The sequence below is a fragment of the Streptomyces sp. C36 genome, assembly GCF_040932295.1.
In the GTDB taxonomy this organism is placed as follows: Bacteria; Actinomycetota; Actinomycetes; order Streptomycetales; family Streptomycetaceae; genus Streptomyces; species Streptomyces triculaminicus.
The window spans coordinates 1-55450 of record NZ_JBFQGI010000007.1; the positions used below are offsets into that span (position 1 = coordinate 1).

Genomic DNA, 55450 nt, shown 5'->3' on the forward strand with positions numbered 1-55450 from the left:
GAAACTGGTCGAGGAGGCGCCGGCGCCGTTCCTGTCGGACGAGCAGAACGCCCAGCTCTACGCCGCCTCCAAGGCGATCCTGAAGGAAGCCGGCTATGTCGGCGCGGGCACGGTGGAGTTCCTCGTCGGCGCGGACGGCACGATCTCCTTCCTCGAGGTCAACACCCGCCTGCAGGTCGAACACCCCGTCACCGAGGAAGTCACCGGCCTCGACCTGGTGCGGGAGATGTTCCGTATCGCCGACGGCGAGGAACTCGGCTACACCGACCCGCCGGTGCGCGGGCACTCCTTCGAGTTCCGGATCAACGGTGAGGACCCGGGCCGTAACTTCCTGCCCGCCCCGGGCACCGTCACCCGCTTCACGCCCCCCACCGGCCCCGGTGTCCGCCTCGACGCGGGCGTCGAGTCCGGCAGCGTGATCGGTCCGGCGTGGGACTCGCTGCTGGCCAAGCTGATCGTGACCGGTGCCAGCCGTGAGCAGGCGCTGCAGCGGGCGGCTCGGGCGCTGGCGGAGTTCCAGGTCGAGGGCATGGCCACCGCCATCCCCTTCCACCAGGCCGTCGTCACCGACCCCGCCTTCACCTCGAGCCCCTTCCGTATCCACACCCGCTGGATCGAGACCGAGTTCGACAACACCATCACCCCGTTCACCGGCGTCACCCCGGACGAGGACGAGGAAACCCCCGGCCGCGAGACCGTCGTCGTCGAGGTCGGCGGCAAACGCCTCGAGGTGTCCCTGCCCTCGTCGCTCGGCATGACGATCGCCCGGACCGCCGCGGCCGGCGGGGCCAAGCCCAAGCGCCGCGCCGCCAAGAAGTCCGGCTCCGCCGCCTCCGGCGACGCCCTGGCCTCGCCGATGCAGGGCACCATCGTCAAGGTCGCGGTCGAGGAGGGCCAGCAGGTCAACGAGGGCGACCTGGTCGTCGTCCTCGAGGCCATGAAGATGGAGCAGCCGCTCAACGCCCACCGCAGCGGCACCATCAAGGGCATCACGGCCGAGGTCGGCGCCTCCATCTCCTCCGGCGCCGTGATCTGCGAGATCAAGGACTGACCGGACGGATCACATCCGCCTCACGGGCCCCGGCCGCATCGGCCGGGGCCCGTGGCATTCGTGGTCCGGCCGCCGCGGCGGCCTGGCATCCTTGACTGGCGGGGACCGTGGGCCCAGAGCCACCCCCGAAGCCACCGACCGGGAGGACGGACGCAATGGCGACCGACACGGCGCAGACGTCACCACGACCCATGCGCGCGGACGCACGGCGCAACTACGAGCGGCTGCTCACCGAGGCCCGTACGGCGTTCACCGAGCACGGCACGGACGCCTCGCTGGAGGACATCGCCAAGCGGGCCGGCGTGGGCATCGGAACGCTCTACCGGCACTTCCCCAATCGCACGGCCCTGATGAGCGCGGTCTTCCAGGGAGAGGTCGACGGGCTGCTGGCCCGCTCGCGCGAACTGCTGGCGTCCCCCGAGCCGTGCCGGGCGCTGCTGGCGTGGCTGCGGGCCATCGTGACCCATGCCAGCACCTACCGGGGCCTGTCACGGGCCCTGATGGCCGCACAGAGCGACGAGGCGTCGGCGATGTCGCGGTGCAGCCTGCCGATGCGCGACGCGGGCGACACGCTCCTCGCCCGCGCGAAGGCGGCCGGCGCCATCCGCGAGGACGTGGACATCGCCGACCTGATGCAGTTGACCAACGCCATTTCGCTGGCGGTCGAACAGTCTCCGGACGACCCGGAGTTGGCCGACCGCCTGCTCACCCTGACGCTGACGGGCCTGAAAGCGGCGCGCTAGAGGGCCTCACCGCCTCCTGGGAGCCAGATCGGCCACCCGTGCCGTGGCCTGGTCCCCCAGCGCCACCGCGCTGCGCAGCTGGGCGCCCGGTGGGCCGCCCTGGACCGTACCGGGCGGCTGCCCGTGGCCCAGCGGCAGGCTTCTGCGCTGGCCGGGCAGCGGCGGTACGTCCCGGCGGCGGGCCTGCCGGTCCGCGTCGCCGTGCACCGCGCCCGCCGGCGAGCCCGACCCCGCGCCGGGTCCGGCGACCGAGATGTGCACACCCTGGTCGGCCAGCGCCTGGAGCTCCGTGGCCGCCCGGTCGTCGTGCGCGGGCGGCTCGTCGGTCACGAGTCTGGTGATGACGTCCGTGGGCACGGTCTGGAACATCGTGTCGGTGCCCAGCTTGGTGTGGTCGGCGAGGACCACGACCTCGGCCGCCGCCTGCACCAGCGCCCGGTCCACGCTGGCCGAGAGCATGTTGGACGTGGACAGCCCGCGCTCGGCCGTCAGCCCACTGCCGGACAGGAACGCCCGGGAGACCCGCAGCCCCTGCAGGGACTGCTCGGCGCCGCTGCCGACCAGGGCGTAGTTCGACCCTCTCAGCGTGCCGCCGGTCATGACGACCTCGACGCGGTTGGCATGGGCCAGCGCCTGGGCGACGAGCAGGGAGTTGGTGACCACGGTCAGACCCGGCACGCGCGCGAGCCGGCGGGCCAGCTCCTGCGTGGTGGTACCGGCGCCGACGACGACGGCCTCGCCCTCGTCGACGAAGCTCGCCGCGAGATCGGCGATGGCCGTCTTCTCGGCGGTCGCTAGATGGGATTTCTGCGGGAAGCCGGACTCCCTGGTGAAACCGCCCGGCAGTACCGCACCGCCGTGCCGGCGGTCGAGAAGTCCTTCGGCCTCGAGCGCACGCACGTCTCGCCGTACGGTCACTTCTGAGGTCTGGACGACGCGGGCGAGCTCCCGGAGCGAAACCGCTCCGTTGGCCCGCACCATTTCGAGGATCAATTGACGACGTTCTGCAGCGAACACGAAACCGACAGTAACGCCAACGACCATCTCTTTTCAGCAGGTTGCAGCAATTAACGTAAGTTGTCCGCTGCCCGTACCGAGGAGTGGTATAGGGGGCCGGTGTCCGGCCCCCCACGCCCGCTACGCCTCGCGCTGCGTCTTCCGCGTGTGCAACTGACGCGCCACCTCGGCGAGGGAACCGGAGAGCGACGGGTACACGGTGAACGCGTTCGCAATCTGTTCGACCGTCAGATTGTTGTCGACGGCGATCGAGACCGGATGAATGAGCTCACTCGCCCGCGGGGCGACCACCACACCACCGACCACGATGCCCGTGCCGGGGCGGCAGAACATCTTCACGAAACCGTCTCGAATGCCTTGCATCTTCGCCCGCGGATTCCGCAGCAGGGGAAGCTTCACGACCCGTGCGTCAATCAGACCGTTGTCGACGTCGGCCTGGGTATACCCGACCGTCGCAATCTCCGGATCCGTAAATACGTTCGCGGATACCGTCTTGAGATTGAGCGGGGTCACCGCGTCGCCCAGGAAGTGGTACATCGCGATCCGGCCCTGCATGGCGGCGACCGATGCCAGTGCGAAGACCCCGGTGCAGTCGCCGGCCGCGTAGATGCCGGGGGCGCTGGTCCGGGAGACCTTGTCCGTCCAGATGTGCCCGGAGTCCTTGAGCCGGACCCCGGACTCCTCCAGCCCGATCCCCGCCGTGTTGGGGATGGAGCCCACCGCCATCAGGCAGTGCGTGCCCGTGATCACCCGGCCGTCGGCGAGCGTCACCTCGACCCGGTCCCCCACCCGCTTGGCGGACTGGGCGCGCGAGCGCGCCATCACGTTCATGCCGCGCCGCCGGAAGACGTCCTCCAGCACGGCGGCGGCGTCGGGGTCCTCGCCGGGCAGCACCCGGTCGCGCGACGACACCAGCGTCACCTTGGAGCCCAGCGCCTGGTAGGCACCGGCGAACTCGGCACCGGTCACACCCGAGCCGACCACGATGAGCTCCTCGGGGAGCTCGTCCAGGTCGTAGACCTGCGTCCAGTTCAGGATCCGCTCGCCGTCCGGCAGGGCGTCGGGGATCTCCCGCGGATGCGCACCGGTGGCCACCAGCACCGCGTCGGCGACCAGCGTCTCCTCCGACCCGTCCGCCGCCCGCACCACGACCCGGCGCGACCCGTCCGCCGCCTGCTGCGGCTCCAGCCGCCCACGCCCGCGCAGGACGCGCCCGCCGGCCCGGGTGACCGACGCCGTGATGTCGTGGGACTGCGCCAGCGCCAGGCGCTTGACGCGCCGGTTGACCTTGCCCAGGTCCACGCCGACCACTCCGGCCGCCCGCTCCAGGGGCGGCGTGTCATCGGCGACGATGATCCCCAGCTCCTCGTACGAGGAGTCGAAGGTCGTCATCACCTCTGCCGTCGCGATAAGAGTCTTCGAGGGCACGCAGTCGGTCAGCACCGACGCCCCGCCCAGACCGTCGCAGTCGACGACGGTCACCTCCGCGCCGAGCTGCGCGGCGACGAGCGCCGCCTCATAGCCGCCGGGTCCGCCACCGATGATCACGATCCGAGTCACGTATTCCATTGTCCCGCACCCATCAAAGCGGCTCCTTCCGGGGCCTCCCCTACGCGATCCCCCCACCGATCCGCACGACCTCTGAACGAAATCCGCCGGAAAGTTCCGAACGAACCTCCCTTCGAGATTGCCACCCCAAATGCCGTCCCGCCTCACTCCCGTACCCTCGGAACCATGTCGCTCTACGCCGCGTACGCCGGCAACCTCGACGCGCGGCTGATGACCCGCCGCGCACCGCACTCGCCGCTGCGCGGCACCGGCTGGCTCAACGGCTGGCGGCTGACGTTCGGCGGGGAGCAGATGGGCTGGGAGGGGGCGCTCGCCACCATCGTCGAAGCACCCCGCTCACAGGTCTTCGTGGCCCTCTACGACATCGCTCCGATGGACGAGGACTCGATGGACCGTTGGGAGGGCGTGGGCCTGGACATCTACCGCCGCATGCGTGTCCGGGTGCACACACTCGACGGCGAGGAGCCAGCCTGGGTCTATGTGCTCAACGGATACGAGGGCGGCCTGCCCTCCGCCCGCTACCTCGGCGAGATCGCGGACGCCGCGGAATCCGCCGGCGCGCCCCACGACTACGTCATGGAGCTCCGCAAGCGCCCGTGCTGAAGGTGACGATTCCATCTCGTCGCAAAGCACAAAGCAACAATCGGAACACCGTAACCAGCAACATCTACGCGCGTAGGCCATCAGCGGTTACGCTCGTCCGCGTGAACGCTTCTGTAACCCCCGACATCCAGGCCGACCCGTACGCCGCGGCCGACGCCGCCGCCGCCCGCCTCCGCGAGCTCACGGGCGCCGAGACCCACGACGTCGCCCTGGTCATGGGCTCCGGCTGGGTCCCCGCCACCGAGGCCCTCGGCACCCCCGAGGTCGAGTTCTCGGTCACCGAGCTCCCCGGCTTCTCCGCCGCCGCCGTCGCGGGCCACGCGGGCACGGTTCGCTCCTACAAGATCAACGACAAGCGCGTCCTGGTCTTCCTCGGCCGCACCCACTTCTACGAGGGCCGCGGCGTCGCCTCCGTCGTCCACGGCGTGCGCACCTCCGCCGCCGCCGGCTGCAAGACCATCGTCCTCACCAACGGCTGCGGCGGCCTCCGCGACGGCATGCGCCCCGGCCAGCCGGTGCTGATCAGCGACCACATCAACATGACGGCGACCTCGCCGATCGTGGGCGCCAACTTCGTCGACCTCACCGACCTCTACTCCCCCCGCCTGCGCGCCCTGTGCAAGGAGGTCGACGCCACCCTCGAGGAGGGCGTCTACGTCCAGCTCCCCGGCCCGCACTACGAGACCCCGGCCGAGATCAAGATGGTCCGCACCCTCGGCGGCGACCTCGTCGGCATGTCCACCACCCTCGAGGCCATCGCGGCCCGCGAGGCCGGCGCCGAGGTCCTGGGCATCTCCCTGGTGACGAACCTCGCCGCGGGCATGACGGGCGAGCCGCTGAACCACGAGGAGGTCCTCGAGGCCGGCCGCGACGCCGCTTCGCGGATGGGCTCGCTGCTGGCCCAGGTCCTTCCCAAGCTCTGAGCTTGATTCCCACCCGTGCCGGGGGCGCTTCAGCGCCTCCGGCGCTGGTGTATCCCCACCCACCCGCCCGATCGCCCGGCACGCAGCCGACGCCGGCGGGTGGCGGCGTATGGGCCCCGGCCCGCAGACGCCGTACAACGGGAGGGGCCGGGGCGGGACGGGCCCCGGCAGGGACGTAACGCGTGATTTGCGGCGGCATTGGGGGCACCCTCAACGCTGGAGCCCGTCCGCCGTGAATCACGCGGTCCCGGAAGGGCCCGTCACGTCCCGCCCCGGCCCCGACCCACCCAGCACCGCATCGCGCACCCCGAACCCCTCCGGAGGAGAACCCGTGGAGCGAGACCTCATCGCCCAGGCCCAGACGTGGCTCGCCGAGGACCCCGACCCCGACACCCGCGAAGAGCTCTCCCGGCTCATCGACGCCGGTGACGTCACCGAGCTCGGCGCCCGCTTCGCCGGCACCCTGCAGTTCGGCACCGCCGGCCTCCGCGGCGAGCTCGGCGCCGGCCCCATGCGGATGAACCGCTCCGTCGTCATCCGCGCCGCCGCCGGCCTCGCCGCGTACCTCAAGAACAACGGCCACGCCGGCGGCACCGTCGTCATCGGCTACGACGCCCGCTACAAGTCCGCGGACTTCGCCCTGGACACCGCCGCCGTCATGGTCGGCGCCGGCCTGAAGGCCGCGCTGCTGCCCAAGCCGCTCCCCACGCCGGTCCTCGCCTTCGCGATCCGCCACCTCGGCGCGGTCGCCGGCATCGAGGTCACCGCCAGCCACAACCCGCCGCGCGACAACGGCTACAAGGTCTACCTCGGCGACGGCTCGCAGATCGTGCCCCCCGCCGACGCCGAGATCGCCGCCGAGATCGCCGCGATCACGAGCCTGAACGACGTGCCGCGCCCCTCCACCGGCTGGGAGACCCTCCAGGAGGACGCCGTCGTCGGCGCCTACCTCGAGCGCACCGACGCCGTCCTCACCGACGGCTCCCCGCGCGACGTCCGCGTCGTCTACACGCCCATGCACGGCGTCGGCCGCGACGTCCTCACCGCCGCCTTCGACCGCGCCGGCTTCCCCGCCCCGGTCGTCGTCGCCGAGCAGGCCGACCCCGACCCGGACTTCCCGACCGTCGCGTTCCCGAACCCCGAGGAGCCGGGCGCGATGGACCTGGCCTTCGCCACCGCCCGCGCGGCCGGCGAGAACGCCCCCGACATCATCATCGCCAACGACCCCGACGCCGACCGCTGCGCCGTGGCCGTGCCGGCCCCCGAGACCGTCGAAGGCTGGCGCATGCTGCGCGGCGACGAGGTCGGCGCGCTCCTCGCCACCCACCTCGTGCACAAGAGCGCCCGCGGCACGTTCGCGACGACGATCGTCTCCTCGTCCCTGCTCTCCCGCATCGCCGCGGCCGCACCCGGCGCCGCGTACGAGGAGACCCTCACCGGCTTCAAGTGGCTCTCCCGCGTGGACGGCCTCCGCTACGCCTACGAGGAGGCGCTGGGCTACTGCGTCGACCCCGACGGCGTACGCGACAAGGACGGCATCACCGCGGCGCTGCTGGTCGCCGAGCTGGCCGCCGAACTGAAGGCGTCCGGCCGCACCCTGAGCGACCTCCTCGACGACCTGGCCGTCGAGTACGGCCTGCACGCCACCGACCAGCTCTCGGTGCGCGTCGAGGACCTCTCCCTCATCGCCACGGCCATGCGCCGCCTGCGCGAGCAGCCGCCCGTCGTCCTGGCCGGCCTCCACGTCGTCTCGGCGGAGGACCTCACCAAGGGCACCGAGTCGCTGCCGCCCACCGACGGCCTCCGCTACGCCCTCGCGGGCGACGAGGCGGGCGAGGTGTCCGGGGCACGCGTCATCGTGCGGCCGAGCGGCACCGAGCCGAAGCTCAAGTGCTACCTGGAGGTTGTGGTGCCGGTCGCTTCCGCGGCGGGGCTGGGGGATGCGCGTGAGCGGGGCGCGGCCGTTCTGGCGGCGATCAAGACGGATGTGGCGCGGGCTGCCGGCATCTGAGGCTGGGGGCTGGGGTGCGGGGTGACGGGGCGGGGCCGGGTCGGTGTGGGCCGGGCCCTTCCGGGGCTGGATTATTTACGGCCCGGAGCCCTCTGACGCGATGCTCACCCCGCACTTGGGCCGCAAATAACCCCTACGCCCCTCCCAGGGCCCGTCCCACCCCGCCCCGGCCCCTCACGTCACCACGCGGGGGGAGGGGGGAGGGACCACGTTCACGCACCGTCACAGGGGGGAGGGAGGGGTCCCGTTCACCTACCGTCACGCGCGGGGAGCCGGAGGGGGCCCACCTTCACCTCACCGCGCCAGTGGGCACCCGGAGGCCCGCCCACCCCAGTGACCGGTCCTCCCGCCCACCCTGGGGATCGGCCCGCCCACCCGCCCTAGGGACCTGGTGGCCGGCCCGCACCCTGGTGGCTGACCCGCACCGTCTGGTCGATGTGACGGGAGGGGGCCGGGGGCGCAGGAGGGTGTTCCGGAATGCTGCCGGATATTTGTGGGCCCAATGTGAGGGCACGCATCACGCGAGACGGCACCGGGCCCGTAAATATCCGATTCCGGAACACCCTCCGGAGCCCCCGGCCCCCGCACCACGACAACGGCGACCAGCCCAGGACGGGCGGCGTCAGCCCACGACAGACAGCGCCACCACCAGCACCAACCCCACCAGCGCCGGCACGATCAGCTCGTACGCCCACCGAACCACCGGCACCCCCTGCGCCCCCTCCCGCACAGCGCACCGCTCCGCAAGCTCCCGCAGGTCCTCGATCGCCTGGTCCGACGGCGCCCGCACGGGCCCCTCGTGGGCGGCGGCGCGCGAAGCGACCCGAATGTCCTGGGAGACGTCGCGTGCCGCCCGCCGCGCCGCGGTCTTGCGCTGGCGCAGGGACACCGGAATGGCCCAGAGCTGGTACTTGGACCCGCCGGCGAGGACCTCGCTCGAGTACCCGGCCCGAACGGCCTCGACAGAGGCCCACGGCAGGGTGACGGTGCGGAAGGGGTTGCGGACCAGCAGCCTGTCCTCGCTCGCCCAGACGGCGGGGCGTACCGTGAAGGCGATGATGAGCGGCACCGCGAAGAGCAGTCCGGCGAGGGCGAGCCAGGGGGCGTCCCCCTCGCCGCGCACGATCGCGTCACCGCCGAGCCAGCCGATCAGGGCCAGCAACAGGACGCCGCTGGCGATGCCGGCGGCGGAGCGGTAGCACCGGTCGGCGTGCTTCTGGTCGGGGTCGGTGGCCGGTCCGTGGCCCGGCTCGTGGCCAGGCCCCTGGTCCGGCGCTTGCGAGGAGCTGCTCGTCATGCCGCCGATTGTGCCCCACGGCCGGTAACGGCCCGGGTAACGGCCTTGGTAACAGCCAGGGCACGAATCGCGGCGGAGGCAACGCCTCCGCAGGAGGGGGTGACATGCGCTACGCGCGTAGATATGCTCTTCCGGTGACCATGCCCACTGTTCCCTCATTCGGCAACGAGGCCGCGGAGCGACTGGCGTCGATGGCGGACGTGACCGCCTCCGACGGAGCGCTGCGCCGCTTCCTGCACGGCCTCCCGGGCGTCGACCCGGTCGGGCTGGAAGCCCGCGCCGCGGCGCTCGGCACCCGCTCGATCAAGACGACGGCGAAGGCGTACGCCATCGACCTGTCGATCTCCATGATCGACCTCACGACCCTGGAGGGCGCGGACACCCCGGGCAAGGTCCGGGCACTGTGCGCCAAGGCCCTCAACCCGGACCCGACGGACCGCGGGACCCCGCGTACCGCCGCGATCTGCGTCTACCCCGACATGGTGGCGACCGCCGCCGAGGCCCTGCGCGGCTCGGACGTGAAGGTCGCGTCCGTGGCGACCGCGTTCCCGGCGGGCCGTGCGGCCCTGCCGGTCAAGCTGGCGGACACGGCCGACGCCGTCGCCGCCGGCGCGGACGAGATCGACATGGTGATCGACCGCGGCGCCTTCCTCTCGGGCCGCTACCTGAGCGTCTTCGAGGAGATCAAGGCCGTCAAGGAGGCCTGCCGCCGCGAGGACGGCTCCGCCGCCCGGCTGAAGGTCATCTTCGAGACCGGCGAGCTGTCGACGTACGACAACATCCGCCGCGCCTCCTGGCTCGGCATGCTCGCGGGCGCCGACTTCATCAAGACGTCGACCGGCAAGGTGGCGGTGAACGCCACCCCGGCGAACACCCTGCTGATGCTGGAGGCCGTGCGCGACTTCCACGCCACGACCGGGGTGCAGGTCGGGGTGAAGCCCGCGGGCGGCATCCGTACGACCAAGGACGCGATGAAGTTCCTGGTGCTGGTCAACGAGACCGTGGGCGAGGAGTGGCTGTCCAACGAGTGGTTCCGCTTCGGTGCCTCCAGCCTCCTCAACGACCTGCTGATGCAGCGGCAGAAGCTGAGCACCGGGCGCTACTCCGGTCCCGACTACGTGACGGTGGACTGATCATGGCTTTTGAATACGCACCGGCGCCGGAGTCGCGCGCGGTCGTCGACATCGCCCCGTCGTACGGGCTGTTCATCGACGGCGAGTTCCGCGAGGCGTCCGACGGCAAGGTCTTCAAGACCGTCTCGCCGTCGACCGAGGAGGTCCTGTCCGAGGTCGCCCAGGCGTCGGCCGAGGACGTGGACGCGGCCGTGAAGGCCGCCCGCAAGGCGTTCGAGAAGTGGTCGGCGCTGCCGGGCGCCGAGCGCGCGAAGTACCTGTTCCGGATCGCCCGGATCATCCAGGAGCGCTCGCGCGAGCTGGCCGTCCTGGAGACCCTGGACAACGGCAAGCCGATCAAGGAGACGCGCGACGCGGACCTCCCGCTGGTCGCCGCGCACTTCTTCTACTACGCCGGCTGGGCCGACAAGCTCGACCACGCGGGCTTCGGCGACAACCCGCGCCCGCTGGGCGTGGCGGGCCAGGTCATCCCGTGGAACTTCCCTCTGCTGATGCTGGCGTGGAAGATCGCTCCGGCGCTGGCGGCGGGCAACACCGTCGTCCTCAAGCCGGCCGAGACCACGCCGCTGTCGGCGCTGTTCTTCGCCGACATCTGCCGCCAGGCGGGCCTGCCGAAGGGTGTCGTGAACATCCTGACCGGCGACGGGTCCACGGGCGCGGCGCTGGTGGGCCACGACGGCATCGACAAGGTCGCCTTCACCGGCTCGACGGGTGTCGGCAAGCAGATCGCCCGTACCGTCGCCGGTACGGACAAGAAGCTCACCCTGGAGCTGGGCGGCAAGGGCGCCAACATCGTCTTCGACGACGCGCCCATCGACCAGGCCGTCGAGGGCATCGTCAACGGCATCTTCTTCAACCAGGGGCAGGTCTGCTGCGCCGGTTCGCGCCTGCTGGTGCAGGAGTCGATCCAGGACGAGCTGCTCGACGCGCTCAAGCGCCGGATGTCCACGCTCCGGGTGGGTGACCCGCTCGACAAGAACACCGACGTCGGCGCGATCAACTCGGCCGAGCAGCTGGCCCGCATCACGGCGCTGGCCGACAGCGGCGAGGCCGAAGGCGCGGAGCGCTGGGCGCCGGCCTGCGAGCTGCCCGGTGCCGGTTACTGGTTCGCCCCGACGCTGTTCACGAACGTCACCCAGGCCCACCGGATCGCCCGCGAGGAGATCTTCGGCCCGGTGCTGTCGGTGCTGACCTTCCGCACGCCGGCCGAGGCCGTCGCCAAGGCCAACAACAGCCAGTACGGGCTGTCGGCCGGCATCTGGACCGAGAAGGGTTCGCGGATGCTCGCCGTCGCCGACAAGCTGCGGGCCGGCGTCGTCTGGGCCAACACGTTCAACAAGTTCGATCCGACTTCGCCGTTCGGCGGGTTCAAGGAGTCGGGCTTCGGTCGCGAAGGTGGCCGTCACGGTCTGGAGGCCTACCTCGATGTCTGATCGTCTCAGCGTCTTCAAGACCTACAAGCTGTTCGTCGGGGGCAAGTTCCCCCGGTCCGAGAGCGGGCGGGTGTACGAGGTGACCGACTCCAAGGGCAAGTGGCTCGCCAACGCCCCCCTGTCGTCCCGAAAGGACGGCCGTGACGCCGTCGTGGCGGCGCGCAAGGCGTTCGGCGGCTGGTCGGGCGCGACCGCGTACAACCGCGGCCAGATCCTCTACCGCGTCGCCGAGATGCTCGAGGGCCGCCGGGACCAGTTCGTCGCCGAGGTCGCCGACGCCGAGGGCCTGTCGAAGTCCAAGGCCGCGGCCCAGGTGGACGCGGCGATCGACCGCTGGGTCTGGTACGCGGGCTGGACGGACAAGATCGCCCAGGTCGTCGGGGGCACCAACCCCGTCGCCGGGCCGTTCTTCAACGTCTCCTCCCCCGCGCCGACCGGCGTCGTCGCCGTCGTGGCCCCGCAGGAGTCCTCGCTCCTGGGCCTGGTGTCGGTGATCGCCCCGGTGATCGCCGCCGGTAACACGGTCGTCGTCATCGCGTCCGAGAAGTCCCCGCTGCCCGCGCTGTCGCTGGGCGAGGTGCTCGCCACCTCCGACGTGCCCGGCGGCGTGGTCAACATCCTGTCCGGCAAGGCCGCGGAGATCTCTCCGTCCCTCGCCGCGCACCAGGACGTCAACGCGATCGACCTGGCGGGTGCCGACGAGGAGCTCGCGAAGGCCCTCGAGGTCGCCGCGGCCGACAACCTCAAGCGCGTCGTCCGTCCACAGGCTGTGGACTGGGCCGCCGACCCGGGCACGGGCCGGCTGACCGCCTTCCTGGAGACCAAGACCGTCTGGCACCCCACGGGGTCGCTGGGCGCGGGCGGCTCGTCCTACTAGGACACGCCCTAAGGCCGCGCGAGGCACCGCACGACGGCGGCGGGCTCCCCTTCACGGGGAGCCCGCCGTCGTCGTGCGCGCCGGGGCCGCTCAGCCCGGCAGCAGGCTCTGCAGCACCTGGCCCGCGACGGGCAGGTCGCCGAGCTGGCCGCGGGTGGTGATGGGCCCCGTCACGGCCGCGGTGCTGACCGGCTTGAAGTCGAGGATCTGGGTGCTGGCGACGTTGTTCAGCGGGTCCACCGCGGTGCCCGCGAGCGGGTGGTACTTGAACTGCTTCACTACGGGCGACAGGCCCTCCACGGACTTCTGCAGCCCGATGGTGGTGCCCTTGAGCGCCGCGCGGACGTCCTGGTGGGCGAGCTGGACGCGCGGCGCCTGCGGTTCGGCCTGGGCGTCCGCCGCGCCGGCTCCGACGAGCGCCGCGCCCGCGGAGAGGGTCATCCCGATCCGCGTCAGCGCGCGGCGGCGCGGGGGTGGTGGGAGGGGAGAGCGTGCGTGACGTGCCTGGGAGGCCATGACCACCTGCCGTGAGAGCCGTGTGAGTGCGTGGGGACCGACAACGCAACGTAGTGGATTCACTACGCTCCGCGCATGCCGCGACCCAGGGGGATCCCCCATACGGCGCAATGCCTCACACTGGTGTCCCGTGACCTCCCTCCCGCCCTCCGCGCGCGTCATCCTGCTCACCGGTCCGTCCGGCTCCGGAAAGTCGTCCCTGGCCGCCCGCACCGGACTGCCGGTGCTCAACCTGGACGACTTCTACAAGGAGGGGAACGACCCCACGCTGCCGCTGCTCGCGGAGGGCGGCGGCACCGACTGGGACTCCCCGCTGTCGTGGGACGCCGAAGCGGCCGTCGCGGCGATCGACGACCTGTGCCGTACGGCCCGTACGACCGTGCCGGTGTACGACATCTCCACCAGCTCGCGCGTCGGCGAGAGCCCGCTGGACATCGGGCGCACCCCGCTGTTCATCGCGGAGGGCATCTTCGCGGCGGACATCATCGACCGGTGCCGTGACCTCGGTCACCTCGCGGACGCGCTGTGTCTGCGGGGCCGGCCGTCGACGACGTTCCGGCGGCGGCTGCTGCGCGATCTGCGCGAGGCGCGCAAGCCGGTGCCGACCCTGGTGCGGCGCGGACTGCGGCTGATGCGTTCGGAGCGGGCGATCGTGGCCCGGCAGACGGCGCTCGGGGCGTTCGCCTGCGGCGGGGAGACGGCCATGGGCCGGATAGCCGCGGCGGCCGCGGGCCGGCGCGAGAGCGTGCGCGCCTGAGCGGCACCCATGTCCCGGTGAACATGCGAGAGCGGGCGAGGCGGTCCCCCCGGACGCCTCGCCCGCTCTCCTTTTCCCCCGTGGTTCCCCCCGTGGTTCCCCCGTGTTTCCCCCCGTTGGCCCCCCGTGTTCCCCCGTCCCCCGTTCCTTCTAGGCCACCAGCTCGCCGAAGGACTCCCTGACGCCCCGGTCGGAGCCGATGACCTCGTCGTCGCGCAGGCGGCGCAGCGAGCGCCAGATGCTGCTCTTGACGGTGCCGACGCTGATGTCGAGGATCTCGGCGATCTCCGGGTCGGTGCGGCCCTCGTAGTAGCGCAGGACGAGCATCGTGCGCTGCAGTTCGGGCAGCCGGGCGAGCGCCTGCCAGAGCACGGCGCGCAGTTCGGTGCCGCGCATCGCGTCGGTCTCGCCGGCCGTCTCGGGGAGTTCCTCGGTCGGGTACTCGTTGAGCTTGCGGCGGCGCCAGGCGCTGATGTGCAGGTTGGTCATGGTGCGGCGCAGGTAGCCGCCGACCGCGGCCTTGTCGCTGATCCGGTCCCAGGCGCGGTAGGTGGAGAACAGCGCGCTCTGCAGCAGGTCCTCGGCCTCGTGCCGGTCGCCGGTCAGGTGGTATGCGGTCGCGTACAGGGAGGCCCGGCGTTCCTGGACGTAGGCGGTGAACTCCGCCTCCGCCCGCGACACGCTGGTGCCGCGTCCCCCCTTGGCCGCCTGGGCGCCCCCCGCGCCCGTTGCGGCCTCCCCGTACGCGATCGCGTCGATGGCCACCATGTACGGCGGCCGTACCGTACGTCCGGTACCGCGAGCGCACCCCCGCCCGCCCACGGCACCGGACTTCTCTCCGCTCCGGCCGGCGTCGTGAAGGCGCGTGCGAACTGCGCTGTTCGTGGTGCTGTGCAGTGCGTTCATCTCACGCCCCCCGTCGGTGGAGCCAGCTCGGTCGGTCAGTGCCCCGGACCGTGGTTCCGCCCGGTGAACAGAACTCTGCCGGGCCAGTTTCATGGCGCTGTCCGCCGACTGTCACAGCACTGCAACAGGTCGCGGCACGACCGTCACGTACGCGTGCGGCGCCGTCGCGGCATCCTTCTGTCGAACTACCGGCCACTCTTAGGCCAGAATGACCACCGTGCCTTTCCTGTTGCTGATCGAGGACGACGACGCCATCCGTACGGCTCTCGAGTTCTCCCTGTCCCGCCAGGGTCACCGTGTGGTGACCGCGGCGACGGGTGAGGACGGTCTGAAGATGCTGCGTGAGCAGCGGCCGGACCTGATCGTGCTGGATGTGATGCTGCCGGGCATCGACGGCTTCGAGGTGTGCCGGCGCATCCGGCGGACCGACCAGCTGCCGATCATCCTGCTGACGGCCCGCAACGACGACATCGACGTGGTCGTGGGGCTGGAGTCGGGTGCGGACGACTATGTGGTCAAGCCGGTGCAGGGGCGGGTGCTGGACGCCCGGATCCGGGCGGTGCTGCGGCGTGGGGAGCGGGAGTCGAGCGACTCGGCGTCCTTCGGTTCGCTGGTGATCGACCGGTCGGCGATGACGGTGACGAAGAACGGTCAGGATCTTCAGCTGACGCCGACGGAGCTGCGGCTGCTGCTGGAGCTGAGCCGGCGGCCGGGTCAGGCGTTGTCGCGGCAGCAGTTGTTGCGGCTGGTGTGGGAGCACGACTACCTGGGCGACTCGCGGCTGGTGGACGCGTGCGTGCAGCGGCTGCGGGCGAAGGTGGAGGACGTGCCGTCCTCGCCGACGCTGATCCGGACCGTCCGCGGTGTCGGCTACCGGCTGGACGCCCCGCAGTAACGACCTTGAGGACAGAGAGCCCATAGTGACTGAAGAGCCCGGTCGGGTGCGGGGCTGGGCGGCGGCCAGGAACGGCATGAAGCTGAGCATGCGGCGGATCAGCCTGCGGTTGCGGCTGATGCTGGTGTTTGCGCTGGTGGCCCTGGCGGCCGCGGTGTCGGCGTCGGCGATCGCGTACTGGCTCAACCGTGACGCGGTCCTCACCCGTACCCAGAACGCCGCCCTCGACGACTTCCGCAAGACCCTGCAGGACAGCACCGGTTCGCTGCCGTTGCCGCCGACCTGTCCCGATCTGCAGGAGGCCGCGGACCGGATGGCGGCGACCTCGCAGAAGTACGAGGTGCTGCTGATCGGCAAGGTCAAGGGCGGCGGCGACTGCGCCGCGCCCTCGGACCGGGAGCTGTTCACGCTCTCGGTGGTGCCGAAGACGCTGGTGACGGCGGTCAACCGGGAGCGGAAGGTCGACGAGTCCAACCCCTACCCGTACCACCTGTACTGGCAGCGGATCACGCTGGACGGCAAGCCGTACCTGGTCGCCGGCGCGAAGGTGATCGGCGGGGGCCCGACGGGCTATCTGCTGAAGTCGCTGGAGAACGAGCGGGCGGACCTCAACTCCCTGGGCTGGTCGCTGGGCATCGCCACCGGGCTGGCGCTGATCGGCTCGGCGCTGCTCGCCCAGGCCGCGGCGTCCACGGTGCTGCGGCCCGTGCAGCGGCTCGGCGACGCGGCGCGCAGGCTGGGCGAGGGCAAGCTGGACACCCGGCTGCAGGTGTCGGGCACCGACGAGCTGGCGGACCTGTCGCGGACGTTCAACAGGACCGCGGAGTCGCTGCAGAAGCGGGTGGAGGACCTGAGCTCGCGCGAGGCGGCGAGCCGTCGCTTCGTGGCCGACATGTCGCACGAGCTGCGGACCCCGCTGACGGCGATCACCGCCGTGACCGAGGTGCTGGAGGACGAGGCGGACTCCCTCGATCCGATGATCGCGCCCGTGGTGCAGCTCGTGGTGAGCGAGACCCGCCGGCTGAACGACCTGGTGGAGAACCTGATGGAGGTCACCCGCTTCGACGCGGGCACGGCCCGGCTGGTGCTGGACGACGTGGACATCGCCGACCAGATCACGGCGTGCATCGACGCCCGGGCCTGGCTGGACGCGGTCGAACTCGACGCCGAGCGCGGGATCATGGCCCAGCTCGACCCGCGTCGCCTGGACGTCATCCTGGCCAACCTCATCGGCAACGCCCTCAAGCACGGCGGCTCGCCGGTGCGGGTCTCGGTCCGGCAGACGGACGACTCGCTGGTCATCGCCGTGCGCGACCACGGGCCCGGCATCCCCGAGGACGTGCTGCCGCATGTCTTCGACCGCTTCTACAAGGCCAGCGCCTCGCGCCCGCGCTCGGAGGGCAGCGGTCTGGGCCTGTCGATCGCACTGGAGAACGCCCACATCCACGGCGGCGAGATCACCGCCGCGAACTCGCCGGAGGGCGGCGCGGTGTTCACCCTGACGCTGCCGCGCGACGTCGCCGGCCTCGAGGAGGGTGACGGAACCCCGTCTTCCGGTTCTGGTGCCGCCGGGGAAGGCGGTACGTCGTGAGAGTCACCCCCGCCGCGCGGGCCGTCGTCCTGGCGGCCGGTCTGGCCGTGCTCACCGGGTGCGGCATCCGGGGCACGGCCGTGCCCGTGGACGCCGGAAGCGCGCCCTCGCGGGCGACGTGCGTGGTGCGTCCCGGCTCGCAGAGCCCGCCGCCCGAGGGCAGCCTGCGGATGTCCGTCCAGCTGCTGTGCACCTCCCAGCTACTCCCCGTGACGCGGCTGGTCGCCTCCCCGAGCCCGGACGACCCGGCCGGCCTGGCGCGGGCGCTGCTGGAGGAGCTCAAGCGCCAGCCCTCCCCGGTCGAGAACGAGGCCGGGTTCTCCACCGATGTGCCGCAGCGGCTGACCGTCAGCGGCCCCCGCCCGGGCGACCCGGCCGGGACGCTGCGGCTGAACACGGCACCGGAGCAGCTGCCTCCGTCGGCGCTCGCGCAGGTCGTGTGCACGTACGCCGGTACGGCCGCGGCCGACGGCAGGAGCACGGTGGCCCTCGGCGGGCCGGACGACGAGCGGCCCAAGGGCTACGCCTGCACCGAGGAGACGCGGGCGCATCCGGAGGCCGTGCGGAGCGGCGGCGTCCCCCTCCCCTGAGGGCCGCCGGACGGGCCGCCGGTGCGTCCCGCCGACCGGCGCTGACTCTCCGTACCCGGCCACGGAACCGCGCGCCCCGCGCGCGGCGTCCTGGGGGGCGTGCAGCGTCATGGCTACGGCGGTACGCCCGCCCTCCGATACCGCTACCGCGTGGCGGGCTGTGTCCTCCTGGCAGTGCATCTCCTGGTGCTCGGCTGGCTCGCCCTGCGGCCGCTGACCGCGCCCTGGGTGACGCCCGCGCGTCTGGAGCCGCTGGCCACGATCCGGGCCGACCTGGCGCTGAGTCCCTGGGACGCCGCCCGGACGATAGGGGCCGGGGTGCTGCCGTTCGCCCCGCTGGGGCTGCTGCTGCCGTGGGCCCACGGCCGGATCGCGGTGTCGACGGCGGGCTCGCTGGCCCGGACGGTGTTCACCAGCGCGATGTTCTCGCTGGCCCTGCAGGTGGTGCGCGGCGGCGTGGTGGGCCAGGTGCTGGACGTGGACGCCCTGCTGATGAACGTCACGGGGGTGACCGTGGCACATCTGGCGGTGGTGCCGATGATCCGGGCCCGGCTACGCCGCAGGGGCGAGGCGGGTCCTACCCGGCCCCTCCGCCGGGAGGACACGGACCGGGGGCTGACCCCGACGATCCCCAGGGTCGGGATCGCCCCGTGGAGTGACGCTTTGCCCGGGTCGCGGCCGTAGCGTTGAGAGCGTCGGGAGAACGTCGGAAGAACGTCCTTCCGACTCGGGACATCGTTCCCGTCCACTCCCACCGACGCCTCACAGACGTCCGACGACAAGGAGTCGCCGCCATGTCCGCTCCGCTGGTCCGCCCCCGTAACCACAGGATGATCGCCGGAGTCTGCGCGGGCCTGGCCGAGCGCTTCGGGATGTCCCGGACGACGATGCGGGTGATCTTCCTGGCCTCGTGTCTGCTGCCCGGCCCGCAGTTCGTGCTCTACATCGCGCTGTGGATCCTGATGCCCGCCGAGGGCAGCGCCCGCGCCGCCTCGAAGTCCTCCGCCTGGTGATCCCCGGTGATTCCCTGGTGATCCCCGCCCGGCGGCCGTTCCCGCCGGGCGCCGCGCCCTGACGGCACACCGCGGGCCGCGCACCCCCCAACCGGGGTGCGCGGCCCGCGGTGCTGCCCGTCCCGTACGTCTCGTCCCGTACGTCCCGTCCCCGCGGGGAGGCGTGCTCGTGGCCCGGCGCCGTCAGGAGTTGGGCGTGCCCAGGCCCGGCAGCGAGATGCCGTTGGGGGCGATGGACTTGGTCGGCAGGGCGGCGAGCAGGCCGGCGTTGCCCTTGTTGTCGGTGTGGGCGCCGGTGAGCTTGTCCAGGGGCAGGTGGGGCGCCAGCGCGATGTCGCTCGCCCTGGCGGTCTGCTCCAGAGTGCCGGAGCGGATGAGCTGGTCCCCGGCGACGAGCAGCGGCCCGCCCATGGGGCTCAACGGGGCCAGCTGCGCCACCGGGAGCCCCTTCGCCGCGCCGGTGGTGGTCGTGGTGACCGCCTCGAGGGTGCCGGCGGAGGCGGTGCCGGACGCGGCGACGGCGAAGGCGGCACCGAGAACGGCGGCACCGAAAGCCTTGAGAGATGCCTGCTTCATCGGGAGATCAGTCCTCATGACAGGGTTGGCGGGAAATGCCGAACGGCACAGCAACGTAGCGACGACCGCACCACCCTTGCAATGAATGACACGAAATGAATGCGGCCGGGACGTGAAGTCCCGGCCGCATTCACCGTATGAGCCTCGCCGACCCCCGGCCGGGGCGGCATGAGGAATTGCTGGTCAGGCGGTTCCGGTCGCCGTCTGGCGGAACAGCCACTCCGACTTCAGCTCGGCGTAGCCCGGCTTGATCACATCGCTGATCATGGCGAGGCGTTCGTCGAATGGGATGAACGCCGACTTCATGGCGTTGACGGTGAACCACTGCATGTCGTCCAGCGAGTACCCGAAGGCCTTGACCAGGTGCTCGAATTCCAGGCTCATGCTGGTGCCGCTCATCAGACGATTATCGGTGTTCACCGTCGCCCGGAAATGCAGCTTACGAAGAAGTCCGATGGGGTGCTCTTCGTATGAAGTGGCAGCCGCGGTCTGGAGATTCGAGGTCGGGCACATTTCCAGCGGAATGCGCTTGTCGCGGACGTAGGACGCCAGCCGGCCGAGCGTGACCGTGCCGTCCTCGGCGATCTCGATGTCGTCGATGATGCGCACGCCGTGGCCGAGCCGGTCGGCGCCGCACCACTGCAGGGCCTGCCAGATCGACGGCAGGCCGAAGGCCTCGCCGGCGTGGATGGTGAAGTGGTTGTTCTCGCGCTTGAGGTACTCGAACGCGTCCAGGTGACGGGTGGGCGGGAAGCCCGCCTCGGCGCCGGCGATGTCGAAGCCGACGACGCCGGTGTCGCGGTAGCGGTTGGCCAGCTCGGCGATCTCCAGCGCGCGGGCGGCGTGCCGCATCGCGGTCAGCAGCGCGCCGACGCGGATGCGGTGACCGTTCGCGCGCGCCCGGCGCTCGCCCTCGCGGAAGCCCTCGTTGACGGCCTCGACGACCTGCTCGAGGGTGAGCCCGGCCTCCAGGTGCTGCTCGGGGGCGTAGCGGACCTCGGCGTAGACCACGCCGTCCTCGGCCAGGTCCTCGGCGCACTCGGCGGCGACCCGGACCAGCGCCTCGCGGGTCTGCATCACGGCGCAGGTGTGCGCGAAGGTCTCCAGGTAGCGCTCGAGCGACCCGGAGTCGGCGGCCTCGCGGAACCAGATGCCGAGCTTGTCCGGGTCCGTCTCGGGGAGCTTGTCGTAGCCGGTGGCGGCCGCGAGGTCGACGATCGTGCCCGGGCGCAGTCCGCCGTCGAGGTGATCGTGGAGCAGCACCTTGGGCGCGCGGCGGATCTGCTCGGGGGTCGGGCGGGTGCCCGACGGAGAAGTCGCTTGGGAGGTGGTCTCGCTCGTCATTTCGGCACTCTAGCCCCTACGCGCGTAGATGGTGGCGAACGATACGGAACGGTGACCCATCGGCGGGGTGGACACCACCCGTCCTTCTGCCATCGTTGTCTGCCATGGTGCAGCAAGCGTTGCCGCAGCGGGATCCGGAAGGATCGATGGGCCCAGTGGGGCCTGAGGGGCAAGCGGGGCTGGAGGTGCAGACCAGCCCGCCATGGACCCGGCCCCGCGCCGCCGGGCGGACCGGCCCGCCGGACACGGCCCGCCTCGGAAAACCGCTCGGCGCGTCGGGCGTCGGCAGCGATGTGCACGGCGTGGCCCTGCTGCTCCCGGGCGGCTCCCCCGCCGGGCTGCGCCGCCCGGCGCTGCGCACCCTGGCCGCCCAGCGACCTCTGGTCCAGCGACTGACCCGGGCGGGTGAGACGCAGGGCCTGGTCGTCCATCTGGTCCGCTACCGCCACCGCGGCTGGAACGGTTCCGCCGCCCACCCCGTGGCGGACGCGCGATGGGCGGCGGACGAGGTGGTGCGGCGCTACGGCGACGTACCGGTCTGCCTGATCGGTACGGGCATGGGCGCCCGCGCCGCGCTGCGGGCCGCCGGCCACCCGGCCGTCACGACGGTGCTGGCGATCGCCCCCTGGCTGCCCGAGCCGGAGGCCGTGCTCGACCCCGACCCGGTGCGCCAGCTCGCGGGCAGACGCGTGCTGATCGTGCACGGCACCAACGACGAGCGCACCGACCCGGACCTCTCCTACCGCCTCGCCGAGCGCGCCAAGAAGGTCAACCGCGACGTGTGCCGCTTCGAGGTCCACTCCGACGGCCACGCCCTGCGCCAGCACCGCCCCGAAGTGCTCGCCCTGGCGGCCGACTTCGTCCGCGGCTCGCTCTTCGGCCACCACTACGCCCGCCCGCTCGCGGACGCGCTGGCGGCCCCGCCGCCGCTGGGGCTGCGGATGCCGCTGGCGTCGGGGTTCGGGGCGTCGCTGCGGTACTAGGGGGTGTCTGCCTAAGGGGGTGTCCGACGGATCAGCGGTGGAGCAGGAGCTGGCCGCGGCGCGAGAGCAGGAACTTCTTGAAGGCCGCCACCGGCGGCGTGTCGGGGTGCCCGTCCAGCCAGGCGACCCCGATCTCGCGGACGGCGCGCGGGGCGGTGACCGTGAGCTCCACGACGCCGGGGCGCGGCACGGCGGGCGGCGGCAGGAGCCCCACGCCCAGCCCCGCGGCCACCAGCCCGCGCAGCGTCTCCGGGTCCTCGCCCTCGAACGCCACCTTCGGGGTGAAACCCGCCTCGGCGCACAGCGCGTCGGTGATGCGGCGCAGCCCGTAGCCCGGCTGGAGGGTGACGAACAGTTCGCCCGCGGCCTCGGCGAGGCGGATGCGCTTGCGGGTGGCCAGCGGGTGGTCGTCCGGCACGACCAGGCGCAGCTTCTGTTCGTCGAGGCGTCGCGAGACCAGGTCGGGCTCGTCCGGCACCGGCGAGGTCAGGCACAGGTCCAGGTCGCCGTCGCGCAGCCGCTCGATCATCGCCTCGCCGTAGTTCTGGACGAGCTGGAAGCGCACGCGCGGGTGGTCGGTGCGGAAGGCCCTTATGAGCTCGGGTACGGTCTCCGAACCCATGGTGTGCAGGAACCCGAACGCGACCTTTCCGGCGGCCGGGTCGGCGTCGGCCCGTACGGACTCGGCGGCGCGGTCCACCTCGGACAGCGCGCGGTCGACGGTGGCGAGGAAGGTGCGGCCGGCGGCGGTGAGGGAGACCGTGCGGCCGTGGCGGGCGAAGAGGGCGACGCCCAGGTCGTGTTCGAGCCGGGCCATCGAGCGGCTGAGCGTGGACTGCGGCATGCCGAGCTGCTGCGCGGCGCGGGTGACGTGCTCGTGGCGGGCCACGGCGACGAACTGCGCGAGGCGCGGGGTGAGGGTGGCGGCCCAGGAGTCGGCCTCGACATCGGCTGTAACAGGAATGTCTTTTTCGTTGCCGGGCGATGACAAGGGCCGCTGTGACCTGCGTTCATGCAACACGGGATCGATTATCGCCATTCTGTGCATTGGACGCATAGATGCAGCCGCCATACGGTTTCCGTATGCCTCCTGCCGATACCGGGGCATCCGTCGTCGTCATGCGTTCGGGTGCCTCCACCGCGTCGTCCCTTCCCTCCGATGACACCCGGCTGGTCCCGGGCGGCCCCGGCTACCGCCGGATGAGCTTCGCGCTCTTCGCCGCCGGAGTGGCCACGTTCGCCCTCCTCTACTCCACGCAGGCCCTGCTCCCCGCGATCTCCGACGACCTCGGTGTGACCCCCGGTCAGGCCAGCTGGACCGTCTCCGCCGCGACCGGTGGCCTCGCCGTCGCGGTCGTCCCGCTCAGCGCCCTGTCCGAGCGCTACGGACGGCGGGCGACGATGACCGCGGCGCTGTGCGTCGCCGCCCTGGTGGCCCTCCTCGTGCCGTTCGCCCCCGACCTGGGCTGGCTGACGGCGCTGCGCGCGGTGCAGGGTGCCGCGCTGGCCGGCGTGCCGGCGTCGGCGATGGCGTACCTGGCGGAGGAGGTCCGCGCCAAGGCCCTGGTCGGCGCGATCGGCCTGTTCGTGGCGGGCAACAGCATCGGCGGCATGGTCGGCCGGATCCTGACCGGCTGGGTGGCCCAGGCCTGGGGCTGGCGCGCCGGGCTCGCGGCGGTCGGCGTCCTGGCGGTGCTGTGCGCCCTCACGTTCCGGCTGATGGTCCCGAAGGCACGCCACTTCAGCCCGGCCCCGGTGTCGGCGCGCGCCCTGGCCCGCACGGTGGGCACCCACCTGTCCGACCCCCTGCTGCGCCGCCTGTACCTGATCGGCGGCCTCTTCATGACCGTCTTCGGCGCGGTCTACACGGTCATCGGCTACCGGCTGGCGGACGCGCCCTTCTCCCTCCCGCAGGGCGTGGTCGGCTCGATCTTCCTGATCTACCTGGTCGGTACGGTCTCGTCGGCCGCGGCCGGCAAGCTCGTCGGCCGCATGGGCCGCCGCGGCGCCCTGTACCTGGCGGTGAGCACCACCACCGCCGGCCTGCTGCTGACCCTGACCTCGTCGCTCACCGCAGTGCTCGCGGGCCTCGTCCTCATCACGGCGGGCTTCTTCGCCGGCCACGCGGTCGCCTCGTCGGCCGTCAGCCGCGCCGCGAAGACCGGCCGCGCCCAGGCCTCGGCCCTCTACCAGACCGCGTACTACCTCGGCAGCTCCGTCGGCGGCACCCTCGGCGCCCTCGCCTTCAACGCGGCCGGCTGGGACGGCACCGTCGTCCTCGGCTTCCTGGCCATGGCCGGCGCCGTCTCGGTCACCCTCTGCGGCACCCGCCAGGCCCTGGCGGCCCGCCGCGCCGCCCCGGTGGCCACCCGCCGTGTCCCCTCGGCGGTGGCGGGACGCGTGTGACGCCGGGTCGCTGCCGCTGACCCGGCCTGACGCGGCCTGACGCGGAGGCTCGAAGGCCCCGCCCTCCACCTGTCCTGGTGGGGGGCGGGGCCTTCGGCGTACGGCATGCGGCGTGCGGTCAGGCGGCAGGGAACGCTCCCGTGTCGATCACGAGGTCGAACGGCGCGGGGAGAGGGATCTCGTCCCCGAACTTCCCGGCCTGCAGGACGCGGTAGACGTCGCCCTTCGGCTCGCCGTAGAGGGTGATCGTCGGCCCGCCCTGAGCCCACTGGTCCACCAGCAGGTACAACGGCACCCCTGCGTGCGCGTACGCGGCGGGCTTGCTGACCCTGTCGTGGCGAAGGCTGGACTTCGACGTGATCTCCACGATGAACGAGGAGGCGTCCGCCGGAATGAAGTGCTCGGACTCGGACAGCTCGACCAGCGCGGCCTCCGGCACGACGACCAGGTCGGGGATGAAGAGACCACTGCGCGAGGGCACGGAGACAGCAAGCGTCTGGTAGATCCCCCAGTCCTCGGGGATCACCTTGTACAAGGAACGCTGCAGCTTCTCCGCGATGACGTTGTGCTTGTTGGCCGGGGCGGGCGACACGGTGACGATCCCTTCAACGATCTCCACCTTGCAGCCCTCGGGTGCGTCCGTCTCGAGCCAGATCCGGACGAGATCGTCCCAGCCCTGCTCCGGCTCGTGGTCGACGGTGAGTGCGCTCATGGCGGTCTCCTCTATCGGTACGTCACCGACCCCAGCATGCCGAACGGCCGCCGGAGCGGTCCACCGCTCTCGTTCACCCATACGAGGGCGCTGGGCCCGGGCGCCATGCCGGCCCGAGGTCAGAGCGCGGCGGCGCGCCTGCGCACCAGGAGGTTCTGTGCTCCAAGGCCGACCGCCAGGTACGCGTACAGCGAGGCGGGCCCCAGGATCCCGGCCCCGGCCGCGTGGTCGATCCACAGGCCCAGCCCCAGGTGCACGGCCCCCGCGGCCACCCACAGCCCGGTCGTGGCCGTCGTCCCCTTGCGCAGCACCTCGCCGCCCTGAGGGTCGCGCCACACGCGTACGGTCCGAGCCCTGGCCACGCCGAAGCCCGCCGCCACGGCCAGGCTCGCCACCAGGAGGACGACGGGCATCGCGGTCAGCGGACGGTCCCTGACGACCGAGGCGACACCGAAGGCGGTCGCCGCGACGCCCAGGACGCCGATGACCGCCGGGGTTATCAGCGAGCCGACGCGCCGCACCGGGCGGGTGCGCAACTGCCGTCGCACCACCAGTCCGACGACCACCACGGTGATGGCGAGGGCGGCCCCGCCGTGCGTGCTCTGCATCCCGACTCCCCCGTGCATCCCGCCCGTCCCGTCTGTTGATCATCTCACCGGACGGGAAACGGCGGGTCCAGGGCCTGCCCGGGGAGAGTCGGGGTTGACCTCAAGTCTGGTTGAGCTTCTAGGTTCGGGGGAGCCGATGTGGATGTACCGGAAAGGAACGGCCATGAGGACGCTGGTACTGGGAAGGATGCCCGCCCGGGTGACGGAGGTGCTGGCCACGCTGCACGCGGACGGCTTCGACGCCGAGGGAGTGAGCACCGACGAGGAGGCCCGAAAGCTGCTGGAAACCGAGGAGTTCGGGGTGCTGATCATCGGTGGGGGTGTGGACGCGGACTCCCGCGCAGCGATCAAGGAGTTCGCGGCAGAGCACCGCGTGCGGCGGGTGATCGACAGCGCGCTGACGCCGCCGTTCGACGCCTACGTACGGCGGGAGCTCGAACCGCTGATCCGGGAGACCGCTTCCCAGGGGTGACGGGCATGGCGCGCCGGCGCATACCCGGCCCGGCGAAGCACTACTGAGGGCTGTCCGACGGTTCGCTCGGTCATGCGATCCGTCGGACACGCCTCAGCGGTACGAGGAGAAACCCGGCTCGATGCCGAGGGACTTCAGCCAGCGCATCTCGCCGAACCAAATGATCTAGTACTTGGCGGGAGCGGGAGAGCGGCCCTTGCGGTTCCCCGGCCGACGGGCCCGTGATCGACATCACGGCCCCGTCCACTCGTCTACTCCTCGATCGCCCCGCCGACGCGGCGGAGGTGCCGGCGGAAGGTGTACGAGGGGTCGTCGGCGCGGCGGGCCAGATAGTCGTCGAAGGACGTCTGGCGGCGCAGCGTCTGGCCGGCCCTGATCTTGCGGGCCTGTTCGCGCTCGGTGTCCCGGATCCGGTGGGCGGTCGCGAGAACGCCCTCGACGCGGTCGGCCGGGACGAACAGCACACCGTCGTCGTCGGCGAACACGACGTCCTCCGCCGTCACCAGGTGCGGGCCGAAGCGGGCGCTGGTCAGCGCCTCCGGCTCCCGGTCGTCCACCCGCGTCGGGCCCGGCGGGTAGCTGCCGTAGCTGAACACCGGAACGCCGATCTCCACCAGCTCCGGCGTATCCCGGTGCAACCCCCACACCACCATCCCGGCCACCCCCGCCGACTCCGCCTCGAGCACGGCCAGGTCGCCGACGCACGCCTCGTCCACGCGCCCGCCGTTGTCGATCACGAGTACGTCGCCGGGTTCGGCACGGCCGAACGCCTCGAGGAACACGTCGACGCTTCCGTAGTGGCGGGTGGGCAGGACGCGTGCGGCGAGGCGATGCCCCGGCACGACCGCCCGGATGCCGGGTGGCGCCGCGCGCAGTGGAACACCCTCGCGGACGCAGGCATCCGCGACCAACGGCGTGGACAGCTCGGCGAAGTCCTTCAGCATGGCCGTCACCTTAGCCCTCCGGCCTTGAGGGCACGGGGGAGTTTCCACCGCCGCTGGACGAGGACTTGAGCCACCACGGTCAGGCCGATCAGGTCGTGAAGTCGTAACGGACTCCTGTGAGCTGCTCCGACAGGTCCCACAGGCGGCGGGCGGCCTCGGGATCCGTGGCGGACTCGGCCGGCTGCACGAGGGTGGGGTGGCCCTTCGCCTCGTTGCGTCCGTCGGGTCCGATGAACTGCCCGCCTGTGGCGTGCGGGGAAGCCGCCGCGTAGAGCTGGTTGAGCGCGCCCATCTCGACGTCCTGGGCGACGAGGCGGTTGGTGACCTTGAGGATGGCCTTGAGCAGCCCGGTCGGTCCGGAGGACTGGAGGTTCGTGGCCGAGTAGCCGGGGTGGGCCAGGACGCTGCGGACCGGGACGGCGCTCGTACGCAGTCGCCGGTCCAGTTCGAGGCCGAACAGTACGTTGGCGTACTTGGACTGGGCGTAGAACCCGCGCGGTGAGTAGGAGCGGTCGCCGTCGAGGTCGTCGTAGTGAATGGCTCCGTTCTTGTGGAGGGTCGACGTGACCGTCACCACGCGCGGGTCGCTTCCGGCCCGCAGCCGCTCCAACAGCAGGCCGGTCAGGGCGAAGTGCCCCAGGTGGTTGGTGCCGAACTGGGACTCGAACCCCTGCTTGGTGAGGGTGCGCGGCGGCATCATGATCCCCGCGTTGTTGACGAGTACGTCCACGGGTGCGTCGAGGGCGTCGGCGAACGCGTGGACCGAGTCCAGGTCGGCCAGGTCCAGGGCGCGCAGCTCCAGGGCGGGATCGGTGAGTTCGCCGCGGAGCCTGTCCAGCGCGGCTCTGCCTTTGTCCGCGTTTCGTGCGGTGAGGATGACGTGGGCGCCGTGGCGGGCGAGTTCTCGCGCGGTGACGTAGCCCAGGCCGCTGTTGGCGCCGGTCACGATGACCGTGCGGCCGGTCTGGTCCGGGATGTCGTCCGCCGTCCAGCGGGCGGGGTCGGCGAGAGCGGTGGTCATCGGGCGTCTCCTTCCGGTTGCTGCGGGGCGCGGAGCAGGTCGTCGACGCTTGCCGCCAGCAGCCGGTGCAGGTGGGCACGGTCGACGGGGAGTTTGCGGATGGCGTGCAGAGCGGCGAGGCCGTGCGCGGTGGCCCAGATACGGGCGATGCGGTCGTCGTTGGGGTCCGTGATCCCCAGGGCGTCCGCGATCACGGCGCCGACCGCTTCGCCTTCGGTGACGGTGTCGGCGGAGGGCACGTGGACGCCGCCGAGGCCGTACATCACCTGGTAGACGTCCGGCTCGTCGAGCGCGAAGTCCAAGTAGGCGGCCGCCGCGGCCTGGACCGACGTGCCGCCCGAGCGCATGATGTCGGCGAGCCGGACGAAGCCGTCCTTGACGAAGGCCAGCAGGATGTCGTCCCGGCCCTTGAAGTAGCGGTAGGCGTAGTTGGCGGAGTAGCCGATCCGGTCGGCCAGGCGACGCATGCTCACCGCGTCCCAGCCCTCGGCGCGGGCCAGCTCACGGGCGGCTTGCAGGATCTCGGTGCGCGTTTCGGCACGTTCCCGCTCCCGGCGCTGCCGGGACTTGGAGGGCTCGGGCTCCTGCCCGGGGGGCGTCATGACGCGTCGCCCTCTTCCCGGCTCCCCGCGCCGGCGGGCGCACCGGGCATGTTCATCGGCGCCAGCAGGCCCAGCTGGGTGAAGAACTCGACGGTGTTGAGCTCGTCCCAGTGCTCGACCGCCATGCCGTCCCGTACCCGCCAGATGTCCAGCGACCGCATCTCCACCGGGCGGCCCGTGGGCTCCTCGCCGAGCAGCGACCCAAGGTGGGTGGCACGGTAGGTGAACCTGCCGACCACACGGTCTCCGTCGACCAGGACGTCCTCGAGGGTCACACGGGTGTCGGGGAAGGCGGCGAACCAGCGGCCCCAGAAGGCCCGGTTGGCTTCCCGGCCGTCCTCGACGTACGGGTTGTGGTTGACGTAGTCCTCGGCCACGAAGCCGTCCACGGCATCGGGGTCGTGGCCGTTCATCAATGCGGCGAACGCGTGCGCAACAGTCTGCTGAGACATCAGATCCTCCGAACGTCGATGTGGTTACACCGTACACGGTGTGTACGGTGTAACCAATAGTCCGTCCCGGAAAGATCGACAGTCAGGCCGCCGGCAGGGCGGCATCGATCACCCCAGCCCACCGGCCTTGACGGTGCGGAGGAGTGTGGCCCAGGTGGTGGGGGTTGTGGTGATGACGTCGGCGGGGCGGTCGCTCTCGCGGAGGCGTATGAGCCCGCCGGGGGTGAGGGCGGCTTCGAGGCAGGCGCCTTCCGGGCCGGTGCTGAATGAAGACTTCTGCCATGCGGGGTGAGACATGTGGCCACCTATCGCAATTCGTGCAGGATGTGCTGGAGCAGGCTCAGCGAGTCCCGTGCCTCGTGGGCCTCGGGCGTGGCCGTCGGATCGACGGGGGCGAGGGCCATGGAGGCAAGTCGCTCGAACATTTTGCCGTAGTCGGCGATGCCCTTTCCATCCCCGATGAAGTCCGCGGCGGTCGGGCCCTCCCGGTACAAGGTGTCCAGCTCCGGAGTGGAACCGCCATAGAGGATGAACGAACCGCTGTGAGCGGAGTAAGGCCCCATCTCAAAGGGGAAGATCTGCAAGGTCACATGCGGTAGGCGCGCAATCTCGATAAGCCTCAGCAGCTGCATGCGCATGGTCTTCGCGTCCCCGACCAGCATGCGGAGCCCCGACTCCGGGATGATGGCGTGATAGCTCCGCAAGCCCCCCAGGACTCGTTGCCGATCCAGCCTGAACTGCACCCATCGTTCCAGGTACGGGTGATCACCCACGATGTCCGAGATCACAGCGCGGGCATAGTCACCGGTCTGGAGCATGCCCGGGATGACCGACGCCTCATGGGCCCGAATGCTGGTGGAACGCGATTCCAGTTCCGCCAGGTCAAGAGCCATGCGCCCCAGGACATCCCCGTACTCGTCCCACCAGCCCTTGCCTGATTCCTGAGCCATCGCCATGAGCGCATCGAAGTACGGGCCCGGCTGACAATCGTATGCACGCAGCAACATGTGAAGCCGGTTCCTCGACACATCGAGACGTCCGACTTCGATGTTGCTGATGCGCGCCCGGTCGGCCTCCAGCAGGCCAGCAGCCTGATCGCTCGAAATGCGGGACCGCGTACGGAGTTTGCGTAGCTCGGACCCGAGCCGACGCTGCCGCTCACTCGGCTGCTTCCTGGGTGCCATCCAGAACCTCCTCGTCATTGCTGGCAGTCTGCCGAGGACGCATCGGAGGGATCCACTCCAATCGACCCCGCATCACCCACAAGGGTCAACTGGCGGGTGAATCATTGCTTGTTGGTGAGACATCTCACTACCGTCGAAGTCGGCCATCCGAACGTCGGGATCACGGAAGTGCACTCGTGTCAACGGCCGTTGGCCCGGGCAACGCCACCGCGCGCATCCCTCTCCCCCACCCAGGAGACCCAATGACACCCCACCCCTCCCCCGACTGCTCATTCGTCTTCCCACCCCACCCGGCATGGGTGCGCGCAGCGCGCGAAGCGGTGCGCACGCTGCTGGCGGCGGCGCGGCGGAGCGATCTCGCCGATACCGCCGTGACGCTCACATCGGAGGCGGTCACCAACGCGGTCAACGCCTGCCGGGCGAAAGGCTGCACGACGCCGGTCACCCTCGTCGCGGAGTGGACCGGGCCGGGGCACCTGCGGGTGCTCGTGCACGACGGCGCGGCGGGGCTGCCCGTACGGGGGCACGTGGCGACGGACGAGGACGAGTCGGGCCGTGGCCTGATGCTGATCGAGCACGGCGCGGACGCGTGGGGAGTGTGCGCGCACGGGCCTGGGCCCGGCAAGGCGACGTGGTTCGTCCTCGGCGTGCCGACGGCCCGGACCGCCCGGGCTTGCTGGTCGAGCGAGCGAAAGGGTGAGACGGGGTGCACCGACTGCGCGGAGTTGCTGGCCGCGCAGCGGCGGGCCGTCGATGACGGCGGCACGCACCAGGCGGTTCAGGCGACGGTCGCCGTGCGGCAGCACGTGCAGGAGGTGCACGCGTCATGAGCGTGGGGATCGACTGCCCGCACTCCGCCGGGTGGACGCAAGGCCAGGACGGCGTGTGGACCTGCCAACGCTGCGGTACGCGACGCTTCGCGGACTACGGGGCCCTTCGGCCCCCAGGGCTGCCCGAGCCGCGGAAGCCGACCCGTGCCGCCCGCCGCGCGGCGGACCGTAGCGCGGCGAGCTACATCGCGTACCGCCTGCCACGCGGCATCCGCGCCCGCGCCCGGTTTACGCGGACACCGGCGGCTTCGCTCCGCTGACGGCGGCGTCGAGCAGCCTCTTCGCGGCCACCGTCGTCCCGTCGGTGCGGATCGCGCCGGCCACGGCGGCCGCTCGGGTGCGGGTCTCGGGGGTCAGGACCGTCTTGAGCGCGGCCGTCAGGGACTCGGTGGTCGGGGTCGGGCCGTCGTGCGCCGCGCCGATGCCCAGTTCGGCGACGCGGGCGGCCCAGTACGGCTGGTCCGCCATCTGAGGTACGACCACCTGGGGCGCGCCGGCTCGGGCGGCCGTGGTCGTGGTGCCCGCGCCGCCGTGGTGGACGACGGCGGCGACCCGGCCGAACAGCGCCTGCTGGTTGACCTCGCCGACGGCGAAGCAGTCGGCCTGGTCGTCGGTCAGGGCCAGGTCGGCCCAGCCGCGGGAGAGGAGTACGCGGCGGCCCTGCGCGCGCACGGCCTCGATGGCCGCCCGGGTGACGTCCTGCGCGTCGCGCAGGGGCATGCTGCCGAAGCCCACGTACACCGGCAGGGCGCCGGCGTTCAGGAAGGCCTCCAGGTCGGCGGGAAGGGGGCGTTCGTCGGGCCGGATCCACGCGCCGGTCTGTACGACGTCGAGGTCCGCCGGCTCCGGCCACGGGCTGAGGGTCGGGTCCGCCGCCAGCCACGGGTGGTCGGTGAGGACGTGGTCGCGGACGTCGTCCACCGGGGGCAGGCCGACCGTCGCCCGGTGGGTGTTGATCGCCTCGCCGAACAGCTCGTGGATGTTCTCGGCGTTCAGGTCCCACAGGACCCGGTTGTCGGTCACGTCCGGGGGGACCGGTCGGCCCGGCCACACGAGCGGCGGGTGGTGCGGCGACGGCAGGTACGTCGGGAAGTAGGCCACGAACACGTAGGGGATGCCCAGTTTCTCGGCCACCGCCCGTGCGGCGGCCGCGGCGGGGATCAGGCCGGTCGCCACGACCGCGTCACAGCCCTCGGGCGCCGCGGCGACCGCGGCGACCGATTCGTACGTCGCGGCGAACATCTCGGCCGCGCGCTGCCGCATGCTCGTCGGCGGCGCCGGTTTCGTCGCGGTCACCGCCTTGGTCGCCATCTCACGGATCGACGGGCCCAGCGGCACCAGCGGGAAGCCGGCACCGTCCAGCAGCTCCGCGAAGTCCGGCGGCGCGCACACCCGCACCTCCGCGCCGAGCGCCCGCAACCGCGTCGCGAGCCCCACCATCGGCTCGACGTCCCCGCGCGACCCGTACGACAGCAACAACACACGCATTCGGCGACTCTCAATCCCCGTAGATTCCGGCCTCGATGGCCGATTCTGCGGCACGGCCGGGCGGCAGCGATCACCGACGGGTACCGGACGTCGTCGACGACCTCGCGCTCGCGGCGGCCTTCGTCGCGTTCCCGGCGGATGAGGCCCTAGCGTTCACTTTCTATTCATTGCAACGAACAGGCGGCTGATGTTGCATTAGATTCAGCATCATTGCAATGAAATTGCGGCTTCGACCTGCATTGACGCCGATTCTTCGCAACGAGAGTGTTGCGGGATCCTCGAACGCAACGTAGCTTTTGCGGAGTCAGAAACGACAAGCCGAAGGAAAGCATCATGCAGAAGTTCGCCACCGCCGCCCCGATCGCCGCCGTCCTCGACATCCCCGCGGGCCGCATCCAGTTCATCGCCGCCGACCGGGCCGACGCCACGGTCGAGGTCCGGCCCGCGGACGCCTCGAAGGGCCGCGACGTGAAGGCGGCGGAGCAGATCGAGGTCGCGTACGCCGACGGCGTGCTGCGGATCCAGGCCCCGGCCGCGAAGAACCAGTACTTCGGCCCCTCCGGATCCGTCGAGGTCACGGTCCAGCTGCCGGCCGGCTCCCGCGTCGAGGCCAAGGCGGCCGACGCCGAACTCCGGGGCGTCGGACGACTCGGCGACGTCGCCTTCGAGGCCGCGCACGGCACGATCGGGCTCGACGAGGCCGCGAGCGCCCGCCTCACCCTTCTCGCCGGCGACATAGCGGTCGGCCGCCTGGGCGGCGACGCGGAGATCAGCACCGAGAAGGGCGACATCCGGATCGCCGAGGCCATGCGCGGCACGGTCACGCTGCGCACCCAGGCCGGCGACCTGTCGGTCGACGCCGCCGCCGGCGTCTCCGCCTCCCTGGACGCCGGCACCGCCTACGGCCGGATCCACAACGCGCTCAAGAACACGGACGGCGCCGCCGACCTGACCATCCGCGCGACCACGTCCTACGGCAACATCACCGCTCGCAGCCTGTAAAGAGGAACACCCCCGTCGGATGGAACTCTCCCGGCACGTCGAGCCGTTCGGCCGGCGACGCGAGCAGGCGTCAGGGCCGGGCCTGCCATTCGGTGGCGAGGATCGCCCACATCTGCTTGTCGTGACGGACGCCGTCGTAGGGCCAGAACTCGCGGCGCACGCCCTCCTGGGTCATGCCGAGCCGCTTGGCCACCGCCGAGCTCCGCTCGTTGTCCGCTCGGCAGTGCCACTCGGCGCGGTGCAGCCCGCGGGTGGTGAACGCCCAGTCGAGCAGGATGCGGCACGCCTCGGTGATCAGGCCGTGGCCCTCGCCGGCCGGCTCGAGCCAGCAGCCGATCTCGCAGGAACCCAGGGCGGCGTTGAAGTCGACGAACATCACGCCGCCGACGAGCGTGCCGTCGAGCCATATGCCGTAGAGGCGGCCGCCGTCCGCCGCCTGGCGTTCGGCGTAGAGGCGCAGGGTGCCACGGGCCCCGTCGAGGTCGTCGGTGACGAACGCCGGGCCGACCCACGGGCGGATGTGGTCGCGGGCCCGGTCCATGTGGGCGGCGAACTCCTCGGCATGCCATGCCTCGAGCGGGGCGAGGCGGGCGTTGTCCCGTAGCGGGAGAGAGAACACGGTGAGACCCCCATTTACACAACAAGCGTTATGAGTATGTACCGTAGCAGCATGCCACGCACCAAGGGGGACCACGAAGCCCGTCGCCGCGACGTGTCCGAGGCGGTCTGGCGGGTGCTGGCCGCGCACGGCTTCGGGGGACTGACGCTCCGCGCGGTCGCCGCCGAACTCGACGCGACCACCGGCCTGCTCACCCACTACTTCCCCGCCAAACGCGACCTCCTCGCGCACGCCCTCGACCTGCTCGAACAGCGGACCTCCTCCCGCCCCCGGCCCGCCGGCGGGGACGGCCTGTCCGCCGTGCGGACCGCGCTGCTCGGCATCCTTCCGCTGACGGCCGAGGCCACCGCGAGCAACCGGATCTGGGTGTCCTCCTGGGACACCGCGCTCGCCGATCCCGCCGTGAGCGCGAACCACGCCCGCATGTACGCGCAGAGCCGCGACCGGCTGCGCGACCTGGTCGCCGCGGCCCAGCGGCTCGGCGAGCTGCCGGCCGGGGATCCGGCGCGCATCGCGGAGGGCGCCCAGTCCTTCGTACTCGGCCTGGTGGTGCAGGCCCTGCTCAACCCCACGGCGTTCCCGCCCGACCGCCAGGCCGGGCTCCTCGACGACTACCTGGCCGCGCTGGCCTCCGCCCCGCCCTCGCCGCGCTGACCCGGGCGCACCACGGGCCGCCCCGCCGGGTGGCGGAGCGACCCGTAGGACCGGCCGGAGAGATCAGCAGCCGGAGGTCCAGGTGTGGGAGCCGCCCCTGTCGTTCGCGCCGCCGTTGTAGCCGACCTCCTGACCGGGCGCCAGGCAGATCGTCACTTTGCCCAGCAGCTTGCGGCCCTCGTACACCTTGACGTGATCCTTCACTCCCGGTCCGGAGACGCCGTGGTTCGCCCACGAGGAGTCGTGCTTGAACATGTCGCCCTCCCACCAGCGGTCGTCGCCGCTGTGCTCGATCTTCATGCCGTCGAAGTTGGCGTTCGTCCAGACGCAGAAGTAGCCGCTGCGGCACTGCGCCGCCTGGGCGGTGGCCGATGTCGTCAGGACCGCGGCGGCGGAGATCAGGGCCGCCGTGAGGAGTGCGGTGAGGCGCTTCATGGTCGTGGGTCTCCCGTCGGTGGTGGGTCGGCGAGCAGGGTGGTGGCTTCGGTGAGCGCGTGGGCGCGCAGGCGCCGCCAGTCGTCGAGCTCGGCGTGGTGCAGGGCGCGGACCTCGGCGACGGTGCGGTGGGTGCGGTCGGCTTCGGGGCGGAGGTTGTTGACGATCACCGAGGCCCGGAACCAGCGGCGCTGGTCGCCGTAGAGCCGCTGCTGGGCGGCGGCCAGGCAGCCGTCGGTGTGGGCGCGTACGACGTAGCCGGTGGGCAGGGCGACGGACAGTTCGGCCGGTCCCGCGCCGAAGAGGGCGGCGGTGACGCGCCGTTGTTCGGCGGCGGGCGGGGGGCTCTGACCGGGGCGCGGCGGGGTGAGGCCCCGGCGGGCCAGGCAGGCGTCGGTGAGGAGGCCGGTGGCGGCCTTGACCACCTCGTCCGGGGCGGGCGGAGGCGGCGCGGGAGCCGCGCAACCGGCCAGGAGGCAGACCATGAGAAGGCCGCAGGTCGTCAGGAGACAGCGGGCCGTCAGGAGACAGCGGGTCGTCTGGAGCGGGAGGCCGGCCCGCGGCCCCGCGGTCCGTGCGAGAAGGCACATCGTGGGATCAGGCCGGTTCGCGCCTCGCGGTGGCGAACGCGGCGGTGTGTGTGACGAGTTGGCGCATGCGGGCCGTCCCCCGGGTGGCAGCGGTCGTGCTCGGCACGGCCACACTCCCCACCGTGTGCGCGGGCATGCGCCGCATCACCCGAAGAGGTGATCAAGCCCCTCGTCGGGCGACGCGGCCGCCGTCCGCGGCCCCCGTCCGCGGCCCCGCGCGCGTCAGCGCGGCCACGCGGGGTCGGCGCCGGGGCTCGATGCCGTCAGTACTGGGGCTCGAGACCGTCAGCGCCGGGGCTCGAGGCCGTCCAGGATGTGGTTCAGGCCGCGGGTGAAGTCCTCCTCGCGGGTGCGCTGCGGGTCCTTGTCGCCGTCGGGCGCGTACAGCCGGCGCAGCCGCGGGTAGGGCTCGACGGCTCGCCGGACCGCGGGCCAGGCCCGCTCCGCCCACTCGTCCTGCGTCAGGCCGGAGCCGGCGAGCTTGGTGAGCCACGCCGCCTCGGCGCTCGTCATGCCCATCACGTAGGCGACGACGGTGCTCAGGGCGCTGTCGGCGGCCTCGAGGCCGAAGCCGGCCGACTCGAGGAGCGCGAGCATGTCGTCGGTGATGCGCATGAGGTTGGGGCCCAGGTAGGCCAGGCCGGCGCCGCCGATGACCGAGCCGGCCCAGGGGTGGCGGAGGAGCATCGCGCGGATGCCGCCCGCGGTGTCGATGACGGCCTCGCGCCAGGCGGCCGGGTCGGTGACGGGCGGTACGCGCAGCTCGCCGTAGATCTCGTCGAGGACCAGCTCGATCAGCTCGTCCTTGTTGGCCACGTGCCGGTAGAGCGAGGTGGCTCCGGCGCCCAGGCGGGCGCCCAGCCTGCGCATGCTCAGCGCGTGGAGACCTTCGGCGTCGAGCAGCCGGACGGCCTCGGCGACGATCTGCTCCCGGCTGAGCGCGGGCTGGTCGCGCCGGGTGCGGGGCGGGCGGGTCCACACCGAAGAGATCTGCTGGTCATCGGCCGTCATGGGGCCTCCTCTCGTACCGGGTCAGGCTAGCGCGCGCCGGACACACTTGCGCACACCGTTCGCAGTGCGTACGGTGTGCGCATAGAGCGAACACCGTACGCATGACTTCCGGGGGGATCCCATGACCACCGCACGACTCGACGCGACCGCCTACCGAACCGCCGAGCAGCTGCTGCGGCACAACCGCTCGCGGCTCGTCCGCGGCGGCCGTGTCCGGCCGCGCTGGATCGAGGGCGGCGACCGCTTCTGGTACACCGTCGACACCGAGGCCGGCCGGCGCTTCGTCCTCGTGGACCCCCGGAACGGCACCCGCGAGCCGGCGTTCGACCACGAGCGTCTCGCCGCCGCCCTGGCCGCCGCCTCCGGGCAGGACGTGGACGCGGCCGCGCTGCCGTTCGCGGCGATCGAGCCCACCGAGGGCCACGTGGAGTTCGACGCGTTCGACACCCACTGGCGGTGCTCGCTCGAGTCCTACGGGTGCGAGAAGGCCGAGCGCGCGGGCCTGCCCGGCGGCTTCCTGGACATCCCCTCCCCCGACGGCGAGCAGGCGGTGTTCCTGCGCGGCCACGACCTGTGGGTGCGCTCGGCGGACGGCCGGGAACGCCCCCTGACCACCGACGGCGAGGCCGACCACGCCTACGGGACCAGCCCCTTCTCCCCCACCGTCCTGCTGGAGAAGATGGGCGTGCCCCATCTGCCGCCCGCCCTGGCCTGGTCGCCCGACTCGACGCGCGTCCTGACCCACCGCACCGACCAGCGCGAGGTGCGTACGACGCACCTGGTCGAGGCGGCGCCGGCCGACGGCGGCGCGCCGCGCCTGATCACCCAGCGGTACGCGTTCCCCGGTGACGAGCGGATTCCGCTCGGCGAGTTCGTCGTGCTCGACGTCGCCACGGGCGAGGCGGTGCGCGCGGAGACCGGGCCGCAGCCGTTGCCGCTCATGTCGCCGATCACCACCAAGTGGGCCTGGTGGGCCGAGGACGGCTCGGCGGTGTACCACCTGAACGGCTCCCGCGACGGACGCCGCCTGCGGCTGGACCGGCTGGACGCCGCCACGGGCAAGGTGACCGCGGTGGTGACCGAGACGGGTGAGACGCGCGTGGAACCCGCCCAGCAGCAGCGCCAGGCACCCATGGTCAAGGTGCTGGCGGGCGGGGCCGAAGTGCTCTGGTACTCCCAGCGGGACGGGTGGGGACACCTCTACCTCTACGACGCGCGCACCGGCGAGGTGCGCCGGCAGGTGACGTCGGGCCGGTGGGCGGTGCAGGAGATCCTGCGCGTCGACGACGACCGGCGGGTGGTGTACTTCGTCGCCTCCGGGATGATCGAGGCCGACCCCTACCGCCGTTCCGTGTGCCGCGTGGGGCTCGACGGCACCGGCTTCGTCCGCCTGACCGACGACGACCTCGACCACGTCGTGACCGTCCCGGAGAGCGGGCGGTACTTCATCGACTCCGCGTCCACCAGCACCACTCCCCCGGTGATCAGCGTGCGGGACTGGGACGGACGGGTCCTCGTCGAGCTCGAGCGCGCCGACATCGGCGGGCTGCTCGCCACGGGCTGGACGCCCCCGGAGCCCTTCCGCGTCAAGGCCGCCGACGGCGTCACCGACATCCACGGCGTCATCCACCGCCCGCACGACTTCGACCCCGACCGCCACTACCCGGTCATCGACCACCCCTACCCCGGCCCGCACATGCGGCGCGGATCCGCGTCCTTCGACAACGCGTTCTTCCAGCCCGACGCCGAGGCCGTGGCCGCTCTCGGATTCGTCGTCGTCGCGCTCGACGGGCGCGGCACGCCCGGCCGGGACAAGGCCTTCCACGACGTCTCGGCCCAGAACCTGGCCGACGCCGGCGGCATGGCCGACCACGTGGCGGCGCTGCGGCAGCTCGCCGCCGAGCGGCCCTGGATGGACCTCGACCGGGTGGGCGTCTTCGGCATCTCGGGCGGCGGCTACGCGACCGTACGGGCCATGTGCGACTTCCCCGAGGTCTTCAAGGTCGGCGTCTCCGAGGCGGGCAACCACGAGAACCGCAACTACCTCATGTTCTGGGCCGAGACCTACGACGGCCAGGACCCGGAGGTCTGGGCCCGCTCGTCCAACGTGGAGGCCGCCGACCGCCTCGAGGGCAAGCTGCTGCTGGTCCACGGCGGCATGGACGACAACGTCCATCCCCATCTGACGCTGCGCCTGGCCGAGCGCCTCATCGCCGCCGACAAGGACTTCGAGCTGCTGATCGTGCCCGGCGCCGAGCACATCTTCGCCGGCTACGAGCACTACGTCACCCGGCGCCGGTGGGACTTCCTGGTTCGCAACCTCCTGGGCGTCGAGCCGCCGGAGGGCTACCGCCTGACCCCGGCTCCGTTCGACTTCGACGTCATCGCGGACATCTTCGGCTGACGGACCCCGGGAACGCTGACGGACCCCGGGAACGGGAAGAGCCCCCGCCTGAAGAGGCGGGGGCTCTGTTCGATCGACGCGCGTCGCTCAGGCGATGCGGTCCAGCACGATCGGGTTCGGCGTGAAGGCCGTGCCCGCCGGGGAGATCTCCACGCCGCCCTCGAGGGCCTGGAGGGCGTAGTCGAACTTCTCCGGGGTGTCGGTGTGCAGCGTCATCAGCGGCTGGCCGGCCGTGACCGTGTCACCCGGCTTGGCGTGCATCTCGATGCCCGCGCCGGCCTGCACCGGGTCCTCCTTGCGGGCGCGGCCGGCGCCCAGGCGCCAGGCCGAGACGCCGACGGCGTACGCGTCGAGCGCGGTGAGGACGCCGGAGGTGGAGGCCGTCACCACGTGCTGCTCGCGGGCGACCGGCAGGGTGGCGTCCGGGTCGCCGCCCTGGGCGATGATCATGCGGCGCCAGTGGTCCATGGCCGAGCCGTCGGCGAGGGCCTTGGCCGGGTCGGCGTCCTTGATGCCGGCCGCGTCGAGCATCTCGCGGGCCAGGGCGATGGTGAGCTCGACGACGTCCGCCGGGCCGCCGCCCGCCAGCACCTCGACCGACTCGCGGACCTCGAGGGCGTTGCCCGCGGTGAGGCCGAGCGGGGTGGACATGTCGGTGAGCAGGGCGACGGTCTTGACGCCGTGGTCCGTGCCGAGGCCGACCATGGTGGAGGCGAGCTCGCGGGCGTCGGCGATGTTCTTCATGAACGCGCCGGAGCCGACCTTGACGTCGAGGACGAGCGAGCCCGTACCCTCGGCGATCTTCTTCGACATGATGGAGGAGGCGATCAGCGGGATGGCCTCGACCGTGCCGGTGACGTCGCGCAGCGCGTAGAGCTTCTTGTCGGCCGGGGCCAGACCGTCGCCCGCGGCGCAGATGACGGAGCCGACGTCGCGCAGGACGTCCATCATCTCGTCGTTGGAGAGCAGCGCGCGCCAGCCGGGGATGGACTCCAGCTTGTCCAGGGTGCCACCGGTGTGGCCGAGGCCGCGGCCGGAGAGCTGGGGCACGGCCGCGCCGCAGGCGGCGACGAGCGGGGCCAGCGGCAGGGTGATCTTGTCGCCGACGCCGCCGGTGGAGTGCTTGTCCGCGGTGGGGACGGGCAGGGAGGAGAAGTCCATGCGCTCGCCGGACTTGATCATCGCGGCGGTCCAGCGGGCGATCTCGGCCCGGTCCATGCCGTTGAGCAGGATGGCCATGGCGAGCGAGGACATCTGCTCGTCGGCGACCTCACCGCGCGTGTACGCGTCGATCATCCAGTCGATCTGCTCGTCGGTCAGACGGCCGCGGTCGCGCTTGGTGCGGATAACGGAAATGGCGTCCATCAGCACATTTTCCTTTGGGTTCGTAGTCCTCAGGTCTTTCCGGGGCCGGAAAGTGACCCGGACGGGCTGAAAGATCAGCCCGTCCGGCGCTTGGGTACATCTTCAACGATTCAGGTCGGCGGGCCCAAACGCGTCCGGCAGCAGCTCGGCCAGCGGGCGGATGCCCGAGACCGTGTCCACCTCCAGCTCCGGGCCGCCGTGCTCCCACAGCAGCTGCCGGCAGCGGCCGCACGGCATCAGGATGTTGCCGTGGCGGTCGCAGCAGGTGAAGTGCGTCAGACGGCCGCCGCCGGTGGCGATCAGCTCGGAGACCATGCCGCACTCGGCGCACAGGGCGACGCCGTAGGCGGCGTTCTCCACGTTGCAGCCGCTCACGGTGCGTCCGTCGTCCACGAGGGCCGCGGAGCCCACGGGGAAGCCCGAGTACGGGGCGTAGGCCCGGGACATGGCGTCCCGGGCCTGCGCACGGAGGTCTTCCCAGTTCACGGAAGAGCTCACTACTTGCCCTGACCCTTCCGGTAGGGCTGACCGTCGGCCTTCGGCGGCCGCAGGCGCTGCGCCGAGAGCGACAGCACCAGCAGGGTCGCGACGTACGGGGTGGCGTCGACGAACTCCAGCGGCACGGTGGTGGTGAGCAGGTACCAGGCGGCGAGCGCCGCGACGACGATCGCGCTGACGATCGCCTGCTTGCTCTTGCCCTTCTTCAGCTGCCACACCACGAGGCCGATCAGCAGCACGGCGACGAGCAGCAGCAGCGCGTGGACGGTCGGGCCGCCCGAGCGCAGCTGGAGGCTGTCCATGAAGCCGAACAGGCCGGCGCCCATCGCGACGCCGCCCGGACGCCAGTTACCGAAGATCATCGTGGCGAGACCGATGTAGCCGCGGCCACCCGTCTGACCGTCGGAGTACATGTGCGTGCCGATGGCCAGGAACGCGCCGCCGAGGCCCGCGAGGGCGCCGGAGACGACCACGGCCGCGTACTTGTACGTGTAGACGTTGACGCCGAGGGACTCGGCCGCCACCGGGCTCTCGCCGCAGGACCGCAGGCGCAGGCCGAAGGCCGAGCGCCACAGCACGAAGAACGTGCCGACGAACAGCAGCGCCGCGACGATGGTCAGCCAGGACACGTCGGAGACGAGGCCGTTGAGGATGCCGGCGATGTCGGAGACGAAGAACCAGTGGTGCTTCTCGATCGATTGCAGCCAGTCGGACAGGCCGGGGACCGAGAAGTGGCCCATGTTCTCCATGACGGGCGACTGCTTGTCGTTGCCGCCCGCCTGCTGCGCCGCGCTGCCCTCGGCGCCGAACCACATCTTGGCCAGGTACTGGGTGAAGCCCAGCGCCAGGATGTTGATCGCCACACCGGAGATGATGTGGTCGACGTTGAAGGTGACGGTGGCGATGGCGTGCACGACGCCGCCGATGGCGCCGCCGATCACACCGGCCAGGGCGGCCGCCCACGGGCCGTGCTGCCAGCCGATCCAGCCGGCACAGAACGTGCCGAGCATCATCATGCCCTCGAGGCCGATGTTGACGATGCCCGCCCGCTCGGCCCACAGGCCGCCGAGGCCGGCGAGGCCGATCGGCACGGCGGCGCCGAGGGCGCCGCTCCACTGGCCGGAGGAGGTCAGGTCCTCGGCGCTGGTGATGACCCGCAGGGCGGACAGCAGCAGCAGCGCGCCCGCGATCATCAGCAGGACGACGGGGTAGGAGAGCTTGCGCCTCCCACCGGCCGACTTGTTCTTGCCGCTCAGTCGCTCGGAGAGCGCGGCGGTGAAGGTGGTGCTCACGCGGAAACCTCCGCCTTGTCGCTCTTACGGGCCTGGGCGGCGAGCTCCTCGCCGACCTTGCGCTGCTGGACCTTGAGTCCGTACCGGCGCACGATCTCGTAGGCGATGACGACGCACAGGACGATGACGCCCTGGATCACGCCGACGATCTCCTGGGCGTAGCCCTCGAACTCGAGCTGGGTGCCGGTGCGCTCCAGGAAGCCCCAGAGCAGGGCCGCGAGGGCCATGCCGATGGGGTTGTTGCGGCCGAGCAGCGCGATGGCGATGCCTGTGAAGCCGATACCGACGGGGAAGTCGGTGCCGTAGTTGTACGACACGCCGAGCAGGGTCGGCATGCCGACGAGGCCGGCCATGGCGCCGGAGAGCAGCATGGCGGTGATCACCATGCGCTTGACGCTGACGCCGCTGGCCTGGGCCGCGGACTCGGAGCGGCCCACGGTGCGCAGGTCGAAGCCGAAGCGGGTGCGGTTGAGCACGAACCAGTAGGCGACGCCCGCGAGGGCCGCGATCACGACGAAGCCGTAGATGGGCTTGGGCTGGGTCGGGATCTCGAAGAACTGCGCGGAGTCGGGCAGGTAGGGCGTGTGGATCAGGTTGCCCTCCTTCTCCGCGAGCCGCCCGTCCTGCAGGAAGTAACCGATGATCGAGGCGCCGATGGCGTTCAGCATGATCGTGCTGATGACCTCGTTGACACCGCGCGTGGTCTTCAGCAGACCGGCGATGCCCGCCCAGATCGCGCCGACGATCATCGCGACGATGATGATCACCGGGATCTGGATGATGCCCGGCAGCGTCAGCGCGCCACCGACGACGGCGGCGAAGAAGGCCGCGATGCGGTACTGGCCGTCGACGCCGATGTTGAACAGGTTCATCCGGAAGCCGATGGCCACGGCCAGCGCGGACAGGTAGTACGGCGTCGCCTTGTTGATGATCCAGACCTGGCTGTCGGCCTTGGAGCCGAAGTCGATCATGACCTCATAGGCGTGGAACGGATCCTGGCCGGTGGCGGCGATGATGATCGAGGTGATGGCCAGCGCGGCCACGATCGCCAGAACCGGGGCGGCCAGACCCAGGATCAGCTTGTCCTTGTCGAACTTCTTCACTTCGCGTCACCGCCTTCCTTCTTCTCGGACTTCTTGTCGGACTTCTTCTCGTCGGCCTTGTCGGCCTCGGGCTCGGCCTCGGCCTTGTCGGCCTTGGGCTCGTCGCCCTTCTCCGGCTTCTCCGCCGTCTCCGGCTTCTCGGCCTCGGGCTTGTCGGCCTCGGGCTTGTCGGCCTCGGGCTTGTCGGCCTCGGGCTTCTCCGCCGGCTCCGCCGGATCGGCGTCCTTGCCGTCCTCGCCGTCCTCCTGGTGCTCCAGGTGGCCGGACGCGGCGCCGGTCATGGCCGAGCCCAGCTCCTCCGGAGTGATCGTGGCCGGGTCGGCGTCGGCGACCAGACGGCCGCGGAACATCACCCGCAGGGTGTCGGAGAGGCCGATCAGCTCGTCCAGGTCCGCGGAGATCAGCAGCACGGCCAGGCCCTCGCGGCGCGCCTCGCGGATCTGGTCCCAGATCTGCGCCTGCGCGCCGACGTCCACGCCCCGGGTGGGGTGCGCGGCGATCAGCAGCTTGGGCAGGTGGCTCATCTCACGGCCGACGATCAGCTTCTGCTGGTTGCCGCCGGAGAGCGAGGCCGCGGTGACCTCGATGCCGGGGGTGCGCACGTCGTACTCGCGCACGATCCGCTCGGTGTCGGCGCGGGCGGCCTTGATGTCGATGAGGCCGCGCTTGCTGTTGGGCTTCTCGGTGACGTGACCGAGGATGCGGTTCTCCCACAGCGGGGCCTCGAGCAGCAGGCCGTGGCGGTGACGGTCCTCGGGGATGTACCCGATGCCGTCCTCGCGGCGCTTGCGCGTGGGCGCCTTGGTGATGTCGGCGCCGTCGAGGGTGACGACACCGCCGTCCGGCGTGCGCATGCCCATGATGGCCTCGACGAGCTCGGCCTGGCCGTTGCCCTCCACGCCCGCGAGGCCGAGGACCTCGCCCTTGTGGATGGTGAAGGAGATGCCGTCGAGCACCGCGCGGACGACGCCGTCGGAGTCGGTGGCCGACAGGTGCAGGCCGTCGACGGTGAGCATCGGCACGTCGGTGACCGTGGACTCACGGGTCTCCGGCGACGGCAGCTCCTCGCCGACCATCAGCTCGGCGAGCTGCTTGGGCGTGGTCTCGCTGGGCACCGCGGTGCCGACGGTGGTGCCCCGGCGGATGACGGTGATGTCGTCCGCGACGGAGAGCACCTCGCCGAGCTTGTGCGAGATGAAGATGACCGTGAGGCCCTCGGACTTGAGCTCGCGCAGGTTGTCGAAGAGCGCGTCGACCTCCTGCGGCACCAGGACGGCGGTCGGCTCGTCGAGGATCAGCGTGCGGGCACCCCGGTAGAGGACCTTGAGGATCTCCACGCGCTGGCGGTCGGCGACGCCGAGGTCCTCGACGAGGACGTCGGGGCGCACGCCCAGGCCGTAGGCGTCGGAGATCTCCTTGATCTTCGCGCGGGCCTTGCCGCCGATGCCGTGCAGCTTCTCGGCGCCGAGGACGACGTTCTCGAGGACGGTGAGGTTGTCGGCGAGCATGAAGTGCTGGTGCACCATGCCGATGCCGCGCGAGATGGCGTCCGCGGGCGTGTGCAGGGTGACCTGCTCGCCGTCCAGGGTGATCGTGCCCTCGTCCGGCTTCTGCATGCCGTAGAGGATCTTCATCAGGGTCGACTTGCCGGCGCCGTTCTCGCCACAGAGGGCGTGGACGGTGCCGCGGCGGACCGTGAGGTGGATGTCGTGGTTGGCCACGACACCGGGGAACCGCTTGGTGATACCCGCGAGTTCCACCGCTGGGGCGGTACTGCTGGGCTCTTTGGTGGACGCTTTGATGGCGCACTCTCCTCGGAGAAAGGGAGCGGGAGCCGGATTGGGCCGTGCGGGGTAACGGAGAGGTCCGGCTGGGCGGAGGCGACGCTACACGCGTCAATGAAGTGCTACGCGCGTAGCGTTGGCGCGTATGTACGGGCCCGGCGGCGAGGATCGCTCCTCGCCGCCGGGCCCGCAGTCCTTACGGGCCGGTCAGCACCGGCCTGTGATCACGGGGTGGTGCGGACCTTGACCTGGCCGTCCGCGATCTTCTTCTTCGCGGCCTCGACCTTGTCCTTGATGTCGTCGATGAAGCCACCGGAGGTGGCCAGCGACACGCCGCCGTCCTTGAGCAGGTACGGGTGCGGGCCCGTCAGCGGCTTACCGTCCTTGACGCTCTTGATGAGGTCGAAGACCGCCACGTCCACGTTCTTCACCACGGAGGTGAGGATCGAGGCCTTGTACTTGTCCAGACCCGGCTGCTGGTACTGGTCGGAGTCGACGCCGATCGCCCAGGCGCCCTTCTGACCGGCGATGGCCTCGATCGAGCCGTTGCCGGAGAGGCCGGCCGCGGTGTAGATCACGTCGACGCCCGAGTCGAGCATGCCCTTGGCCTTCTCCTTGGCGGCCGCCGGGTCGTTGAAGCCCTTGTCGTTGTTCGGGTACAGGTACTGCGAGGTGATCTCGACCTTGGAGTCGGTGTCCTTCGCGCCCTGCTCGAAGCCGGCCTGGAACTTCTGGATCAGCGCGTTGTTCACGCCACCGATGAAGCCGACCTTGTGGTTCTTGGACTTCAGCGCGGCGGCGACACCGGCGAGGTAGGAGCCCTCGTGCTCACCGAAGGTGATGCTGTCGATGTTCTTGCCCGGGGCAACCGAGTCCACGACCGCGAAGCTGGTCTTCGGGAAGTCCTTGGCGACCTTCTCGATCGACTTGGAGTAGTTGAAGCCCACGCCGATGACGGGGTTGTAACCGGCCTCGGCGAGGGAGGACAGACGCTGCTCGCGGTCCGCCTCGGTCTCGCCGTTCTTGGCGGTCATCATCTTGGACTTGACGCCCAGCTCCTTCTCCGCCTTGTCCACGCCACGGGCGGCGGACTCGTTGAAGGAGTGGTCGTCACGGCCACCGACGTCGAACGCCAGGCCGACGCCCTTGGCCTTGGAGTCGCTGGACTCGGTGGAGGACTCACCGCAGGCGGTGAGAGTGAATGCGAGAGCCGCGGTGCTGATGCCCGCGACAGCGATGGTGGATACCCGGCGCACGAGGGGCCCCTTCACTCGAAGCGCCTCCATTGGCGCTGGTTCGCGGGAATCGTAACGCGCGTAGATGCAGATAAAAGGGGTGCCTGCAAGCCGTTATCGATTCGTCGTTAACCAGACTTGACCGGATTGCCTACATACGGTTGCCATCCAGCATCGCGGCGGCCGTGAACAGCTCCACTCCGACCTCGATCGCCTTCTCATCCACGTCGAAATCTCCGCAATGCAGATCACGCAGGGTCGAATCGCCCACAGGGCGCACACCGAGCCGTGCCATGGCCCCGGGAACCCGCTCGAGGTACCAGGAGAAGTCCTCGCCGCCGAGGCTCTGCTCGGTGTCCTCCACGGCGTACCGGCCCCGGCGGGCGGTCATGGCGTTCCGCAGCAGTCCGGCGGCCTCGGCGTCGTTCACCACGGGCGGGACGCCACGGGTGTAGTTGATCTCCGACTTGGCACGGTGCAGGCCGGCGACCTCGTCGACGGCGGCGTGCACCAGGTCGGGCGCCTCCCGCCAGGTGCGCAGGTCAAGGCAGCGGACGGTGCCTGCGAGCTCGGCGTGCTGCGGGATGACGTTGCAGGCGTGCCCGGTCACCAGCCGCCCCCAGGTGACGGAGAGACCCGAACGGGCGTCGGCCCTTCGGGCGAGCACGGCGGGCACGTCGGTGGCCACCCGGGCGGCGGCGGTCACCAGGTCGGTGGTCAGGTGGGGGCGGGCGGTGTGGCCGCCGGCGCCGGCCAGGGTGACCTCGAGGCGGTCGCAGGCGGAGGTGATCGCTCCGGTGCGCAGCCCGATCCGGCCGACCTCCACCTTGGGGTCGCAGTGCACGGCCAGGATCCGGTCCACACCGTCCAGCACGCCGCACTCGATGGCGTCGAGGGCGCCGCCGGGCAGTACCTCCTCGGCGGGCTGGAAGATCAGCCGCACCGGGTGGGGCAACAGGCCTTTTTCGGCCAGGTCCGCGAGGACCAGGCCCGCGCCCAGGACGACGGTGGTGTGGACGTCGTGACCGCAGGCGTGAGCCATCTTGGGGACCGTCGAGCGGTAGGAGACGGTCTTGGTGTCCGGGATCGGCAGCGCGTCGATGTCCGCGCGCAGGGCGAGCACGGGGCGGCCGGCGGTGGCGTACGAGGCGCCGTCGCGCCCGATGTCGCAGACGAGCCCCGTGCCACCGGTGAGGGTGCGCGGTCTGAGCCCTGCCTTCTCGAGCCTCGCCCGGAGCGCCGCGGTGGTACGGAACTCGCGCTTTCCCAGCTCGGGATGCATGTGCAAGTCCCGGCGGAACGCGATGAGTTCCTCGCGCAGCCCGGAGGGAAGCACACCGGGCAGTTCGCCACGGGCGGTTTCGGAGTCGCTTTCGCAGGGCATCAGATGGTTCACCCTGCGAAGGGTAGAGCCCCGAATGGGGCAACTGTCCCTCAATCAAGAAAAGTTCAGCCGCATGGATGGGTCCACCGAGGGGTATGACCCGTATTTACGGCCTACGTCGTAGACGCGGATGCGTAGGGCAACCGACGCACATCGCGCGCGCTGCCGGTCACTCCGGACAGGAAGTCCTCAGCACGGGGCGAGGCGTGTTCGGTGAGCCAGGCGGGGTCGATGTCGCACACCGCGACGCTCACGCCCGTGCCCGCCAGGGCCAGCGGGAGGGTGTGCACGACGGTGGACGGGAAGCTCACGACGGTGCGGCCGATGGGGCCGCGGCGCGCGATCAGCTCCAGCGGCAGTTCGGGGCGTACGACCTGAAGGCCCAGGCCGGAGGCTATCCGGCGCAGCTTGTCGGGGGACTCGCGGCGGTGCGCGAAGTAGCGGGTGGCGCCGTGGGCGCGGGCCAGGGCGGCCACGGCCTCCAGGTAGCGCTCGGGGTCCACGACGCCGGTCTCGACGAGGGAGGTGCCCACGAGGTCGGTGCCGCGGGTGAGCCGGGGCGGGCCGTAGGTGGCCCTGGTCCAGGCGAAGTCGTTGGCCGTGACGGTCACTCCGGGTGGCGGTTCCACCGGCATGGAGGTGAAGACCTCCACCGAACGGCGGTTGTTCGGAGTCAGCTTCCGGCGCGCCGAAGCAGACACCGGCGCGAGAAGCAGCTCGCGCGCCCCCCATCCGCCGGCCCCCCGGCGCCGGTGCCAGCGCACGAGGCGTTCGCCCCGCGCCAGTTGGGAGACGAACTCCATCGTGGCGGTGCCGTCGTCCACCACGACCAGCTCCCGGGCCCGGGCGAGGGTCAGCAGCAGCTGGACGTACCGCGAGAACGGATCCCCGATGACCACCCGGCGGGCCCGGCGCAGCGGTCCGGCGAGCGCGCCGACCGTGGCGAACGGCGCCCCCGGCCCGCCCCGGGCCTCCTCCCAGCGCACCCGGTGGCCCTGGTCCCGTGCCAGCTCGGCCATCCGGCGCAGCTGGCCGCGGGTCGTGGGGTCGTGCGGGGCGAGGACGACGACGAGGAGATCGCCGGCCAGGGGGGTGATGTCCCGCCGCCCGGGCTGGCGCGGCACGCCGTCGCGCAGCGGGGGCGCCTCGCCGGGAGGGCCGCCGGACTGCGGGGCGTAGCGGCCCGCGCGGTACGCCCACTCGAGGACGTTCAGCAGCTGTACGGGGCTTTCGACGAAGGCGAGCGTGGGGGCGTCGTCGCCCCCGGCGCGCCGGGGGCCCCTGAGGCGGCGGGCGGGGCCGCGGGATGCGGCCGCCGCCTCGGGGGCCGGGCCGGACGCCGGCCCCTCGGGCGTGGTCACCGGGCGCCCGTCAGACCGCTACGGGTTCGCGGTCGCCCGCCTCGGCGACGACGCCGGGCACCCGGCGCAGCTTGCGCATCGGGCCCAGCTCGCTTTCGTAGACCCGCTTGACGCCGTCGCCCAGCGACTCCTCGACCACGCGGATGTCGCGGACGAGCCGCTGCAGCCCGCCGGGTTCGACGGAGGCGGCCTGGTCGGAGCCCCACATCGCCCGGTCGAGGGTGATGTGCCGCTCGACGAAGGAGGCGCCGAGGGCGACGGCGGCGAGGGTGGTCTGCAGGCCCGTCTCGTGGCCGGAGTAGCCGATGGGGACGTTGGGGTACTCGGCCTGCAGGGTGTTGATCACCCGCAGGTTGAGCTCGGCGGCCTTGGCCGGGTAGGTGGAGGTGGCGTGGCAGAGCACGATGTTCTCGCTGCCGAGCACCTCGACGGCGTGCCGGATCTGCTGCGGGGTGGACATGCCGGTGGAGAGGATCACCGTGCGGCCGGTGGCCCGCAGGGCGTGCAGCAGATCGTCGTCGGTGAGGGAGGCCGAGGCGACCTTGTGCGCGGGCACGTCGAACTTCTCCAGGAAGGCGACGGACTCGGTGTCCCACGGGGAGGCGAACCACGCGATGCCGATCTGGCGGCAGTAGGCGTCGATGCGGCGGTACTCCTCCTCGCCGAACTCCACCCGGTGGCGGTAGTCGATGTACGTCATACGGCCCCACGGCGTGTCGCGCTCGAGGTCCCACTGGTCGCGCGGGGTGCAGACCTCGGGGGTGCGCTTCTGGAACTTCACGGCGTCGCAGCCGGCGTCGGCGGCGGCGTCGATGAGGGCGAAGGCGTTGTCGAGGTCGCCGTTGTGGTTGATGCCGATCTCACCGGTGACGTAGACGGGGTGGCCGGGGCCGACGGGCCGGTCGCCGAGGACTCGGGTGCGGGTGCCGCTGCGCGGGGCGGAGGTCATGAGGTGGCTGTTCCTTCACGGGAGGGAGGGAGGGTGCGGGGGAAGGGGAAGAAGACGGGGAAGGGGAAGGGGAAGGGGTGTGAGGCGGGGGCCCGCGGTTTACGGGGCGGCCCTGGTGCAGGCCTCGCCGCTTTTGTCGAGGCCCCCGTCGAGGGCGGGGCCCAGCAGCCAGGAGGCGATCTCGCGGACGGCGCCGGAGCCTCCGGGCGCTGCGGTCACGGCGCGCGCGGCGGCGCGTACGGGGCCGTGCGCGCCGGCGACGGCCACGGGCCAGCCGACGAGGCCGAAGCAGGGCAGGTCGTTGACGTCGTTGCCGGCGTAGAGCACCCGCTGCGGGTCGATGCCGCGCTCGCCGCACCACTGCTTGAGCGCCGCGTCCTTGCGCTCGCTGCCGTGGACGACGGGGATGCCGAGCTTGCGGCCGCGGGCGGCGACGACGGGGTTGGTCTCGGTGGACAGGATCAGCAGTTCCAGCCCGGCCCGGCGCAGCGCGGCGACGCCGAGCCCGTCGCCGCGGTGGACGGCGACGATTTCGCGTCCGTCGGCGTCGATGAGGACGCGGTCGTCGGTCTGGGTGCCGTCGAAGTCGAGGACGACCGCGTCGACGTCCTCCAGCGTGGGCAGGGCGGCGGGGCCTCCGGCGTCGAGCAGCGGGGCGAGCGCGCGGGCGCGGTCGAGGTCGTGCGGGTCGTCGATCTCCAGGACGCGGGCGGCGTCGGTGCGTACGAGCTCGGTCCGGCCGAAGAAGCGGTGGCCGGCGGCCCGGAAGCCCTCGGCGCGCATGGCGTAGGCGGCGCCGGTCTCCAGCAGGTCCTGGGGGCGGTCCTGGCGGCGGGGGCGGTGGGCCTTGTCGTGGTTGACGCCGCGGGCCCCCGTGGCGGGGCGGTCCGACGCGGGCGCGGCGGCCCGGTCGGGGACGGCGGCGGGCCGGTCCGTGCGCCCCTCGTCCGTCTCCTCCCGCCAGACGAAGCCATGGAAGGGCGCCGCCGTCAGGGCGCTGTCCGCGCCCCCTTCGACGACGGCCGCCGCCACGCCGTCGACGTCCTCGCGGGTGAGGAAGGGGCTGGTGCACTGCACCAGCAGGACCGTGCCGACCGGGCGGCCGGTCATGGCCTCGTAGGCGTCCATGGCGTGCAGCACCGCCGCCTCGCTGGTGGCGGTGTCCCCCGCGATGGCGGCCGGGCGCCGGACGACGGCCGCGCCCGCGGTGCGGGCGGCGTCCGCGATGGCGGCGTCGTCCGTGGAGACGACGACGTCGGTGACCAGGCGGGAGGCCCGGCACTCGCGGACCGCGCGGGCGACGAGCGGCACTCCCCCGACGGCGGCGAGGTTCTTGGAGGGCACGCCCTTGGATCCGCCGCGTGCGGGGATGACGGCCAGGACGGCCGGTGGGGCGGACATCGTGTGCTCCTTGGGGTGTCGGGTGGCCGGCGGGGGCGTCACAGCTCCCCCAGTCGGCGGATGACGGGCGCCACGCGCTGCACCCCGTGGCGGTAGGCGCCGCGCGCCGCGTCGCGCAGGGCTTCGCGCGTGGCGCGGCGCAGCGCGCTCTCCTGCCGTCCGGGCGCGGCGCGCCCCGGCAGGGGGCGCCCCTGGGGGTCGAAGCCGTAGCGGGCGAGGACGGCGGGGAGGTAGCCGGGGGCGGTGCGGGGGGTGTAGTAGGGGGCGAGCGGGGGCAGGGCGGGGCGGGCGGCGAGGTCGGCGACGCGCTCGCGGGCGGCGTCGAAGGCGTGCGCGTACGAGCCGTCGGGCGCGACGCCCTGCCGGGCCGTCCAGCCGGTGTCGGGCTCGGGCAGGCGGCCGGCGTCGAGCTCGTCCCAGGAGACGAGGCAGCCGGAGCCGAGGAAGTGGTGGTTGCCGAGCGGTTCGCGGACGCCGAGGTCGGTGAGGACGGCGGTGGGGATCGCGCGGTGGAGGGATTCCAGGGCGGCCGTGGAGCTGACCGTCACCAGCAGGTCGGTGGCGTCGAGGACCTCGCCCATGTGCCCGTAGACCAGGCGGCAGTTGGCGGGCAGTCCGCCGGGGAGGCGGGCGGCGAGCTTCTGGTAGGGGTGTTCCTCGATGTGGGTGGTGTGCTCGCCGGGCTTGCTGCGCAGCTTGATCAGCACCTGCCTCTCGGGGTGCAGGCGGGCGTGGCGGGCGGCGCGTTCGAGCAGGTAGGTCCGGTCGGCGCGGCCGTCGGGAACGGACGGCTGGGCGGCGAAGACCACGGTGTACGGGCGGCCTTGGGACGGCCCGGCGTACGGCTCGCCGCCGAGGAACGGCAGCGCGCACTCGATGACGCTGTGCGCGGGGGCGCCCGCTCCGGCGTACACGGCGCGGAAGCGCTCCGCGTCGTGGCGGGAGTTGGCGAGGACGACGTCCGCGCCGTGCCGCAGCAGCAGGCCGTCGGCGAGCTTCTCGTAGACGACGCCGACGTAGCCGGTGACGACGACCGGGCGGGCGGGGGCCGGGCCCCAGGCGTGGGCGAGGCCGTGCAGCAGGGCGTGGACGGCGCCCCCGACGCAGGAGAGCACGAGAACGTCGTACCGGTCCCGGCCGGCGGCGGCCGTGAACTCCGCTCCGGTGACCTCGCGCAGCGCGTCCGCGCGGACGCCGACCTCGGCGAGCTGGCGGACGGTGGGCGTCGCGCGGCCGCGCAGCAGGAAGCCGTCGAGCCGGCCGCCGGGGGCGATCCGGTGCGCGGTGAGCGCCCCCCATTTCCACCGGGTGTCGGAGTCCGCGAGCACCGCGATCCGGGGCGGGGAATCGGTACGTGAGTGCACGTCGCCGACGATAGAAATCCATTCCGTTTCGTTGCCCAACGGGGCTTCAACAGCCGGTAAACAGCACACCGACGATCGGCGAATCGGTTGACGGAACGGGGTGGTTCACAAATCCGCCGCGCTTCGTTCACCTGCGCTTGCGCTCGGCGTCGACACGAATGCCGGGGCGGCACATAGCGTCACGCGCGTGGTCAAGCTCTCCGTCGTCGTGCCGTTCTACAACGTGCAGACATATGCCCCCGACACCCTGAGAAGTCTGCGTGCGAACGCGCGTGAGGACTTCGAATTCCTTCTCGTCGACGATTGTTCGACGGACGGCACGCCGGGGGTGCTGGAGCGCGCCGCGCGGGACCTGCCGGGAGCCGTGCTCCTGCGCCACGAGACGAACGGAGGGCTGGCCACCGCCCGCAACACCGGGCTCGACGCGGCGCGCGGGCGCTACGTCACCTTCCTCGACGGCGACGACTGGCTGGCGCCCGGCCACTACGAGCGGCTGCTGCGGGTCGCCGAGGACCTGGAGGTCGACTTCGTCCGGACCGACCACGTGCAGTGCACCGGCCGGAACCGGACCGTCCACCGGGTGCCCGTCGGCCGCCGCGGGGTCGCCCTCCACCCGCGCGAGTGGATACTGCCCGCCGGCCGCTCCACCTCCGTCGACTACCCCTATGCCTGGGCGGGCCTCTACCACCGGCGGCTGCTCGACGCGGGCCTGCTGCACTTCGTGCCCGGCCTGCGCACCGCCGAGGACCGGCCCTGGATCTGGCGGCTGCACCGCGAGGCACGGTCCTTCGCGGTCAGCGGACTGCTCGGGGTGTTCTACCGGCGCGGGGTCGCCACATCACTCACCCAGATCGGTGACGTACGGCAGCTGGATTTCATTCGCGCGTTCGACACCGTATTGGCGGAAACGGCTCGCGACCCGGAGGCGGAAAAGCTCCTCCCGAAGGCCGTTCGTACGTACTGTGCGATTATTTCGCACCATCTCGGATCGATCGAACGATTCGAACCGGCCGTCGCCGGAAAACTGCGTTCGATGAGCGTGGCCGCCATGAAACGCATGCCTCCCGAACTCCTCCGGGACGCCCTCGATTCCATGGACGAGGACCGTGCCGCCCGCCTGCGCCGGCTGCGCCGCCGGGCGGCCGTGATCCCGGCGCCGCGGCCCGCGGCCGCCGGCCCGGAGGTGGCCGCCTGATGCCCGCGCCCGCCCGCACCCAGCTCCTCATGGCCTCGACGCTCTACGGCGCCGCCACCCTCGCCGCGGCCCTCGACGCCGGGCTCCTCCCCGCCGCCGACCGCCGGCTGCTGATCGTGGCCAACACCGCCGCCGTTCCCGAGACCACCCCCGCCTTCGACGAGGCCCCCGGCTTCGAACGGCTGCGCACCCGCTTCGACGGGGTGCTGTCCTGGAACGAGACCATCAGCCCCTTCCACCCCGCCGGCTGGTCCCCGCGCCCGGACGACGCGCCCCTGTGGGAGCGGCACCTGCGGCTGCTGTGGGGGCTCGGCACCGACGACGTGGAGATCGTCCTGGAATCCCTCCAGGTCAACCCCGCCCTCGCCCTCGCCCAGCTGTTCCCCGACGCGCCCCTGGACGTCTACGCCGACGGCCTGATGAGCTACGGCCCCACACGCAGCAGGCTCGACCCGCTCATCGGCACCCGCGTGCGCCGCCTGCTCCACGTGGACCTGGTGCCGGGCCTGAAGCCCCTGCTGCTCACGGAGTTCGGGGTCGAACCGGAGATCGTGCCGAACGAGGTCTTCACCAAGGTCCTCGCCGAACTCTCGGACGCGACCGCCGCCGGCCTGCCCGACGCCCCCGAGGGCGCCGCCCTGCTCCTGGGCCAGTACCTCTCGGCGCTGGACATCCTCACCCCCGAGGAGGAGGAACGGCTGTACATGAGCATGCTGCGCGGGGCCGTCGCCCGAGGCCACCGGACGCTGCTCTTCAAGCCGCACCCCTCGGCCCCCGCCCGCTGGTCACGGCTGCTGGAGGAGGAGGCGGACCGGCTCGGCGCGGACCTGACCCTCCTGGAGACGCCCGTCCTGGCCGAGGTGGTCTGCCACCGGCTGCGGCCCGCCCTGGTCGTCGCCTGCTTCTCCACCGCGCTGTTCACCGCTCGCGCCTTCTACGGCCTGCCCGTCGCCCGCGCGGGCACGGACCTGCTGCTCGAGCGCCTCGCCCCGTACGAGAACAGCAACCGCGTCCCCGTGACCATCGTGGACGCGCTGCTGCCCGGCCTCGAGGACGACGGCGGCCGGGAGGACGACGACGGCCGGGGCGACAGCGGCGGCCGGGAGCCCGACGGCCCCGAGCGGCTCCAGGCCCTGCTGGCCGCCGTCGGCTACGCGATGCAGCCCCGCATCCACCCGGGCCTGCGCCCCGCCGCCGAGCGCTACCTCTCCGCGCACCTGGACGCCCGTACCCGGCGCTACTTCAAGCGCCGCCGCC

55 protein-coding genes and 1 pseudogene (1 of these 56 cut by a window edge) are annotated in these 55450 nt (G+C 71.8%); 24 read left to right on the forward strand and 32 right to left on the reverse strand.

Translation table 11 applies throughout. The annotated features are described in order from the left end of the window. On the forward strand, positions 1–1051 hold a 1051-nt coding region (locus AB4K12_RS21245), incomplete at its 5' end, for a biotin/lipoyl-containing protein (protein WP_368435707.1). 155 nt (positions 1052–1206) lie between these two features. Next, entirely contained in the window at positions 1207–1794 is a 588-nt protein-coding gene (locus tag AB4K12_RS21250) for a TetR/AcrR family transcriptional regulator (RefSeq protein WP_086573115.1), read from the forward strand. 6 nt (positions 1795–1800) lie between these two features. On the opposite strand, the gene AB4K12_RS21255 is transcribed toward AB4K12_RS21250, so the two are convergent. Further along, positions 1801–2838 carry a DeoR/GlpR family DNA-binding transcription regulator gene (locus AB4K12_RS21255; RefSeq protein WP_368435708.1) on the reverse strand — a complete coding sequence of 346 codons (1038 nt, stop codon included), beginning with the start codon at positions 2836–2838 and terminating at the stop codon, positions 1801–1803. Positions 2839–2931: 93 nt separating this feature from the next. Continuing rightward, a complete protein-coding gene (locus tag AB4K12_RS21260) occupies positions 2932–4380 on the reverse strand; it encodes an NAD(P)H-quinone dehydrogenase (protein ID WP_086573112.1) in 1449 nt (482 codons plus the stop codon). A gap of 165 nt (positions 4381–4545) precedes the next feature. Between AB4K12_RS21260 and AB4K12_RS21265 the strand changes: the two genes are divergently transcribed. From AB4K12_RS21265 to AB4K12_RS21275, 3 genes are all read left to right on the forward strand, one after another. Then, a complete protein-coding gene (locus tag AB4K12_RS21265) occupies positions 4546–4983 on the forward strand; it encodes a gamma-glutamylcyclotransferase (protein WP_071965776.1) in 438 nt (145 codons plus the stop codon). 101 nt (positions 4984–5084) lie between these two features. Continuing rightward, entirely contained in the window at positions 5085–5906 is an 822-nt protein-coding gene (locus AB4K12_RS21270; RefSeq protein WP_362263061.1) for a purine-nucleoside phosphorylase, read from the forward strand. A 331-nt stretch (positions 5907–6237) separates the two neighbouring features. After that, positions 6238–7917, forward strand: coding sequence for a phospho-sugar mutase (locus tag AB4K12_RS21275; RefSeq protein ID WP_368435709.1), 1680 nt, complete (start codon positions 6238–6240; stop codon positions 7915–7917). A gap of 622 nt (positions 7918–8539) precedes the next feature. Here the strand turns inward: AB4K12_RS21275 and AB4K12_RS21280 are convergent. After that, a complete protein-coding gene (locus tag AB4K12_RS21280; protein ID WP_368435710.1) occupies positions 8540–9214 on the reverse strand; it encodes a PH domain-containing protein in 675 nt (224 codons plus the stop codon). 140 nt (positions 9215–9354) lie between these two features. On the opposite strand from AB4K12_RS21280, the gene deoC reads away from it, so the two are divergent. The 3 genes from deoC to AB4K12_RS21295 are packed head-to-tail and all read left to right on the forward strand — an operon-like array spanning position 9355 to position 12657. Beyond that, positions 9355–10347 carry a deoxyribose-phosphate aldolase gene (deoC, locus tag AB4K12_RS21285; RefSeq protein WP_368436074.1) on the forward strand — a complete coding sequence of 331 codons (993 nt, stop codon included), beginning with the start codon at positions 9355–9357 and terminating at the stop codon, positions 10345–10347. Further along, positions 10344–11780 (forward strand): aldehyde dehydrogenase family protein, encoded by a 1437-nt coding sequence (locus AB4K12_RS21290; RefSeq protein ID WP_368436075.1) that lies wholly within the window; start codon positions 10344–10346, stop codon positions 11778–11780. The genes deoC and AB4K12_RS21290 overlap by 4 nt, the downstream gene beginning before the upstream one ends. Then, positions 11773–12657: an aldehyde dehydrogenase family protein gene (locus tag AB4K12_RS21295; RefSeq protein WP_368435711.1), complete on the forward strand. Its 885-nt coding sequence runs from the start codon at positions 11773–11775 to the stop codon at positions 12655–12657. Before AB4K12_RS21290 ends, AB4K12_RS21295 begins: the two co-directional genes overlap by 8 nt. A 90-nt stretch (positions 12658–12747) precedes the next feature. On the opposite strand, the gene AB4K12_RS21300 is transcribed toward AB4K12_RS21295, so the two are convergent. Beyond that, a complete protein-coding gene (locus AB4K12_RS21300; RefSeq protein ID WP_368435712.1) occupies positions 12748–13098 on the reverse strand; it encodes a hypothetical protein in 351 nt (116 codons plus the stop codon). Positions 13099–13303: 205 nt separating this feature from the next. Between AB4K12_RS21300 and AB4K12_RS21305 the strand changes: the two genes are divergently transcribed. Then, positions 13304–13930 carry a uridine kinase gene (locus tag AB4K12_RS21305; RefSeq protein WP_368435713.1) on the forward strand — a complete coding sequence of 209 codons (627 nt, stop codon included), beginning with the start codon at positions 13304–13306 and terminating at the stop codon, positions 13928–13930. Positions 13931–14080: 150 nt separating this feature from the next. Here AB4K12_RS21305 and AB4K12_RS21310 read toward each other — a convergent pair whose 3' ends face one another. Beyond that, the gene (locus tag AB4K12_RS21310) at positions 14081–14836 is read right to left on the reverse strand and encodes a SigE family RNA polymerase sigma factor (protein ID WP_086574987.1); all 756 of its coding nucleotides are present in this window, start codon (positions 14834–14836) and stop codon (positions 14081–14083) included. 217 nt (positions 14837–15053) lie between these two features. On the opposite strand from AB4K12_RS21310, the gene afsQ1 reads away from it, so the two are divergent. From afsQ1 to AB4K12_RS21335, 5 genes are all read left to right on the forward strand, one after another. Continuing rightward, the gene (gene afsQ1 / locus AB4K12_RS21315) at positions 15054–15731 is read left to right on the forward strand and encodes a two-component system response regulator AfsQ1 (RefSeq protein ID WP_177338123.1); all 678 of its coding nucleotides are present in this window, start codon (positions 15054–15056) and stop codon (positions 15729–15731) included. Between the two features lie 76 nt (positions 15732–15807). Next, entirely contained in the window at positions 15808–17322 is a 1515-nt protein-coding gene (locus AB4K12_RS21320; protein ID WP_368435714.1) for an ATP-binding protein, read from the forward strand. Continuing rightward, entirely contained in the window at positions 17319–17912 is a 594-nt protein-coding gene (locus AB4K12_RS21325) for a hypothetical protein (protein ID WP_368435715.1), read from the forward strand. The genes AB4K12_RS21320 and AB4K12_RS21325 overlap by 4 nt, the downstream gene beginning before the upstream one ends. 99 nt (positions 17913–18011) lie before the next feature. Continuing rightward, positions 18012–18596 (forward strand): VanZ family protein, encoded by a 585-nt coding sequence (locus tag AB4K12_RS21330; RefSeq protein WP_362263083.1) that lies wholly within the window; start codon positions 18012–18014, stop codon positions 18594–18596. A 110-nt stretch (positions 18597–18706) separates the two neighbouring features. Continuing rightward, entirely contained in the window at positions 18707–18925 is a 219-nt protein-coding gene (locus AB4K12_RS21335; RefSeq protein WP_368435716.1) for a PspC domain-containing protein, read from the forward strand. Positions 18926–19108: 183 nt separating this feature from the next. Here the strand turns inward: AB4K12_RS21335 and AB4K12_RS21340 are convergent, their stop codons facing one another. Both AB4K12_RS21340 and AB4K12_RS21345 read right to left on the reverse strand, forming a co-directional pair. Then, positions 19109–19501, reverse strand: a complete 393-nt coding sequence (locus tag AB4K12_RS21340) for a hypothetical protein (protein ID WP_368435717.1) — start codon at positions 19499–19501, stop codon at positions 19109–19111. A gap of 183 nt (positions 19502–19684) precedes the next feature. Next, positions 19685–20845, reverse strand: coding sequence for an adenosine deaminase (locus AB4K12_RS21345; RefSeq protein WP_362263088.1), 1161 nt, complete (start codon positions 20843–20845; stop codon positions 19685–19687). Positions 20846–21138: 293 nt separating this feature from the next. Between AB4K12_RS21345 and AB4K12_RS21350 the strand changes: the two genes are divergently transcribed. After that, the gene (locus AB4K12_RS21350; protein ID WP_368436076.1) at positions 21139–21828 is read left to right on the forward strand and encodes an alpha/beta hydrolase; all 690 of its coding nucleotides are present in this window, start codon (positions 21139–21141) and stop codon (positions 21826–21828) included. A 31-nt stretch (positions 21829–21859) separates the two neighbouring features. Here AB4K12_RS21350 and AB4K12_RS21355 read toward each other — a convergent pair whose 3' ends face one another. Next, complete coding sequence (locus AB4K12_RS21355) at positions 21860–22849, reverse strand: LysR substrate-binding domain-containing protein (RefSeq protein ID WP_368435718.1); 990 nt, start codon at positions 22847–22849, stop codon at positions 21860–21862. 62 nt (positions 22850–22911) lie between these two features. Between AB4K12_RS21355 and AB4K12_RS21360 the strand changes: the two genes are divergently transcribed. After that, positions 22912–24234 carry an MFS transporter gene (locus AB4K12_RS21360; protein ID WP_368435719.1) on the forward strand — a complete coding sequence of 441 codons (1323 nt, stop codon included), beginning with the start codon at positions 22912–22914 and terminating at the stop codon, positions 24232–24234. A 118-nt stretch (positions 24235–24352) separates the two neighbouring features. Here the strand turns inward: AB4K12_RS21360 and AB4K12_RS21365 are convergent, their stop codons facing one another. Continuing rightward, on the reverse strand, positions 24353–24946 hold the full coding sequence (locus tag AB4K12_RS21365; protein WP_368435720.1) for a Uma2 family endonuclease: 594 nt from the start codon (positions 24944–24946) through the stop codon (positions 24353–24355). Between the two features lie 119 nt (positions 24947–25065). Continuing rightward, positions 25066–25554 carry a hypothetical protein gene (locus tag AB4K12_RS21370; RefSeq protein ID WP_368435721.1) on the reverse strand — a complete coding sequence of 163 codons (489 nt, stop codon included), beginning with the start codon at positions 25552–25554 and terminating at the stop codon, positions 25066–25068. A gap of 163 nt (positions 25555–25717) precedes the next feature. Between AB4K12_RS21370 and AB4K12_RS21375 the strand changes: the two genes are divergently transcribed. After that, positions 25718–26026 (forward strand): hypothetical protein, encoded by a 309-nt coding sequence (locus AB4K12_RS21375; RefSeq protein WP_368435722.1) that lies wholly within the window; start codon positions 25718–25720, stop codon positions 26024–26026. Positions 26027–26277: 251 nt separating this feature from the next. Here the strand turns inward: AB4K12_RS21375 and AB4K12_RS21380 are convergent, their stop codons facing one another. The 6 genes from AB4K12_RS21380 to AB4K12_RS21405 form a co-directional block, all read right to left on the reverse strand. Next, entirely contained in the window at positions 26278–26970 is a 693-nt protein-coding gene (locus AB4K12_RS21380) for an RraA family protein (protein ID WP_368435723.1), read from the reverse strand. A gap of 88 nt (positions 26971–27058) precedes the next feature. Next, on the reverse strand, positions 27059–27991 hold the full coding sequence (locus tag AB4K12_RS21385) for an oxidoreductase (RefSeq protein ID WP_368435724.1): 933 nt from the start codon (positions 27989–27991) through the stop codon (positions 27059–27061). Next, positions 27988–28593, reverse strand: coding sequence for a TetR/AcrR family transcriptional regulator (locus AB4K12_RS21390; protein ID WP_368435725.1), 606 nt, complete (start codon positions 28591–28593; stop codon positions 27988–27990). Before AB4K12_RS21390 ends, AB4K12_RS21385 begins: the two co-directional genes overlap by 4 nt. Then, positions 28590–29045 carry an ester cyclase gene (locus AB4K12_RS21395; RefSeq protein WP_368435726.1) on the reverse strand — a complete coding sequence of 152 codons (456 nt, stop codon included), beginning with the start codon at positions 29043–29045 and terminating at the stop codon, positions 28590–28592. Before AB4K12_RS21395 ends, AB4K12_RS21390 begins: the two co-directional genes overlap by 4 nt. 108 nt (positions 29046–29153) lie before the next feature. Further along, positions 29154–29342 carry a DUF397 domain-containing protein gene (locus AB4K12_RS21400; protein WP_368435727.1) on the reverse strand — a complete coding sequence of 63 codons (189 nt, stop codon included), beginning with the start codon at positions 29340–29342 and terminating at the stop codon, positions 29154–29156. Positions 29343–29350: 8 nt separating this feature from the next. Next, positions 29351–30229 (reverse strand): helix-turn-helix domain-containing protein, encoded by an 879-nt coding sequence (locus AB4K12_RS21405; RefSeq protein WP_368435728.1) that lies wholly within the window; start codon positions 30227–30229, stop codon positions 29351–29353. A gap of 242 nt (positions 30230–30471) precedes the next feature. Here AB4K12_RS21405 and AB4K12_RS21410 point away from each other — a divergent pair, with 242 nt between their 5' ends. Together AB4K12_RS21410 and AB4K12_RS21415 are read left to right on the forward strand one after the other, a co-directional pair. Then, positions 30472–31059, forward strand: a complete 588-nt coding sequence (locus AB4K12_RS21410; RefSeq protein WP_368435729.1) for an ATP-binding protein — start codon at positions 30472–30474, stop codon at positions 31057–31059. After that, complete coding sequence (locus AB4K12_RS21415; RefSeq protein WP_368435730.1) at positions 31056–31319, forward strand: DUF6255 family natural product biosynthesis protein; 264 nt, start codon at positions 31056–31058, stop codon at positions 31317–31319. The genes AB4K12_RS21410 and AB4K12_RS21415 overlap by 4 nt, the downstream gene beginning before the upstream one ends. Here the strand turns inward: AB4K12_RS21415 and AB4K12_RS21420 are convergent. After that, the gene (locus tag AB4K12_RS21420; RefSeq protein WP_368435731.1) at positions 31288–32547 is read right to left on the reverse strand and encodes a glycosyltransferase; all 1260 of its coding nucleotides are present in this window, start codon (positions 32545–32547) and stop codon (positions 31288–31290) included. The genes AB4K12_RS21415 and AB4K12_RS21420 overlap by 32 nt on opposite strands. Positions 32548–32880: 333 nt before the next feature. Here AB4K12_RS21420 and AB4K12_RS21425 point away from each other — a divergent pair, with 333 nt between their 5' ends. Beyond that, complete coding sequence (locus AB4K12_RS21425; protein ID WP_368435732.1) at positions 32881–33549, forward strand: DUF4097 family beta strand repeat-containing protein; 669 nt, start codon at positions 32881–32883, stop codon at positions 33547–33549. A 70-nt stretch (positions 33550–33619) separates the two neighbouring features. Here the strand turns inward: AB4K12_RS21425 and AB4K12_RS21430 are convergent, their stop codons facing one another. Further along, positions 33620–34168, reverse strand: coding sequence for a GNAT family N-acetyltransferase (locus AB4K12_RS21430; protein ID WP_368435733.1), 549 nt, complete (start codon positions 34166–34168; stop codon positions 33620–33622). Between the two features lie 51 nt (positions 34169–34219). Between AB4K12_RS21430 and AB4K12_RS21435 the strand changes: the two genes are divergently transcribed. Further along, complete coding sequence (locus AB4K12_RS21435; protein WP_368435734.1) at positions 34220–34822, forward strand: TetR/AcrR family transcriptional regulator; 603 nt, start codon at positions 34220–34222, stop codon at positions 34820–34822. A 63-nt stretch (positions 34823–34885) separates the two neighbouring features. Here AB4K12_RS21435 and AB4K12_RS21440 read toward each other — a convergent pair whose 3' ends face one another. The 3 genes from AB4K12_RS21440 to AB4K12_RS21450 form a co-directional block, all read right to left on the reverse strand. After that, positions 34886–35257 carry a peptidase inhibitor family I36 protein gene (locus tag AB4K12_RS21440; RefSeq protein ID WP_368435735.1) on the reverse strand — a complete coding sequence of 124 codons (372 nt, stop codon included), beginning with the start codon at positions 35255–35257 and terminating at the stop codon, positions 34886–34888. Then, a complete protein-coding gene (locus AB4K12_RS21445; RefSeq protein WP_368435736.1) occupies positions 35254–35742 on the reverse strand; it encodes a hypothetical protein in 489 nt (162 codons plus the stop codon). Before AB4K12_RS21445 ends, AB4K12_RS21440 begins: the two co-directional genes overlap by 4 nt. Positions 35743–36132: 390 nt before the next feature. Continuing rightward, on the reverse strand, positions 36133–36858 hold the full coding sequence (locus AB4K12_RS21450) for a TetR/AcrR family transcriptional regulator (protein ID WP_368435737.1): 726 nt from the start codon (positions 36856–36858) through the stop codon (positions 36133–36135). A gap of 121 nt (positions 36859–36979) precedes the next feature. Here AB4K12_RS21450 and AB4K12_RS21455 point away from each other — a divergent pair, with 121 nt between their 5' ends. Then, positions 36980–39262, forward strand: a complete 2283-nt coding sequence (locus AB4K12_RS21455) for a DPP IV N-terminal domain-containing protein (protein WP_368435738.1) — start codon at positions 36980–36982, stop codon at positions 39260–39262. 87 nt (positions 39263–39349) lie between these two features. Here AB4K12_RS21455 and AB4K12_RS21460 read toward each other — a convergent pair whose 3' ends face one another. The 11 genes and pseudogenes from AB4K12_RS21460 to AB4K12_RS21510 form a co-directional block, all read right to left on the reverse strand. Further along, complete coding sequence (locus tag AB4K12_RS21460) at positions 39350–40633, reverse strand: thymidine phosphorylase (RefSeq protein WP_368435739.1); 1284 nt, start codon at positions 40631–40633, stop codon at positions 39350–39352. 96 nt (positions 40634–40729) lie between these two features. Beyond that, entirely contained in the window at positions 40730–41113 is a 384-nt protein-coding gene (locus AB4K12_RS21465; protein ID WP_278251586.1) for a cytidine deaminase, read from the reverse strand. Between the two features lie 11 nt (positions 41114–41124). Further along, the gene (locus AB4K12_RS21470) at positions 41125–42417 is read right to left on the reverse strand and encodes an ABC transporter permease (RefSeq protein ID WP_368435740.1); all 1293 of its coding nucleotides are present in this window, start codon (positions 42415–42417) and stop codon (positions 41125–41127) included. Beyond that, complete coding sequence (locus tag AB4K12_RS21475) at positions 42414–43520, reverse strand: ABC transporter permease (RefSeq protein WP_086572622.1); 1107 nt, start codon at positions 43518–43520, stop codon at positions 42414–42416. Before AB4K12_RS21475 ends, AB4K12_RS21470 begins: the two co-directional genes overlap by 4 nt. Before the next feature lie 248 nt (positions 43521–43768). Further along, positions 43769–45280, reverse strand: a pseudogene (locus AB4K12_RS21480) (ABC transporter ATP-binding protein); the annotation flags it as partial. A gap of 248 nt (positions 45281–45528) precedes the next feature. Beyond that, the gene (locus AB4K12_RS21485; RefSeq protein ID WP_362252872.1) at positions 45529–46560 is read right to left on the reverse strand and encodes a BMP family ABC transporter substrate-binding protein; all 1032 of its coding nucleotides are present in this window, start codon (positions 46558–46560) and stop codon (positions 45529–45531) included. Positions 46561–46690: 130 nt separating this feature from the next. Then, a complete protein-coding gene (locus AB4K12_RS21490; RefSeq protein WP_368436077.1) occupies positions 46691–47923 on the reverse strand; it encodes an amidohydrolase in 1233 nt (410 codons plus the stop codon). A 113-nt stretch (positions 47924–48036) separates the two neighbouring features. Then, positions 48037–49284 carry a hypothetical protein gene (locus tag AB4K12_RS21495; RefSeq protein ID WP_368435741.1) on the reverse strand — a complete coding sequence of 416 codons (1248 nt, stop codon included), beginning with the start codon at positions 49282–49284 and terminating at the stop codon, positions 48037–48039. Between the two features lie 10 nt (positions 49285–49294). Continuing rightward, positions 49295–50233 (reverse strand): N-acetylneuraminate synthase family protein, encoded by a 939-nt coding sequence (locus AB4K12_RS21500; protein WP_368435742.1) that lies wholly within the window; start codon positions 50231–50233, stop codon positions 49295–49297. Between the two features lie 99 nt (positions 50234–50332). Further along, positions 50333–51634, reverse strand: a complete 1302-nt coding sequence (locus tag AB4K12_RS21505) for an NTP transferase domain-containing protein (RefSeq protein WP_368435743.1) — start codon at positions 51632–51634, stop codon at positions 50333–50335. Positions 51635–51672: 38 nt separating this feature from the next. Continuing rightward, the gene (locus tag AB4K12_RS21510; RefSeq protein WP_368436078.1) at positions 51673–52962 is read right to left on the reverse strand and encodes a DUF6716 putative glycosyltransferase; all 1290 of its coding nucleotides are present in this window, start codon (positions 52960–52962) and stop codon (positions 51673–51675) included. A 223-nt stretch (positions 52963–53185) separates the two neighbouring features. Here AB4K12_RS21510 and AB4K12_RS21515 point away from each other — a divergent pair, with 223 nt between their 5' ends. Beyond that, positions 53186–54193 (forward strand): glycosyltransferase family 2 protein, encoded by a 1008-nt coding sequence (locus AB4K12_RS21515; protein ID WP_368435744.1) that lies wholly within the window; start codon positions 53186–53188, stop codon positions 54191–54193. Next, positions 54193–55450, forward strand: the 5' portion of a protein-coding gene (locus AB4K12_RS21520; RefSeq protein ID WP_368435745.1) for a polysialyltransferase family glycosyltransferase. It continues 143 nt past the right edge of the window; only the first 1258 of its 1401 coding nucleotides appear in the window; the start codon lies at positions 54193–54195; its stop codon lies beyond the right edge, outside the window. Before AB4K12_RS21515 ends, AB4K12_RS21520 begins: the two co-directional genes overlap by 1 nt.

Coding starts and splice junctions, on each gene's coding strand:
- AB4K12_RS21500 (WP_368435742.1), bottom strand. CDS start 50,233: ATGACCTCCGCCCCGCGCAGCGGCACCCGCACCCGAGTCCTCGGCGAC.
- AB4K12_RS21255 (WP_368435708.1), bottom strand. CDS start 2,838: ATGGTCGTTGGCGTTACTGTCGGTTTCGTGTTCGCTGCAGAACGTCGT.
- AB4K12_RS21400 (WP_368435727.1), bottom strand. CDS start 29,342: ATGTCTCACCCCGCATGGCAGAAGTCTTCATTCAGCACCGGCCCGGAA.
- AB4K12_RS21395 (WP_368435726.1), bottom strand. CDS start 29,045: ATGTCTCAGCAGACTGTTGCGCACGCGTTCGCCGCATTGATGAACGGC.
- AB4K12_RS21435 (WP_368435734.1), top strand. CDS start 34,220: ATGCCACGCACCAAGGGGGACCACGAAGCCCGTCGCCGCGACGTGTCC.
- AB4K12_RS21335 (WP_368435716.1), top strand. CDS start 18,707: ATGTCCGCTCCGCTGGTCCGCCCCCGTAACCACAGGATGATCGCCGGA.
- AB4K12_RS21310 (WP_086574987.1), bottom strand. CDS start 14,836: ATGAACGCACTGCACAGCACCACGAACAGCGCAGTTCGCACGCGCCTT.
- AB4K12_RS21420 (WP_368435731.1), bottom strand. CDS start 32,547: ATGCGTGTGTTGTTGCTGTCGTACGGGTCGCGCGGGGACGTCGAGCCG.
- AB4K12_RS21345 (WP_362263088.1), bottom strand. CDS start 20,845: ATGACGAGCGAGACCACCTCCCAAGCGACTTCTCCGTCGGGCACCCGC.
- AB4K12_RS21490 (WP_368436077.1), bottom strand. CDS start 47,923: ATGCCCTGCGAAAGCGACTCCGAAACCGCCCGTGGCGAACTGCCCGGT.
- AB4K12_RS21385 (WP_368435724.1), bottom strand. CDS start 27,991: ATGACCACCGCTCTCGCCGACCCCGCCCGCTGGACGGCGGACGACATC.
- AB4K12_RS21375 (WP_368435722.1), top strand. CDS start 25,718: ATGAGGACGCTGGTACTGGGAAGGATGCCCGCCCGGGTGACGGAGGTG.
- AB4K12_RS21260 (WP_086573112.1), bottom strand. CDS start 4,380: ATGGAATACGTGACTCGGATCGTGATCATCGGTGGCGGACCCGGCGGC.
- AB4K12_RS21450 (WP_368435737.1), bottom strand. CDS start 36,858: ATGACGGCCGATGACCAGCAGATCTCTTCGGTGTGGACCCGCCCGCCC.
- AB4K12_RS21300 (WP_368435712.1), bottom strand. CDS start 13,098: ATGACCCTCTCCGCGGGCGCGGCGCTCGTCGGAGCCGGCGCGGCGGAC.
- AB4K12_RS21390 (WP_368435725.1), bottom strand. CDS start 28,593: ATGACGCCCCCCGGGCAGGAGCCCGAGCCCTCCAAGTCCCGGCAGCGC.
- deoC (WP_368436074.1), top strand. CDS start 9,355: ATGCCCACTGTTCCCTCATTCGGCAACGAGGCCGCGGAGCGACTGGCG.
- AB4K12_RS21320 (WP_368435714.1), top strand. CDS start 15,808: ATGAAGCTGAGCATGCGGCGGATCAGCCTGCGGTTGCGGCTGATGCTG.
- AB4K12_RS21360 (WP_368435719.1), top strand. CDS start 22,912: ATGCCTCCTGCCGATACCGGGGCATCCGTCGTCGTCATGCGTTCGGGT.
- AB4K12_RS21370 (WP_368435721.1), bottom strand. CDS start 25,554: ATGCAGAGCACGCACGGCGGGGCCGCCCTCGCCATCACCGTGGTGGTC.
- AB4K12_RS21405 (WP_368435728.1), bottom strand. CDS start 30,229: ATGGCACCCAGGAAGCAGCCGAGTGAGCGGCAGCGTCGGCTCGGGTCC.
- AB4K12_RS21280 (WP_368435710.1), bottom strand. CDS start 9,214: ATGACGAGCAGCTCCTCGCAAGCGCCGGACCAGGGGCCTGGCCACGAG.
- AB4K12_RS21365 (WP_368435720.1), bottom strand. CDS start 24,946: ATGAGCGCACTCACCGTCGACCACGAGCCGGAGCAGGGCTGGGACGAT.
- AB4K12_RS21380 (WP_368435723.1), bottom strand. CDS start 26,970: ATGCTGAAGGACTTCGCCGAGCTGTCCACGCCGTTGGTCGCGGATGCC.
- AB4K12_RS21505 (WP_368435743.1), bottom strand. CDS start 51,634: ATGTCCGCCCCACCGGCCGTCCTGGCCGTCATCCCCGCACGCGGCGGA.
- AB4K12_RS21250 (WP_086573115.1), top strand. CDS start 1,207: ATGGCGACCGACACGGCGCAGACGTCACCACGACCCATGCGCGCGGAC.
- AB4K12_RS21455 (WP_368435738.1), top strand. CDS start 36,980: ATGACCACCGCACGACTCGACGCGACCGCCTACCGAACCGCCGAGCAG.
- AB4K12_RS21445 (WP_368435736.1), bottom strand. CDS start 35,742: ATGGTCTGCCTCCTGGCCGGTTGCGCGGCTCCCGCGCCGCCTCCGCCC.
- AB4K12_RS21415 (WP_368435730.1), top strand. CDS start 31,056: ATGAGCGTGGGGATCGACTGCCCGCACTCCGCCGGGTGGACGCAAGGC.
- AB4K12_RS21410 (WP_368435729.1), top strand. CDS start 30,472: ATGACACCCCACCCCTCCCCCGACTGCTCATTCGTCTTCCCACCCCAC.
- AB4K12_RS21425 (WP_368435732.1), top strand. CDS start 32,881: ATGCAGAAGTTCGCCACCGCCGCCCCGATCGCCGCCGTCCTCGACATC.
- AB4K12_RS21295 (WP_368435711.1), top strand. CDS start 11,773: ATGTCTGATCGTCTCAGCGTCTTCAAGACCTACAAGCTGTTCGTCGGG.
- AB4K12_RS21340 (WP_368435717.1), bottom strand. CDS start 19,501: ATGAAGCAGGCATCTCTCAAGGCTTTCGGTGCCGCCGTTCTCGGTGCC.
- AB4K12_RS21265 (WP_071965776.1), top strand. CDS start 4,546: ATGTCGCTCTACGCCGCGTACGCCGGCAACCTCGACGCGCGGCTGATG.
- AB4K12_RS21440 (WP_368435735.1), bottom strand. CDS start 35,257: ATGAAGCGCCTCACCGCACTCCTCACGGCGGCCCTGATCTCCGCCGCC.